At 67.8% G+C, this 54881-nt stretch carries 55 protein-coding genes and 1 tRNA gene (2 of these 56 cut by a window edge); 38 read left to right on the top strand and 18 right to left on the bottom strand.

All coding sequences use genetic code 11. From position 1 onward, the window contains the following. A protein-coding gene (locus tag GO606_RS11095) for an Hsp20/alpha crystallin family protein (RefSeq protein ID WP_169117335.1) crosses the window boundary here: on the bottom strand, positions 1-101 show its 5' portion. 277 nt of this gene lie to the left of the window's left edge; only the first 101 of its 378 coding nucleotides appear in the window; its start codon is at positions 99-101; its stop codon lies off the left edge, out of view. Positions 102-128: 27 nt separating this feature from the next. Further along, positions 129-581: an Hsp20/alpha crystallin family protein gene (locus GO606_RS11090; protein WP_169117336.1), complete on the bottom strand. Its 453-nt coding sequence runs from the start codon at positions 579-581 to the stop codon at positions 129-131. A gap of 207 nt (positions 582-788) precedes the next feature. On the opposite strand from GO606_RS11090, the gene GO606_RS11085 reads away from it, so the two are divergent. The 5 genes from GO606_RS11085 to recD all read left to right on the top strand — a co-directional run bounded on the left by GO606_RS11085 (position 789) and on the right by recD (position 12324). Then, positions 789-1739 (top strand): DnaJ C-terminal domain-containing protein, encoded by a 951-nt coding sequence (locus tag GO606_RS11085; RefSeq protein ID WP_169117337.1) that lies wholly within the window; start codon positions 789-791, stop codon positions 1737-1739. A 275-nt stretch (positions 1740-2014) separates the two neighbouring features. After that, positions 2015-3295, top strand: a complete 1281-nt coding sequence (locus GO606_RS11080; protein WP_169117338.1) for an NAD(P)/FAD-dependent oxidoreductase — start codon at positions 2015-2017, stop codon at positions 3293-3295. Positions 3296-3387: 92 nt separating this feature from the next. Continuing rightward, entirely contained in the window at positions 3388-6762 is a 3375-nt protein-coding gene (gene recC, locus GO606_RS11075) for an exodeoxyribonuclease V subunit gamma (RefSeq protein WP_169117339.1), read from the top strand. A 1-nt stretch (position 6763) separates the two neighbouring features. Beyond that, positions 6764-10465, top strand: a complete 3702-nt coding sequence (gene recB / locus GO606_RS11070) for an exodeoxyribonuclease V subunit beta (protein ID WP_169117340.1) — start codon at positions 6764-6766, stop codon at positions 10463-10465. After that, positions 10462-12324: an exodeoxyribonuclease V subunit alpha gene (gene recD, locus GO606_RS11065; protein ID WP_211166503.1), complete on the top strand. Its 1863-nt coding sequence runs from the start codon at positions 10462-10464 to the stop codon at positions 12322-12324. The genes recB and recD overlap by 4 nt, the downstream gene beginning before the upstream one ends. Positions 12325-12404: 80 nt before the next feature. On the opposite strand, the gene GO606_RS11060 is transcribed toward recD, so the two are convergent. Then, positions 12405-13217 (bottom strand): TOBE domain-containing protein, encoded by an 813-nt coding sequence (locus tag GO606_RS11060; protein WP_169117341.1) that lies wholly within the window; start codon positions 13215-13217, stop codon positions 12405-12407. Positions 13218-13465: 248 nt separating this feature from the next. On the opposite strand from GO606_RS11060, the gene modA reads away from it, so the two are divergent. The 4 genes from modA to GO606_RS11040 are packed head-to-tail and all read left to right on the top strand — an operon-like array spanning position 13466 to position 16738. After that, a complete protein-coding gene (modA, locus tag GO606_RS11055; RefSeq protein ID WP_169117342.1) occupies positions 13466-14221 on the top strand; it encodes a molybdate ABC transporter substrate-binding protein in 756 nt (251 codons plus the stop codon). A 13-nt stretch (positions 14222-14234) separates the two neighbouring features. After that, positions 14235-14906 (top strand): molybdate ABC transporter permease subunit, encoded by a 672-nt coding sequence (modB, locus tag GO606_RS11050; RefSeq protein WP_169117343.1) that lies wholly within the window; start codon positions 14235-14237, stop codon positions 14904-14906. After that, on the top strand, positions 14903-16039 hold the full coding sequence (gene modC, locus GO606_RS11045; protein WP_244857207.1) for a molybdenum ABC transporter ATP-binding protein: 1137 nt from the start codon (positions 14903-14905) through the stop codon (positions 16037-16039). The genes modB and modC overlap by 4 nt, the downstream gene beginning before the upstream one ends. Positions 16040-16096: 57 nt before the next feature. Next, positions 16097-16738, top strand: a complete 642-nt coding sequence (locus GO606_RS11040) for an MBL fold metallo-hydrolase (protein WP_169117344.1) — start codon at positions 16097-16099, stop codon at positions 16736-16738. A 52-nt stretch (positions 16739-16790) separates the two neighbouring features. Here the strand turns inward: GO606_RS11040 and mscL are convergent, their stop codons facing one another. From mscL to GO606_RS11025, 3 genes are all read right to left on the bottom strand, one after another. Continuing rightward, a complete protein-coding gene (gene mscL, locus GO606_RS11035; RefSeq protein ID WP_169117345.1) occupies positions 16791-17213 on the bottom strand; it encodes a large conductance mechanosensitive channel protein MscL in 423 nt (140 codons plus the stop codon). 58 nt (positions 17214-17271) lie between these two features. Beyond that, complete coding sequence (locus GO606_RS11030; RefSeq protein WP_169117346.1) at positions 17272-17892, bottom strand: trimeric intracellular cation channel family protein; 621 nt, start codon at positions 17890-17892, stop codon at positions 17272-17274. A gap of 102 nt (positions 17893-17994) precedes the next feature. Continuing rightward, positions 17995-19062: an IS630 family transposase gene (locus GO606_RS11025; protein WP_169200649.1), complete on the bottom strand. Its 1068-nt coding sequence runs from the start codon at positions 19060-19062 to the stop codon at positions 17995-17997. 94 nt (positions 19063-19156) lie between these two features. On the opposite strand from GO606_RS11025, the gene GO606_RS11020 reads away from it, so the two are divergent. From GO606_RS11020 to GO606_RS11005, 4 genes are all read left to right on the top strand, one after another. Beyond that, positions 19157-19996, top strand: coding sequence for a branched-chain amino acid ABC transporter permease (locus GO606_RS11020; protein WP_169119378.1), 840 nt, complete (start codon positions 19157-19159; stop codon positions 19994-19996). Continuing rightward, on the top strand, positions 19993-20973 hold the full coding sequence (locus GO606_RS11015) for a branched-chain amino acid ABC transporter permease (RefSeq protein ID WP_246979494.1): 981 nt from the start codon (positions 19993-19995) through the stop codon (positions 20971-20973). The genes GO606_RS11020 and GO606_RS11015 overlap by 4 nt, the downstream gene beginning before the upstream one ends. Before the next feature lie 146 nt (positions 20974-21119). Further along, positions 21120-24287, top strand: a complete 3168-nt coding sequence (locus tag GO606_RS11010; protein WP_246979492.1) for a sensor domain-containing protein — start codon at positions 21120-21122, stop codon at positions 24285-24287. 22 nt (positions 24288-24309) lie between these two features. Further along, complete coding sequence (locus GO606_RS11005) at positions 24310-25470, top strand: ABC transporter substrate-binding protein (protein WP_169119373.1); 1161 nt, start codon at positions 24310-24312, stop codon at positions 25468-25470. 82 nt (positions 25471-25552) lie between these two features. On the opposite strand, the gene mutY is transcribed toward GO606_RS11005, so the two are convergent. Further along, positions 25553-26620 carry an A/G-specific adenine glycosylase gene (mutY, locus tag GO606_RS11000; protein ID WP_169119372.1) on the bottom strand — a complete coding sequence of 356 codons (1068 nt, stop codon included), beginning with the start codon at positions 26618-26620 and terminating at the stop codon, positions 25553-25555. A gap of 114 nt (positions 26621-26734) precedes the next feature. Here mutY and GO606_RS10995 point away from each other — a divergent pair, with 114 nt between their 5' ends. The 3 genes from GO606_RS10995 to GO606_RS10985 all read left to right on the top strand — a co-directional run bounded on the left by GO606_RS10995 (position 26735) and on the right by GO606_RS10985 (position 28188). Continuing rightward, positions 26735-27238 (top strand): flavin reductase family protein, encoded by a 504-nt coding sequence (locus GO606_RS10995; RefSeq protein ID WP_169119371.1) that lies wholly within the window; start codon positions 26735-26737, stop codon positions 27236-27238. A 364-nt stretch (positions 27239-27602) separates the two neighbouring features. Beyond that, on the top strand, positions 27603-27863 hold the full coding sequence (locus GO606_RS10990) for a ribbon-helix-helix domain-containing protein (RefSeq protein ID WP_169119370.1): 261 nt from the start codon (positions 27603-27605) through the stop codon (positions 27861-27863). Positions 27864-27867: 4 nt separating this feature from the next. Continuing rightward, complete coding sequence (locus GO606_RS10985) at positions 27868-28188, top strand: type II toxin-antitoxin system RelE/ParE family toxin (RefSeq protein WP_169119369.1); 321 nt, start codon at positions 27868-27870, stop codon at positions 28186-28188. Between the two features lie 317 nt (positions 28189-28505). Here the strand turns inward: GO606_RS10985 and GO606_RS10980 are convergent, their stop codons facing one another. From GO606_RS10980 to GO606_RS10965, 4 genes are all read right to left on the bottom strand, one after another. Then, positions 28506-28961 carry a hypothetical protein gene (locus tag GO606_RS10980; RefSeq protein ID WP_246979490.1) on the bottom strand — a complete coding sequence of 152 codons (456 nt, stop codon included), beginning with the start codon at positions 28959-28961 and terminating at the stop codon, positions 28506-28508. An 11-nt stretch (positions 28962-28972) separates the two neighbouring features. Then, positions 28973-29842: a hypothetical protein gene (locus GO606_RS10975; RefSeq protein ID WP_211166714.1), complete on the bottom strand. Its 870-nt coding sequence runs from the start codon at positions 29840-29842 to the stop codon at positions 28973-28975. Beyond that, the gene (locus GO606_RS10970) at positions 29830-31293 is read right to left on the bottom strand and encodes an integrase arm-type DNA-binding domain-containing protein (protein ID WP_169119368.1); all 1464 of its coding nucleotides are present in this window, start codon (positions 31291-31293) and stop codon (positions 29830-29832) included. Before GO606_RS10970 ends, GO606_RS10975 begins: the two co-directional genes overlap by 13 nt. Positions 31294-31520: 227 nt before the next feature. Beyond that, positions 31521-31594, bottom strand: a tRNA-Gly gene (locus GO606_RS10965). A gap of 173 nt (positions 31595-31767) precedes the next feature. Between GO606_RS10965 and thiS the strand changes: the two genes are divergently transcribed. The 5 genes from thiS to GO606_RS10940 all read left to right on the top strand — a co-directional run bounded on the left by thiS (position 31768) and on the right by GO606_RS10940 (position 36040). Continuing rightward, entirely contained in the window at positions 31768-31971 is a 204-nt protein-coding gene (gene thiS / locus GO606_RS10960; RefSeq protein ID WP_169119367.1) for a sulfur carrier protein ThiS, read from the top strand. A 78-nt stretch (positions 31972-32049) separates the two neighbouring features. Next, on the top strand, positions 32050-32835 hold the full coding sequence (locus tag GO606_RS10955) for a thiazole synthase (RefSeq protein ID WP_169119366.1): 786 nt from the start codon (positions 32050-32052) through the stop codon (positions 32833-32835). A 108-nt stretch (positions 32836-32943) separates the two neighbouring features. Next, positions 32944-33729, top strand: a complete 786-nt coding sequence (gene trmB, locus GO606_RS10950) for a tRNA (guanosine(46)-N7)-methyltransferase TrmB (RefSeq protein ID WP_169119365.1) — start codon at positions 32944-32946, stop codon at positions 33727-33729. 32 nt (positions 33730-33761) lie between these two features. Continuing rightward, positions 33762-35603 carry a signal peptide peptidase SppA gene (gene sppA, locus GO606_RS10945; protein WP_169119364.1) on the top strand — a complete coding sequence of 614 codons (1842 nt, stop codon included), beginning with the start codon at positions 33762-33764 and terminating at the stop codon, positions 35601-35603. A gap of 14 nt (positions 35604-35617) precedes the next feature. Then, positions 35618-36040 (top strand): hypothetical protein, encoded by a 423-nt coding sequence (locus GO606_RS10940; RefSeq protein ID WP_169119363.1) that lies wholly within the window; start codon positions 35618-35620, stop codon positions 36038-36040. A 36-nt stretch (positions 36041-36076) separates the two neighbouring features. On the opposite strand, the gene hemW is transcribed toward GO606_RS10940, so the two are convergent. From hemW to GO606_RS10915, 5 genes are read right to left on the bottom strand one after another with little or no spacing between them, the layout of a single operon-like run. Further along, complete coding sequence (gene hemW, locus GO606_RS10935) at positions 36077-37300, bottom strand: radical SAM family heme chaperone HemW (RefSeq protein ID WP_169119362.1); 1224 nt, start codon at positions 37298-37300, stop codon at positions 36077-36079. After that, positions 37297-37893 carry an RdgB/HAM1 family non-canonical purine NTP pyrophosphatase gene (rdgB, locus tag GO606_RS10930; RefSeq protein WP_169119361.1) on the bottom strand — a complete coding sequence of 199 codons (597 nt, stop codon included), beginning with the start codon at positions 37891-37893 and terminating at the stop codon, positions 37297-37299. Before rdgB ends, hemW begins: the two co-directional genes overlap by 4 nt. Positions 37894-37897: 4 nt before the next feature. Continuing rightward, positions 37898-38617, bottom strand: a complete 720-nt coding sequence (gene rph, locus GO606_RS10925; protein ID WP_169119360.1) for a ribonuclease PH — start codon at positions 38615-38617, stop codon at positions 37898-37900. A gap of 9 nt (positions 38618-38626) precedes the next feature. Then, the gene (locus GO606_RS10920) at positions 38627-39550 is read right to left on the bottom strand and encodes a PP2C family protein-serine/threonine phosphatase (RefSeq protein WP_169119359.1); all 924 of its coding nucleotides are present in this window, start codon (positions 39548-39550) and stop codon (positions 38627-38629) included. Between the two features lie 10 nt (positions 39551-39560). After that, the gene (locus tag GO606_RS10915) at positions 39561-40508 is read right to left on the bottom strand and encodes a serine/threonine protein kinase (RefSeq protein WP_169119358.1); all 948 of its coding nucleotides are present in this window, start codon (positions 40506-40508) and stop codon (positions 39561-39563) included. Between the two features lie 92 nt (positions 40509-40600). Between GO606_RS10915 and GO606_RS10910 the strand changes: the two genes are divergently transcribed. The 8 genes from GO606_RS10910 to GO606_RS10875 all read left to right on the top strand — a co-directional run bounded on the left by GO606_RS10910 (position 40601) and on the right by GO606_RS10875 (position 48931). Then, a complete protein-coding gene (locus GO606_RS10910) occupies positions 40601-41467 on the top strand; it encodes a YicC/YloC family endoribonuclease (protein WP_169119357.1) in 867 nt (288 codons plus the stop codon). A gap of 34 nt (positions 41468-41501) precedes the next feature. Then, the gene (locus GO606_RS10905) at positions 41502-42917 is read left to right on the top strand and encodes a tyrosine-type recombinase/integrase (protein WP_246979489.1); all 1416 of its coding nucleotides are present in this window, start codon (positions 41502-41504) and stop codon (positions 42915-42917) included. Between the two features lie 115 nt (positions 42918-43032). After that, complete coding sequence (locus GO606_RS10900; RefSeq protein WP_169119356.1) at positions 43033-43782, top strand: hypothetical protein; 750 nt, start codon at positions 43033-43035, stop codon at positions 43780-43782. A gap of 117 nt (positions 43783-43899) precedes the next feature. Continuing rightward, the gene (locus tag GO606_RS10895; RefSeq protein WP_169119355.1) at positions 43900-44115 is read left to right on the top strand and encodes a DNA-binding protein; all 216 of its coding nucleotides are present in this window, start codon (positions 43900-43902) and stop codon (positions 44113-44115) included. A gap of 310 nt (positions 44116-44425) precedes the next feature. Next, entirely contained in the window at positions 44426-44824 is a 399-nt protein-coding gene (locus GO606_RS10890; RefSeq protein ID WP_246979488.1) for a hypothetical protein, read from the top strand. Further along, positions 44821-46188, top strand: a complete 1368-nt coding sequence (locus GO606_RS10885) for a toprim domain-containing protein (RefSeq protein WP_169119353.1) — start codon at positions 44821-44823, stop codon at positions 46186-46188. The genes GO606_RS10890 and GO606_RS10885 overlap by 4 nt, the downstream gene beginning before the upstream one ends. Then, the gene (locus GO606_RS10880; protein ID WP_246979431.1) at positions 46185-47153 is read left to right on the top strand and encodes an IS1595 family transposase; all 969 of its coding nucleotides are present in this window, start codon (positions 46185-46187) and stop codon (positions 47151-47153) included. Before GO606_RS10885 ends, GO606_RS10880 begins: the two co-directional genes overlap by 4 nt. Positions 47154-47194: 41 nt before the next feature. Beyond that, positions 47195-48931, top strand: a complete 1737-nt coding sequence (locus tag GO606_RS10875; protein WP_169120778.1) for a DUF927 domain-containing protein — start codon at positions 47195-47197, stop codon at positions 48929-48931. Between the two features lie 940 nt (positions 48932-49871). Here the strand turns inward: GO606_RS10875 and GO606_RS10870 are convergent. Beyond that, positions 49872-50180 carry a BrnA antitoxin family protein gene (locus tag GO606_RS10870; protein ID WP_169120776.1) on the bottom strand — a complete coding sequence of 103 codons (309 nt, stop codon included), beginning with the start codon at positions 50178-50180 and terminating at the stop codon, positions 49872-49874. 526 nt (positions 50181-50706) lie between these two features. Here GO606_RS10870 and GO606_RS10865 point away from each other — a divergent pair. From GO606_RS10865 to GO606_RS10830, 8 genes are all read left to right on the top strand, one after another. Next, complete coding sequence (locus GO606_RS10865) at positions 50707-51018, top strand: hypothetical protein (protein WP_246979486.1); 312 nt, start codon at positions 50707-50709, stop codon at positions 51016-51018. Next, positions 51015-51314, top strand: coding sequence for a hypothetical protein (locus tag GO606_RS10860; RefSeq protein ID WP_169120547.1), 300 nt, complete (start codon positions 51015-51017; stop codon positions 51312-51314). Before GO606_RS10865 ends, GO606_RS10860 begins: the two co-directional genes overlap by 4 nt. After that, a complete protein-coding gene (locus tag GO606_RS10855; RefSeq protein WP_169120545.1) occupies positions 51311-51598 on the top strand; it encodes a hypothetical protein in 288 nt (95 codons plus the stop codon). The genes GO606_RS10860 and GO606_RS10855 overlap by 4 nt, the downstream gene beginning before the upstream one ends. Next, positions 51595-51732, top strand: a complete 138-nt coding sequence (locus GO606_RS10850) for a hypothetical protein (protein ID WP_169120543.1) — start codon at positions 51595-51597, stop codon at positions 51730-51732. Before GO606_RS10855 ends, GO606_RS10850 begins: the two co-directional genes overlap by 4 nt. Beyond that, on the top strand, positions 51729-52145 hold the full coding sequence (locus GO606_RS10845; protein WP_169120541.1) for a hypothetical protein: 417 nt from the start codon (positions 51729-51731) through the stop codon (positions 52143-52145). The genes GO606_RS10850 and GO606_RS10845 overlap by 4 nt, the downstream gene beginning before the upstream one ends. After that, on the top strand, positions 52142-53728 hold the full coding sequence (locus GO606_RS10840) for a YfjI family protein (RefSeq protein WP_169120539.1): 1587 nt from the start codon (positions 52142-52144) through the stop codon (positions 53726-53728). Before GO606_RS10845 ends, GO606_RS10840 begins: the two co-directional genes overlap by 4 nt. Positions 53729-53980: 252 nt before the next feature. Beyond that, the gene (locus GO606_RS10835) at positions 53981-54259 is read left to right on the top strand and encodes a type II toxin-antitoxin system RelE/ParE family toxin (protein WP_169120537.1); all 279 of its coding nucleotides are present in this window, start codon (positions 53981-53983) and stop codon (positions 54257-54259) included. 16 nt (positions 54260-54275) lie between these two features. Continuing rightward, a complete protein-coding gene (locus GO606_RS10830) occupies positions 54276-54554 on the top strand; it encodes a HigA family addiction module antitoxin (protein ID WP_246979485.1) in 279 nt (92 codons plus the stop codon). A 35-nt stretch (positions 54555-54589) separates the two neighbouring features. Here the strand turns inward: GO606_RS10830 and GO606_RS10825 are convergent, their stop codons facing one another. After that, positions 54590-54835 (bottom strand): hypothetical protein, encoded by a 246-nt coding sequence (locus tag GO606_RS10825; RefSeq protein WP_169120533.1) that lies wholly within the window; start codon positions 54833-54835, stop codon positions 54590-54592. On the opposite strand from GO606_RS10825, the gene GO606_RS10820 reads away from it, so the two are divergent. Next, positions 54834-54881, top strand: the 5' end (the start) of a protein-coding gene (locus tag GO606_RS10820; RefSeq protein ID WP_169120531.1) for a hypothetical protein. Its footprint extends 171 nt past the window's final position; only the first 48 of its 219 coding nucleotides appear in the window; its start codon is at positions 54834-54836; its stop codon lies beyond the right edge, outside the window. The two genes, GO606_RS10825 and GO606_RS10820, sit on opposite strands and share 2 nt — an antisense overlap.

The following is a 54881-nucleotide window of genomic DNA, read 5'->3' as shown; positions in this document are numbered from 1 at the left end:
AGCGTGATGCCGGTGCCGTCCTCGAAGACGTCGACGCGTGGCAGCAGCGCGGGCGTGTCGCTCTGGCGTTCCGCTTTCGTGACTTCCTGCTTGTCGTTCATCTCAATGTCCTCCGTCCGTTCGATCGCTTACTTGATCTCGACGCGCTTCGGCTGCGCCGATTCGCGCCGCGAAACCGAGATGTGCAGCACGCCGTCGCGATAGTTCGCGGTGACGCGGTCCGGGTCGATGTCCTCGGGCAGGCTCACAGTGCGCCGGAAGCGCCCGGAGAAGCGCTCGGACGCATACACCGCCTGGCGCTCGTCGCCCGAAGGCAGCGCGCTCGGGCGCTCGCCCGATAGCGTCAGCACGCCGCGGTCGATCTGCACGTCGAGCTTCGACGGGTCGATGCCGGGAGCGAACGCGTAAATCTCGACCGAGCCGGGCGTGCTGCCGACGTTGATCGAGGGAAAGGTGCCGCTCGCGACGGCGCGGATGCTGCTCGGCTGGCCAACCGCGCCGAACGCCTGCTGCAATTCGCGCTGCAGGCGGTCGAAATCGGCGAACAGTCCGCCGGGGAAGTTCAGAAGCGACTCATACATGGCAACCTCCTTGATCCATCCAGGTTCAACTTGTCGCGGACTTTGCGATCCGCCGCAACCGGGCGGCGTCTCCGTCGCCCTGCACTCCCCATATGAGTTCGGAGCGACGGAGTTCAAGAGCCTTTTCAAGCCGTGCCGGCACCCCTATCTTGTAGTCAATATGCGGGGCGATTGCCACGCAGAAAATGATCTGGGAGATCGGAACGCATGGAATTCAGGGACTACTACCAGGTGCTCGGCGTCGGGCGCGATGCGTCGGCCGACGAGATCAAGCGCGCGTACCGCAAGCTCGCGCGCAAGTACCATCCCGACGTCAGCAAGGCGGCGGACGCAGAGCTGCGCATGAAGGAGGTCAACGAGGCGAACGCGGTGCTGTCCGATCCGGAAAAGCGCGCGGCGTACGACCAGCTCGGCCGCGGCTTCCGCGCCGGCCAGGATTTCCGGCCGCCGCCGGACTGGGATGCCGGCTTCGAGTTCACGCGCGGCGGGAGGGGAGGCGACGCGGGCGACTTCAGCGATTTCTTCTCGAGCCTGTTCGGCCAGATGGGGCAGGGCGGTCGCGGCGCGCAGTTCCACTCGCGCGGCTTCCACGCACGCGGCGAGGACCACCATGCGAAGGTCGTCATCGACCTCGACGACGCGTTCCACGGCGCGACGCGCGAGATCCGACTGCGGGCGCCCGAGCTCGACCCGCAGGGCCATGTGACGACGCGAGAGCGCACGCTGCAGGTGCGCATCCCGAAGGGTGTGCGCGACGGCCAGCAGATCCGGCTCGCCGGACAGGGACGCCCGGGCGCCGGGGGCGGCCCGGCGGGCGACCTGTTTCTCGAAGTCCATTTTCGCCCGCACCCGCGTTACCGCGTCGACGGTCGGGACGTCTTCGAGACGGTGCCGGTCGCGCCGTGGGAGGCGGCGCTCGGCGCGTCGGTGGACGTGCCGACGCCAGCCGGCACGGTTTCGGTGCGGATTCCGCCGGGCTCGCAGAACGGTCGCAAGCTGCGGCTGAAGGGGCGCGGCATTCCGGGGACCGAGCCGGGTGACCTGTACCTCGTCCTCGACATCGTGCTGCCGCCAGCCGACACCGAAGCGGCGCGGCAGTTCTACGAGCGGATGGCGCGCGAGCTCGCGTTCAACCCGCGCCAGGGTCTGGGAGGCTGAGCGACGAGCCGACAGGGCGTCCCCTCACCGGCCTGCTGCTCGACGGGGCGGCGCTGACGCTCGACACCGAACCAACTCGCGCGCTGCGGAGGCGCTCGCACGGAGCGCAGTCGCGCATTGCTTAATTAATTAGATGTTCCTAATATACTTCATGGGTTGCCGCCGGATGCCGCCTCCGCGTCGTGTCGCAGCGCGCATGGCCACTCGTGCGCCCCCACCGGATCGGCGGGTTCGGGCGCCGCTCGTCGGCCGATCCGCGTACTCAGGGAGGAGACATGGCTCACATCGTCATTATCGGCGCCGGACTCGGTGGCTTGCCGATGGCTTACGAAATGCGCGAAGCCGCGCGCACGCAGGACCGGATCACCGTCGTCGCGAAGGATCCGCGCTTCCACTTCGTGCCGTCGAACCCGTGGATCGCCGTCAACTGGCGCAAGCGCGAGGATATCGAGGTCGACCCCGCGGCGGTGCTCGCGAAGAAGCATATCGACTTCATCCCGGTCGGCGTTCGCCGCGTCGAGCCGGCGGCGAACGCCGTCGAGCTCGATGACGGGCGGCGCCTCGACTACGACTTTCTCGTCATCGCCACCGGGCCGAAACTCGCGTTCGACGAGATCCCCGGGCTCGGTCCGCACGGCGGTTTCACGCAGTCGGTATGCCATGTCGATCATGCGGTGCGCGCGGAGCACGCGTGGCAGGCGTTCGTGCAGGATCCCGGGCCGATCGTCGTCGGCGCGGTGCAGGGCGCGTCATGCTTCGGGCCGGCCTACGAGTTCTCGATGATCCTCGACGCGGACCTGCGCCGCCGCAAGATACGTGATCGCGTGCCGATGACGTTCGTCACCTCTGAACCGTACATCGGCCATCTCGGTCTCGGCGGCGTCGGCGATTCGAAAGGGCTGATGGAATCGATCTTCCGCGACCGCCATATCAAGTGGATCTGCAACGCGAAGGTCGAGCGCGTCGAGGACGGCAGGATGCACGTCATCGAGCATGACGAGGACGGCAAGGAGAAACGCCGCCACGAACTGCCGTTCCGCTACTCGATGATGCTGCCCGCGTTCCGGGGCGTGGAGGCGGTGTTCGGCATCGAAGGGCTCGTCAATCCGCGCGGCTTCGTGCTGATCGACAGGCATCAGCGCAACCCGAAGTATCCGAACGTGTTCGCGATCGGCGTCTGCGTCGCCATCCCGCCCGTCGAGGTGACGCCGGTCCCGACCGGCACGCCGAAGACCGGCTACATGATCGAGTCGATGGTGACCGCGACGGCGCAGAACATCCGGGCGCTGATCGACGGCCGCGAACCGGTCGAGACGGCGACGTGGAACGCGATCTGCCTCGCCGATTTCGGCGACACGGGCGCTGCTTTCGTCGCACTGCCTCAGATCCCGCCGCGCAACGTGAACTGGGTCGCGCACGGCAAGTGGGTGCACCTGGCGAAAGTCGGCTTCGAGAAATATTTCCTGCACAAGATGCGCAAGGGCACGACCGAGCCGATCTATGAAAAAGTCGTGCTGAAGGCGGTCGGCATCGGGAAGCTGCGCGAACACCCCTGAAGCTCCCGGCGGTGCCGCGCGCACCGCCGGCGCGACGCCGCAGCGCGCGGAGCGGGTAACATGACGCCCTGATCCGCCTCGCCTCCGTGCCGATGCTCTCGCTCGCCTTCTCGAACCGCTACGAAGTGCTCCTCGAAACGCTGCTCGCGCGCCTCGCCGACGAGCAGCCGGGGCCGTTCGGCATGCGCGAGATCGTCGTGCCGAGCGCAGCGCTGCGGCGCAGCGTCGAGCTCGCGGTCGCGCGGCGCGAAGGCGTCGCGGCGAACTTGCGCTTCTCGTACCTCGCGCAATGGCTGTGGAGCCAGATCGACAAGGTCGTCCCGGTCGGGGAACAGTCCCCGTTCGCACCGGCGCTGCTCGTGTGGCGGATTTTCGAGCAGTTCCAGGATGCCGCCTGGACCGGCGCGCACCCGCGCCTCGCACGTTACCTCGGGACGGCCGACGCGACGATGCGCTTCGAGCTCGCCGAGCGCGTCGCGCGCGTCTTCGATCACTACCTCACGTACCGCCCGCGCTGGCTCGCCGAATGGTCCGCGGGGCGGACGGTCGCCGGCCTGCCGGACGACGCGCGCGCCGATGAAGCCTGGCAAGCCGGGCTGTGGCGCCGGCTGACGGCGGAACTGGGGACGCGCAGCGAGCACCCGGCAGAAACCTTTTTCCGCGTGGTCGCCGCAGCCGGCGATGCGTTGCCCGGCATCCTGCCGGAGTCGGTGCACGTGTTCTGCCTGCCGGCGATGCCGCCGCTTTACCGCGACGTGCTGCGCGAACTGTCGCAGCGGGTCGACGTGCGCCTGTACGTGCTCAATCCGTGCCGCGAGTACTGGTTCGAGATCGTCGAGCCGCGCCGCCTCGCCTGGCTCGCCGGCCGGCAGCAGGATCTCTATTTCGAATCCGGCAACCGGCTGCTCGCCGCGTGGGGGCGGCAGACGCAGGCGCACATCGACCTCTTGTTCGAAGGCGCAGGCGCGCCGGAAATCGAGGACAGCCTGTTCGTCCCGGCCGGCGGCACGAGCCTGCTCGCGCAGCTGCACGACGCGGTGCTCGACCTCGTCGACCTCGTGCCGGGCAGCATCGCGCTCGCCGACGACGACCGCAGCGTCGAGGTGCATGTGTGCCATTCGGCTACGCGCGAACTCGAAGTGCTGCACGACCGGCTGCTCGCGCTGCTCGCCGCCCCGGACGCGCCGCGGCCCGACGACATCCTCGTCGTCACGCCCGATCTCGACGCCGCGGCGCCACTGATCGAAGCGGTATTCGGCACCGCGCCGGCGTCGCGCCGCATTCCCTGGACGATCACCGGCCTCGGCCAGACGCGCATCAATCCGGTCGCGCGCGTGCTCGATGCCGCGCTCGCGCTCGCCGCGAGCCGTTTCCCGGCGAGCCGCGTGTTCGACCTGCTGCAGCAGCCGCCGGTCGCGCGCCGTTTCGGCCTCGATGGCGCGGATCTGGAGCAGGTGCATGAATGGCTGCGCGCCGCCGGCGTGCGCTGGGGGCTCGACGGCGCGCACCGCCGCCGGCTCGGCCTGCCCGGCGTCGACCGCCACAGCCTCGCCGAAGGCCTGCAGCGGCTGTTCCTCGCCTATGCGCTCGGCGATGGAGGCGCAAGCCCCGGCGAGGAGGGCGAGGGCGGTGGCCCGGTGCTGTTCGGCGGGCGCCTCGGCGCCGGCAATCCCGAAGGCGGCGAGGCGCTCGCGCTCGGCCGCTTGTGGCGCTACGTCGAGACGCTGCAGTGGCTCGAGGCGGCCGCGCGCCGCCCGCACGACGCCGACGGCTGGCGCGCGCTGCTCGTCGAACTGCTCGAGCGCCTGATCCCGCCCGACGCCGAGTGGGCCGACGACCGGCGCGCCGTGCTCGCGGCGAGCGCCGAGCTGCACGCGAACATGCAGGCCGGCGGGCTGCGCAGCCCGGTGCCGCTCGCCCTCGTGCATGACGCGCTCGCCGCGCTGCTCGATGATCCGGCGCGCGGCGGCGTGCCCGGCGGCGCGGTGACGTTTTCGGCGATGACGAGCCTGCGCAGCCTGCCGTACCGCGTGGTGTGCGCGATCGGCCTCGACGACGGCGCGTTCCCCGGCGCCGACCGGGCCGTGGAGTTCGACCTGATGGCGAAGCACGGCGCGCGCGGCGACCGCCAGCGCCGCGACGACGAGCGCAACCTGTTCCTCGACCTGCTGCTTGCCGCGCGCGAATGCGTGCATCTGTCGTACGCGGGCCGCAGTGTGCGCGACAACAGCGAAAAACCGCCTTCGGTGCTGGTGGACGAGCTGCTCGACTACGCCGCGCGCGCGTGCGCCGCCGATCCGCTCGACGCGGCGTCGCTCGCCGCCGCGCGGCGCCGGCTGACGGTCGTTCATCCGCTGCAGGCGTTCTCGCGCAACTATTTCATCGCCGACCCGCAGCGTGACGCGCGCCTCGCGAGCTTCAACGCCGAATACTGCGACGCGCTGCGTGCCCGCCTGCAGGCGGCAGCGCGCGGGCTGCCCGCTGCACGTTCGGTCTGCGGTGATAGCGGCAGCGAGCGCGACGAGGAAGACGGCTGCGAACCCGACGACGCCGGCGAGGCGCCGTTCTTCGTCGCGTCGCTGCCGCCGCCGCCCGACGAATGGCGAACGGTCGGGCTCGACCGGCTGATCCGCTTCTTCCGCAATCCGGCCCGCTTCCTGCTGCGCGAACGGCTCGGCGTGAGGGTGTCCGAAGGCGACGAGGAGCTCATCGACGACGAAGCGTTCCTGCCGGCGTGGCCGGAGCGCCAGGCGCTCGCCGAGCGGCTGCTGCCGGCGCTGCTCGCGGGGCGCAACCCGGACGCGGTGCGCAATCTCGCGAGCGCGGGGGGTGAATTCCCTGCCGGGCCGCTCGGCGAGCGCCTGCTCGACCGGGAATTCGACGTCCTCCAGGCCTATGCCGGCGGCCTGCGCGCGGCGCTCGCGCCCGACCCGCTGCCGCCGCTGCAGGCCCACCTCGATTTCGACCTCGGCGGCGAACGCTGGACGCTCGACGCCGCGTTCGGCGACCTGCGCCCGGCGGGCCTCGTGCGCCACCGCTACGACGAGGCGCGCGCGAACGACTATGTCGCCGGCTGGATCGCGCATCTCGCGCTGTGCGCGGCCGCCCCCGACGCTGCGGAGCTGTGCACCGAATGGCATTCGCGCGATGGCGTCTATCGCCTGCGGCACTGCGACGACGCGCGCAGACAGCTCGCAGCGCTGGTTGCGCTGTACCGCGAAGGGCTGATGCGGCCGCTGCCGTTCTTCCCGAAATCGGCGTGGGCCTGGGTCGTCAATGACTGCAACCGCTACAAGGCGGAGCAGAAATGGAGCGGTGGCGGCCGGCCCGAGTTTGGCGAATGCCGCGACGCGGCGATCCGGCTCGCGTTCCGCGGGCTGCCCGACCCGCTCGGTGACGCGTTCTACGACCACGCCGCGACGGTGCTGCAGCCGCTCGTCGCGCATCTCGACGACCCGAGGCTGTGACATGACGATCCCCGCCACCGGCACTTGCGTCGCCGACGAACTCGACGTCTTCGGCTGCCCGCTCGACGGCATCCGCCTGATCGAAGCGTCGGCCGGCACCGGCAAGACGTGGAACATCTGCGGCCTGTTCCTGCGCCTCGTCGTCGAGCGCGAGCTGCCGGTCGATGCGATCCTCGTCGTGACGTTCACGCGCGCCGCAACCGCCGAACTGAAAAGCCGCGTGCGCGAGCGCATCGCCGGCACGCTCGCGTATCTCGACGGCACCGCCGCCGACGGCGACCCGTTCGTCGCGCAGCTCGTCGCCGCGCTCGAAGCGCGCACCATCGGGCGGGCGCAGATCCGCGAACGGCTCGATGCGGCGCTGCAGCGATTCGACGAAGCGGCGATCTTCACGATCCACGGCTACTGCCAGCGCGCGCTGGCCGACACGCCGTTCGCCGCCGCGCTGCCGTTCGCGCTCGAGCTCGCCGAAGACGACCTCGAGCTGCGCCTGGAGGCGACGCGCGACTTCTGGCGCCGCGAAATCGCCAGCGACGACTGCCCGGCCGAACTCGGCGAACTGCTGATCGCGCGCGGCGACAGCCCGGAGCGCTGGGCCACGCTGCTCGGCCGCTATCTCGCCCGCCCGCTCGCGCAAAAGCGCTGGCCGGAAAATAGGGGACAGACCACGTTTTTCGGAGAAAAACGTGGTCTGTCCCCTATTTTCCCGGCGTTCGCCGACGCCCGCGCGATGTGGAACGGCAACGGGCGCGACGCCCATGACGCGCTGCTCGCCGGCCTGCCCGGCCTGAACGCAACGAGCTACAAGGCCGACGGCGTCGCGCTGGCGGCGAAGAGCTGGACGAGCTGGCTCGCCAGCGGCGACCCGCTCGCGCCGCTCGACGTGCGGGACGGCAAGTTCGCGCTGTTCTCGGCGACGCGCATCAGTGAGTGCGTGAAAAAGCACTGCAGCGCGCCGCAGCACCCTTTCTTCGACGCCGCGGCGCGCGTGCTCGCGCTGCGCGACGAGGTCATCGCCGCGCTCGACGCCGCGCGCCTCGCGCTGCTGCGCCGCTTTCTCGAAACGGGCGCGGCGCGCTTGCGCGAGACCAAGCGCGAGCGGCGCCGCATCGCGTTCGACGACATCCTGTTCAACGTCCACGAAGCGCTCGCCGGCGACGACAACCCGTGGCTCGCCGCGGCGCTGCACCGGCGCTACCCGGTCGCGCTGATCGACGAATTCCAGGACACCGATCCGCTGCAGTTCGAGATCTTCCGCAGCATCTACGCCGACGGCGGACGGCACGGCGGGCTCTTCCTCGTCGGCGACCCGAAGCAGGCGATCTACAGCTTCCGCAACGCCGACCTGCACACGTACCTGCACGCCCGCGGCGAAGCCGACACGCGCTACACGCTGAGCCGCAACCAGCGTTCGGTCGGCGGCCTGATCGGCGCCTGCAACGCGCTGTTCGCGGCGAACCCGGCGGCTTTCGTGCTCGACGGGCTGGCGTACGAGACGGTCAGCGAAGGCGCGAAACCGCGCAAGCCGTTCGTCGATACGTCGGCCGCCGCCGACGCCGCGGCGCTGCGCGTGTGGTGGATTGCGCCGGATGCTGACGGCGTGCTGCCGCTGCGCGCCGCGGTCGCCGCGCGGGCGGCGGCAGCGACTGCGGCGGAGATCGTCCGGCTCGTCGGCGAAGGCGCTGCCGGGCGCATCACGATCGGCGACCGCGCGCTCGCCCCCGGCGACATCGCGGTGCTGGTCAAGAGCCACAGCCAGGGCGCGCGGATGCGTGACGCGCTCGCCGCGCTCGGCGTCGGCAGCGTCGAGCTGTCGCAGCAGAGCGTTTTCCACAGCACGGACGCCGAGGAGCTCGAACGCGTGCTGCTCGCGATCGCCGAGCCGGCGCACCTGCCGCTGCTGTCGGCCGCGCTCGCGACCGCGCTGATGGGCTTCGACGCCGCCGCGCTCGATGCGCTCGCCGCCGACGAAGGTGCGCTGCTGCGCGTGATCGCCCGCTTCGCCGAGCTGCGCGAAGTGTGGCTCGCGCGCGGCCTCGGCGTGATGCTGCGGCGCTGGGTCGTGCAGGAGGGTGTCAACGTGCGCCTGCTCGCGCGCGACGATGGCGAGCGGCGGCTGACGAATCTGCTGCATCTGGCCGAATGCCTGCATGCGGCGGGCGTCGAACACCCGTCGCCGGACGCGCTGCTGCGCTGGTTCGCGAGCCGGCGGCGCGACGCGGGGGCGAGCGAGGCGACGCAAGTGCGGCTCGAATCCGACCGCAACCTCGTGCAGATCGTGACGATCCATCGTTCGAAGGGCCTCGAATACGGCGTCGTGTTCTGCCCTTTCCTGTGGGACGGCTTCCCCGGTCGCGGCGACGACGGCGAAGGTTGCGTCTATCACGACGCCGAGGGCGGGCTGCTGCTCGACTTTCGCCCCGCCGCACGCGACGACGAGGACGTCAAGGCGCTGATGCGCCGCGAGCGCGACGCCGAGTTCCTGCGCCTCGTCTATGTCGCGATGACGCGCGCGGTGTATCGCTGCTATCTCGTCGCCGGCTGTTACCTGAAGAAGAACGGCAGGACGGCCTCGCCGACCGAGAGCACGCGCAGCCTGCTGAACTGGCTCGTCGCCGGAGCGGGCCTCAACCACGCGGAATGGCTCAGGCACAAGCTGACGACGGACGAAATCGAGGCCGCGTGGGCGCGTCTGCTCGAGCGTGCCGAACCCGATCTGGCGATCGTCAACCTGCCGGCGAGTGGCGGCGGGCGGCTCGCGAATGCCGAGCCGGCCGCGGACGCGTTGCACGTCATGGCGCCGCCAGCGCGCCTGCCGTCAGCGTGGCGGATCGGCAGTTTCAGCGCGCTGAGCCACGGCGCAGGCCATGAAGCGGCGGCGCAGGACCACGACGCCCGCGCCCTGCTGGTGGCGCCGATCGACGGCGCGACATCGATCGCGCCGGCCGCAGCGCCCGGCGACGACGACATCCTGTTCTTCCCGCGCGGCCCCGCGGCCGGCGACTGCATCCACGCGGTGTTCGAACGGCTCGATTTCCCCGCGCCGGCGAGCCGCGCGCCGGCCATCGCGGCGGCGCTCGCCGGGCATCCGCAGCGCGCTGCCGGCGCGCCGCTCGCGCGGATGCTCGAGCGCCTCGTCGATGACGTGTTGGCGACGCCGCTCCCCGGCGGCATCGTGCTCGGCCGCCTTCCGCGCAGCCGCAAGCTCGTCGAACTCGGTTTCCACCTGCCGGCGCCGCGGCTGTCCGCCGAAGCGCTGAACGACTGGCTCGCGCGCGCGGGCTATCATGTGCCGCGGCTTGCGTTCGGCGCGCTCGCGGGCTACCTGAAAGGCTTTATCGACCTCGTCTTCGAGCATGACGGGCGTTTCTACGTCCTCGACTGGAAATCGAACCACCTCGGCTTCACGCCCGAAGACTATGCGCCGGCGCGCCTCGAAGAGGCGATGCGCACGCACGGCTACCATCTCCAGCACCTGCTCTACAGCCTCGCGCTGCACCGCCATCTCGGGCGCACGCTGCCGGGCTACGACTTCGAGCGTCATTTCGGCGGCGCGCTGTATCTTTTCGTGCGCGGCGTACGGCCCGGCTGGCGGCTCGGCGAGCATCCGGCAGGCGTGTATGTCCACCGTCCGGACGCCGCAACCCTCGCGAGCCTCGACCGCCTGATCGGCGGCGTCCCCGCCCCGGAATCCGTACGATGAACCCTCTCGACCTGCGCCCCGACCTCACCGCCGAAGCCGATCTCGCGCACGGTTTTGCCGCACATGTCGTGAGCTGGGCGCGCGCCGCCGGGGCGCCGGACGCCTGCCTGCCGCGGCTGCGCGCGGCGGCGATGCGCGCGAGCCTCGCCGTCGCCGCAGGGCATGTGTGCGTGCCGCTCGCGCAACTCGTCGCCGAGGACGAGACGGTCGCCGGGCTGCGCGAGGCGCTGCTCGCGAGCGGCGTCGTCGGCCGCGCGCCCGAGCCGCGCCCGCTGCTGCTCGACGCGGCCGATCGGCTCTACCTGCGCCGCCATTACGACTGGGAACGGCGCCTCGCGGCCGCGCTCGTCGCGCGTGCCGCAAGCCCGCTGCCGGCGCCGCCGCCGGTCACCGTCGAGCGCCTCGGCGAACTGTTCGCCGCCAACGCGGCGCGGCTCGCCGGGCGCGCCGACTGGCAGAAGCTCGCCGTCGCGCTCGCGCTCGAACGGCGCCTGACCGTCATCAGCGGCGGGCCCGGCACCGGCAAGACGACGACCGTCGCGGCGCTGCTCGCGTGCCTCCTGAGCGCCGAACCGGAACTGCGCGTCGCGCTCGCCGCGCCGACCGGCAAGGCTGCCGCGCGTATGCTCGACGCGCTGCGCGCGCGCAGCGCCTCCGTGCCGGAAGAGGTCCGCGGGCGCCTGCCGCAGAGCTCGCACACGCTGCATCGCCTGCTCGGCGTGACGCCGCAGCCCGGCCGCTTCCGCCACCACGCCGGCAATCCGCTCGCGCTCGACGTGCTGATCGTCGATGAGGCGTCGATGCTCGATCTGGCGCTCGCGACGCGGCTCGTCGATGCGCTGCCGCCGCACGCGCGCCTGATCCTGCTCGGCGACAAGGACCAGCTCGCCGCGGTCGAGGCCGGCGCGGTGTTCGCCGAGCTGTGCGCCGACCCGTCGCTCGATGCTTCGTGCGTCGCGCGGCTGGCGGCGCTGACCGGCACGCCGGCCGGGCGCATCGCGCCACCGCCGCCGCGCCGCGCGCCACCGCCGCCGCGCCGCGCGACGCCGCTCGCCGACAGCGTCGTGTGGTTCGCCGAAAGCCACCGCTTTGCCGCCGACTCCGGCATCGGCCGGCTCGCCGCCGGCATCAACGCCGGCGCCGGCGACGAGGTGCTCGCCTGGCTGCGCGAGGGCGGCGACCCGTCGGTCGAATGGCTCGCGGATGACGCGGACGCGCCGCGCGCCGCAGTGCTCGCACGCCTGGAGCAGGGTTACGCCGGCTATTTCGAGGCATTGCGCCGCCACGACGGCGATCCCGCGCCGGTGTTCGCGGCGTTCGACGCTTTTCGCGTGCTGTGCGCGGTGCACGGCGGGCCGCGCGGCATCGATGCGACCAACGAGCGGCTGTCGCGCCACGCGCGCGCCGCGCTCGCGCAGGCACCCGGCGCCGTTGCCGCGTCGCCGTGGTATGCGGGCCGGCCGGTCATCGTGCTGAAGAACGACTACCTGCTGCGGCTCTACAACGGCGATGTCGGCATCTGCCTGCCGGACGCGCACGGCGAGCTGCGCGTCGTGTTCCCCGACCCCGCCGGCGGCTGGCGCGAACTCGCGCCGCTGCGCCTGCCCGCCCACGACACCGCGTTCGCGATGACGGTGCATAAGGCGCAGGGCTCGGAGTTCGCCAAAGTGATGGTGCTGCTGCCGGCGACGCCGGTGAAAGTGATGACGCGCGAACTGCTTTACACCGGCGTCACGCGCGCCGCGCGCAAAGTCGTGCTCGCGGGGCCGGAAGCGGTGCTGCTCGCGGCGTGCGGCACGCCGACGGTGCGCGAAAGCGGCCTGATCGACCGCATGATCGAAGCTGGCGGGCAAGTCTAGCGGCGTTCGGCGTTCATTTCCCTCCCGTTCGCGGCTACGAGCGCGCGGGTGGTTTCTCCGCGCGCCGCCCTGATTCCGCTTTACGCCGGGATGCCGAGAATCACGCTGGATGCCTTGAAAATTGCGGTGACGCGGGCGCCAACGGCAAGCCCGAGCGCATTGCTGCTTTCGTTGGTGATGATGGCTGCCACGGTACCTCCCCCCGGCAACTCGACGACCACCTCGGTGTTGACTGCGCCCGGCTGCACGCGCGAGACGGTGCCGGTCAGCCGGTTGCGGGCAGAAAATCTGGCGCCTTCATCGTCTGTGACGACGATGATCGACGAGGACTTGATGAGTGCGAAGGCGTCTGCCCCCGGGTGCAAGCCAAGCCCGTCGGTGCTCTCATGCGTGACGATCGCGACGATCTTCTGTCCGCCGGCGACCTCCAGTTCGATCTCGTCATTGACGGCCCCTTGCCTGACCTGAGTCACCTTGCCCAGAAACTGGTTGCGTGCGCTGGTTTTCATGTCGATTCTCCTGAGCAGCAAGAAATCGTCGGCGATCCCCTCGGCCTGTCGGCTGAGCCGATCGACGAAGCAGCGATGCTCCCGCTCGATAAGTTTGAAGTTCTTCACCAGTTGCTCGCCGCGCCGGGTCAATCGGGTGCCGCCGCCGCCCTTGCCCCCGGTCAGCCGCTCCACCAAGGGCTCGCCGGCGAGATTGTTCATGTTGTCGATGGCATCCCAAGCGGCCTTGTAGCTCATCTTGATCGCCTTGGCGGCCTGGGTGATGGAACCGCATTCGGCGATCTTGGCGAGCAGGGCGACGCGGCCCGGTCCCCCGAGGTTCTCCCCTCCGACCGTCATCCATATCGAGCCGTGCAACTCGATGGGCTTGTCTTTCGGCGCCATATGCTCAATGTCCGTTTGATGCTGAGGCGGAAAGCATATCGGGAACCGGTCGCAGTTGTCGCATCCCCGGCGTGCAGTCCGCGTTTCCCCTGCGCCCGCGCCCGATTCGTCGAAGATGTGCCCTCTTTACAGGGCTGGAACATAAACCGTAATATAGACACGAATATTACGAAATCAAGGCTTCTTTCCGGGCATATCCGGTCTGAACCCGGAAGTGTGAAAAATCCCAAAATCCACAGGGAGTTTTTATGAAATTCCGTTTCGTGCGACTGCTCGTTGCCGCGAGTTGCATCGCGTCCGCCGTCGCCGCCCACGCAGCCGAAGTCCAGGTCGCGGTCGCCGCGAACTTCACCGCGCCGATGCAGAAGATTGCCGCCGAGTTCGAGCGCGACACCGGTCACACGGCGCTGCTCGCGTTCGGCGCGACCGGCAAGTTCTACGCGCAGATCAAGAACGGCGCGCCGTTCGAGGTCTTCCTTGCCGCCGACGACAAGACCCCGGCGCGGCTCGACGAGGAGGGCGCAACGGTGCCCGGCAGCCGCTTCACGTACGCGATCGGCCGGCTGGTGCTGTGGTCGGCGCAGCCCGGTGTCGTCGATGACCAGGGCGAGGTGCTCGGGCGCGGCGATTTCCGCCACCTCGCGGTCGCGAACCCGAAGACCGCGCCGTACGGCGTGGCCGCGATGGAAGTGCTGCGCCGGCTCAGTCTCGCCGATGGCATCGCCGCGCGGCTCGTGACCGGCGAGAACATCTCCCAGACCTACCAGTTCGTCGCCACCGGCAACGCCGAGCTCGGCTTCGTCGCGTTGTCGCAGGTGATGGTCGACGGCAAGCTGTCCGGCGGCTCGGCCTGGCAGGTGCCGGCCGGGCTGTACGATCCGATCCGCCAGGACGCGGTGATCCTCGCCGCGGGCCGCGACAAGCCGGCCGCGCGGGCGCTCGCCGACTACCTGCGCGGCGACAAGGCGGTCGCGATCATCAAGTCCTACGGTTACGGGCTGTGACGCGGGTGCGGCAATGATCACTGCGGCCGATCTCGCCGCGATCCGCCTGACGCTCGAACTCGCCGCGGTGACGACGGCGGCGCTGCTCGTCGTCGGCACGCCGGTCGCGTGGTGGCTTGCGCGCACGCGCTCGGCGTGGAAAGGCGTCGTCGGCGCGGTCGTCGCGCTGCCGCTGGTGCTGCCGCCGACGGTGATCGGTTTCTATCTGCTGGTCGCGCTCGGGCCGCACGGTCCGGTCGGCCAGCTCACGCAGGCGCTCGGGCTCGGCCTCTTGCCGTTCACGTTCGCCGGGCTCGTCGTCGGCTCGGTGTTCTACTCGCTGCCGTTCGTCGTGCAGCCGCTGCAGAACGCGTTCGAGGCGATCGGCGAGCGCCCGCTCGAAGTCGCGGCGACGCTGCGCGCCGGCGCGATCGACACGTTCTTCAGCGTCGTGCTGCCGCTCGCGCGGCCCGGCTTCGTCACCGCGACGATCCTCGGCTTCGCGCACACCGTCGGCGAGTTCGGCGTGGTGCTGATGATCGGCGGCAACATCCCGGACAAGACGCGCGTCGTCTCGGTGCAGATCTACGACCACGTCGAGGCGCTCGAGTACGCCGAGGCGCACTGGCTGTCGGCGGGCATGCTGGTGTTCAGCTTCGTCGTGCTGCTCGCGCTGTACGGGCGGAAAAAGGAAATGGTGCGGTGAGCGGCGCTGCGCCGTTCGGCCCCGGCGCCGCGCGAACCGGCGCGATGGCGGGTGACGAGGCCGCGATCCGCGCGCGCTTCGGCCTCGGCTGGCCGGGTTTTCGGCTCGACGTCGACCTCGCCTTGCCCGGGCGCGGCGTGATCGCGCTGTTCGGCCATTCGGGGTCGGGCAAGACCACGCTGCTGCGCTGTCTCGCGGGACTGGAGCGCGCCGCGGACGGGTATCTCGCGGTGCGCGGCGAGCTGTGGCAGGACGAGGCGCAGCGCCTCTTCGTGCCGACACACCGGCGCCCGCTCGGCTACGTGTTCCAGGAAGCGAGCCTGTTCGCGCACCTGACGGTGCGGCGCAACCTCGAATTCGGCCTGAAGCGCGTCCCGGCCGCGTCGCGCCGCATCCCGCTCGACCAAGCGATCGCGCTGCTCGGCATCGAGCCGCTGCTCGACCGCATGCCCGGGCGCCTGTCCGGCGGCGAACGCCAGCGCGTCGCGATCGCGCGGGCGCTGGCGACGAGTCCGAGGCTGCTGCTGATGGACGAGCCGCTCGCGGCGCTCGACGTCAAGCGCAAGCAGGAAATACTGCCCTACCTCGAACGCCTGCACGCCGAGCTCGACATCCCGGTTGTCTATGTCAGCCACGCCCCCGAGGAAGTCGCGCGGCTGGCCGACCACGTCGTGCTGCTCGCTGACGGGCGTGCGCTCGCCGTCGGGCCGATCGGCGAAGTGATGGCGCGTCTCGATCTACCGTTCGCGCACGACGAGGATGCGTTCGTCGTCATCGATGCCCGCGTTGCCGCGCATGACGAGGCCTACGCGCTGACGCGGCTCGAATTCGCCGGACTGCCGCTGTGGATCACCGGCCTCGACATGCCGCTCGCGTCCCGCGTCAGGGCGCGCGTGCTCGCGCGCGACGTCAGCCTGGCGCTCACCGAGCGCCACGATTCGAGCATCCTCAACGTGCTGCCGGCGCGCGTCGTGTCGCTCGACGAGGCCGATCCGGGGCGCACGCTGGTGCGTCTCGACGTCGCCGGCACCGCGCTGCTCGCGCGCATCACACGCCGTTCGGCCGCGCAGCTCGGCATCGTGCCGGGCCGCGACGTGTATGCGCAGGTCAAGGGCGTCGCGCTGCTGCGCTAGCGGAGTGAAATTTACCCGCTAAACTGTCGCGCTGCTCAACCCGGATCCTCGCCTGCCATGATCGACCTGCGCATCGTCCCCGTGACCCCTTTCGAACAGAACTGCAGCATCGTGTGGTGCGACAAGACGCGCAAGGCCGCGGTCGTCGACCCCGGCGGCGACCTCGAGCGCATCCTCGCGAAAGCGAAGGAGCTCGGCGTCACGATCGAGAAGATCCTGATCACGCACGGCCACATCGACCACGCCGGTGGCACCGCGCAGCTCGCGCGCGAACTCGGCGTGCCGGTCGAAGGGCCGCAGGAAGCCGACCTTTTCTGGATCGCCGGCATTCCGCAGCAGGCCAAAACGTTCGGCTTTCCCGGCGCCGAGAGCTTCGAGCCCGACCGCTGGCTGCACGATGGCGACACGGTGACGGTCGGCGACGAGCGGCTGCGCGTGATCCACGTGCCGGGCCACACGCCCGGCCACGTCGCGTTCTTCCATGCCGATGCGCGGCTGGCGATCGTCGGCGACGTGCTGTTCGCCGGTTCGATCGGCCGCACGGATTTCCCCCAGGGCGACCACGCGACGCTGATCCGTTCGATCCGGCAGAAGCTTTTTCCGCTCGGCGACGACATCACGTTCGTCCCCGGTCACGGACCGACTTCGACCTTCGGCGAGGAACGCCGCAGCAACCCGTACGTCGGCGATCACGCCTGACACGGCGCGGGCGAGGCCGTTCCCGCGCCAGTGTGTCGACGGCCTCGCCCGTTCAGCCGCGCTTGAGCGCGTCGCGGATTTCGCGCAGCAGCTTGACCTCTTCGGGCTCGACCGGCGGCGGAGGCGGGGGCGGCGGCTCCGCGCGCTTGAGGCGGTTGATCGCCTTGACGGCGACGAAGATCGCGAACGCGATGATGAGGAAGTCGATCGTCGTGTTGATGAACTGCCCGTATTTCACCAGCGGCGCCCCGGCCTTCTCGGCGGCTTCCATCGTTTCGTAAGTCTGGTCGCCGAGGTTGATGTACAAGTGGCGGAAATCGACTCCGCCGAGCAGCCGTCCGATCACCGGCATCACGATGTCCTTGACGAGGGAATCGACGATCTTGCCGAACGCGGCGCCGATGATGACGCCGACTGCCAGATCGATGACGTTGCCGCGCATGGCGAACTCTTTGAACTCGCGCATAAAGCTCATTCCGGATACTCCTCTGTCGTTGTTGAGGGTGAGGCGGGCCGCGAATCCGAGAATACGACTACAGGCGCGCGCTGAACACCGGCAGGCGCCAGCCGTAGCGCATCGCGCCAAGGCGGATCACGAGCACCAGAATGCCGGCGGCGAGCGCCGATGTGCCGGGCGTCGCTCCGGAGGCCTTCATCGCGATCAGCAGCAGCGCGCCGGCCCACGACGCGGTGGCATACAGTTCGCCGCTGAACACCAGCGGCACCTCGTTGCACAGCACGTCGCGCACGATGCCGCCGAATACGCCGGTGACGACACCCATCAGGCTCGCGACGAGCCACGGCGCGCCGAGCGCAAGGGCTGCCTGCGTGCCGCTGACCGTAAACAGCGCGAGGCCGACCGCGTCCGGCAGCAGGAACAGTTTGCCTGGCAGGCGCACGAAGCGCACCAGCGCAAAAGTCACCAGCCCGGCCGTCAAGGCGGTGATCAGATAGCTCTGATCGGCGATCCAGAACACCGTGCGGTCGAGCAGCAGGTCGCGCAACGAACCACCGCCGAGCGCTGCCGCGAGCGCGACGATGACCACGCCGAAGAGGTCGAAGGGCTTGCGTCCGGCTTCGAGCACCCCGGCGGCGGCCTGGGCGGCGACGCCGGCGAGGCCGATGCCATAGACGAGAATATCGATCGGAATCATGGGGCGCGAGAATAGCATCGCCGTGCCGTGATAGAGTCGCCGCGCGCCATGTCCGGCGCAGCCTTCGTCCAGCCCGAGGCGATGAAATGTCCGGCCTAGTGTTTAATTGCGTAAGTTAACAATAGTATTACGAAGCTGTGACCCGCGAACCTCTCGTTTGCGCCAGACGAATGGCGCTGCGTTTTCGTTGTAGGCGGCAGTGAAGGCATGGATGGCCTCAATGAGTTGCTCGACGCTTCGGAAGCTCGCGTTGTTCAGCGTCTTTCGCTGGAAGATGCCGAACCAGATTTCGACTTGGTTGAGCCAGCTCGCACTGGTAGGCGTGAAGTGAAAGGTGACGTTCGGATGTGCGGCGAGCCAGTCCTCGTTCTTCTTGTGGGTGTTCAAGTTGTCCAGGATGACGTGGATCTGCCGGTCGACGGGCTGGTCGGCAACGACCTCGTCCATGAAGGCCTGGAAGTCGGCGCGCTTTTTAGTCTGCGTCGTCTTGCCTCGGATGACGCCGGTGGCGACCTCCAATGCGGCGAACAAATTGACGGTGCCGTGCCGCTTGTAGGTGCTCTTCATTCCCTGGACGACCTTGCCACTGCTGGTCTGCACGTAGCCGCGCGCCCGCTCGAGGGCTTGAATCGAGGGCTTCTCGTCGACGCTGATCACCAGGGCGTTCTCGGGCGGGTTCAAGTACAGCCCGATTATGTCGGCCGCTTTGGCGGCAAACTCCGGGTCCGTGCTGACGCACCACGAACGGTGGCGCTGCAACTGGATGCCTTCCTTGCGCAGGATGCGCCACACCGCGTGATCGGACACGCTCAGCGCCTTGGCCAGCGAGCCCCCATCCCAGCTCGCCATGCCGGCCGGTGGCGGCAATTCGAGCTGTGCCAAGATTCGGTCGCGCAACTCGACACCGTACTTGGCGGGCTTGCCGGGCCGGGGCGCGTCGCGAAGCCCTGCGATACCTTGCTCGGCAAAGCGTCGGCGCCACAGCCCGACCGTATTCGGTCGAACACCGAGCTCGCTGGCAACCTCGTCATTGCGCTTGCCATGCAGGCACGCCAGAACGATGCGCGCACGCTCGACCAGGCGAACCTCGCCGCTCCGACTTCGAGACAGACGCTCAAGCTCCGACATCACTTCTGCCGGACACGACAACTCAACCGCCACTCGCGCCATGAGACCCCCTTGTGTCAAGCGAAGTGGGTATCATAATACTATCTTGTATTAACGCAACTAAACACTAGCGCGCGTCCAGGTACTCAGCAGCGGCATCGCGACCGGCTGCGTGTATGGGCTCGTCGCGCTGTCCTTCGTGCTGATCTACAAGGCGACCGGCACGGTCAGTTTCATGCAGGGCGAGCTGCTGATGGCGGGCGCGTTCGCGGTGCTCGCGTTGCACCTGGCCGCGGGCTGGCCGCTCGCGCCGGCGGCGGCGGGCGGCATCGCCGGGATGGCGGCGTTCGGCGCGGTGCTGGAGCGCATGGTGCTGCGCCGGGCGCTCGGGCAGGCGCACCTGACTGCGCTGCTGCTGACTTTCGGGCTCGGCATGATGTTGCGCGGCGCAGTCGGCTCGGTGCCTGCCGCGACGCATTCGATGCATCGCCTGGCGCTGCCGTTCGCCGGCGAGAGCTGGCGGGTCGGCGGACTGGTGATCGCCGCCGAGCACATCGTCGTGATCGTCGCGACGGCCGTGCTCGCGCTGGCGCTGACGCTGTTTTTTCGCCGCACGCGCGCCGGCCTCGCGCTGCGCGCATGCTCCGAGAACGCGACCGCCGCGGCGCTGATGGGCGTATCGGTCGCCGGCATGCATACGCTCGCGTGGGCGCTCGGCGCCGGCCTCGCCGCGGCGGCCGGGCTGCTGCTCGCGCCGGTCACGTTCGTGCATCCGAACATGGGGCTCGTCGCGCTGAAAGCGTTTCCGGCAGCCGTGCTCGGCGGCATGACGAGCCTTCCCGGCGCGCTGGCCGGGGGAGTGTTCATCGGTGTCGTCGAAGCGCTCGCCGGGTTCGCGTTGCCGGAAGGGGTGAAGGATGTCGTGCCGTACGTGCTGCTGATGCTGGCGCTGCTGCTGTTTCCGGACGGCCTCGCCGGCGGGCTGCGGCGGCGATGACAGGCGCGGCGATGCGGGCGGGCGCGATCGTCCGGTGGACGGCGGGGGTGATCGGGCTTGCGGTGCTCGGCGCGCTGGCGTTGCGCGCGCTCGGCCCGGAGTACGTGCTGGCGCAGGCGGCGTTCGTGTTCACGTACGCGATCGCAGGGCTCGGGGTGGTCCTCGTCGTCGGCCAGTGCGGCCAGATCCCGCTCGGCCAGGGCGCGTTGCTCGGATTCGGCGCCTATGCCGAGACGCTGCTGGCGCTGCACGGCGTGCCGGCGCCGGTGTCGCTGCCGCTGGCGATCGTGCTCGGCGCGGCGGGCGGGTGGCTCGCGAGCCTGCCGGCGCGGCGCCTCGGCGGCCTGTATTTCGCGATGAGCACGCTTGCGTTTGCGCTGATCGTCGAGGAAGCGCTGGTGCGCTGGGAGTCGCTGACGGGCGGCGCGGCGGGGCTGGCCGTGCCGGCGCTGGCGCTGGGCAGTTGGTCCGCGGGCACTGCGGCGGCGCAGGCCGCGCTGAGCCTCGTCGCACTCGCGCTCGCCGGGTTCGCGTGCCGGCGCTGGATGGCGTCGCGGCTCGGGCGGGCCTGGCGCGCGGTGCGCGAGGACGAGCTCGCCGCCGCGGCAAGCGGCATCGACATCGGCCGTGCGAAAATGCTGGCATTCGTGCTTGGCGGGGGGCTGTCGGGGCTCGCCGGCGCCCTGTACGCGCATTGGATCGGCTTCGTCAGCCCGGAACAGTTCGGCCTGGCGCTGTCGTTCGAGCTGCTGATGCTGGTTTTCATCGGCGGCGCGCGCCGTCTTGCCGGTGCGTTGTGGGGCGCGCTGGTGGTGATCGCGATTCCGCAGGCCATTTCGCTCGCGAGCGAGGCGTTGCCGCCGGACCTCGCCGCTGCGGCGGGTCTCGAGACGACGCTGTTCGGGGCGGTCGTCGTCGCGGTGATCGTGCTGCGTCCCGAGGGCCTGGCAGGTCGGGCATCGCGCAGTTCATCCTGAATCGGGGACGTTGGTGAAGTGATTGGCATCGAAATTTCGCGACATCGCGCTAAAGTGGCGATCCGCCTATGTCAATTCAGGGAGCGCGCTGGCGTGAGGAAACTCTTGGTGTCTGATGCGCCGCCCGGACCGGGGCCGGAGTGATCATGGCGAACTGGTCGGAGTACGTTCGACAGCGCCGTCCGCTCGTCGTCGGGATCGTCGTTTTCCTCATCGCCGGGATGATTTCCGGCGCCCTCGTGCTGGGCCTCGAGCACCGGCGCGGCACCTGGCTGCCGAGCGTCGAACCGGGGGCCGGCCCGGGCGACAACCTGGTGCTGTCGCTGAACGCTGCCGTGGCGCTGTTGTTCAGCCTGCTGCTCGGCTGGCTGGCAAACCAGATGGTGCAGCTGCGCGGGCACCGGGCCGATCTGCAGCGACTGGTGGCGGCGCGCAGCGCCGAAGTGCGGGCGCGCGAGGCGGAGCTGGATCGCGCCCAGTCGGTGGCACACGTCGGCGAACAGCAGCTGCGCAAGTTGTCGACGGCAATCGAATGCAGCCCGGCCTCGATCGTGATCACCGATCGCAGCGGAAACATCGAGTACGTCAATCCGCAATTCGAACGCTGCACCGGCTACACCGCGCAAGAAGTGGCGGGAAAGAACCCCCGCATCCTCAAGTCGGGCAATCGTTCGGCGGACGAATACGCGGCAATGTGGGCGACGATCACCCACGGCCACGTGTGGCGCGGCGAATTCGAGAACGTTCGCAAGGACCGTACGCATTACTGGGAGACGGCCTCGATCGCCCCGATCCGGGCGGGTGACGGGACGATTTCGGGCTTTGTCGCGGTCAAGGAAGACATCACGCTGCAGAAGCGGGCCGAGCGCGAGTTGCGCGAGCGTGAAGTGAAGCTTGCCGCGCTGATTGCGTCGTTGCCCGACCTGATGTTCGTCATCGACCGGAACCGGCGCATCGCCGAATTCCATGCCCCCGATCCCGGACTGCTGCTGACGGGGCCGGAGCGGTTTATCGGCCGTGCGTATGCCGAAACGCTGCCGCCGGCGGTGGCGGTGAAGTTCGACGAGGCGCTGGAGGAAATTTCCGCCGCAGGGGGGCTGCGGCAGGTCGAGTACACGCTCGACCTGCCGCGCGGCAGGCATCACTTCAGCGCATCGATCAGCCGGCTTGCCGGGGCCGGTCTCGCCCCGGAGGGGTTCATCGTGCTGGTGCGCGACCTCACCGAGCGCGTGCGCATGGAACAGGCGCTGATCGAAAGCGAGTTGCGCTACCGCGAGCTGTTCGCCAACAGCCGGGTGGTGATGCTGGTCATCGACCCCGTCGACGGCAGTATCGTCGATGCGAACGCCAAGGCCTGCGAATATTACGGCTATGACCTGGCCACGCTCACGCGCATGAGGATCTGGAGCATCAATGTGCTGGGTCGCGAGCAGATCCAGCGCGAGATGGCGCATGCCCAGGCGCGCGAGGTCGACACTTTCCGCTTCCGCCACCGGCTCGCCAGCGGCGAATTGCGCGATGTCGAGGTGGCCAGCGGCCCGATCGAGATCGCCGGCCGGAAGCTGCTCTACTCGGTCGTCCAGGATGTCACCGAACGCAAGCGCGTCGAGGAGCGCATGCGCCAGGCGATGGTGGTCTTCAAGGCCTGCAGCCAGGGCATCATGACGACTGACGCGCAAGGCCTGATCACGTCCGTCAACCCCGCGTTCTGCACCATTACCGGCTACCTCGCGGCCGAAGTCATCGGCCGCAAGTCTTCGATGTTCAAGCCCGAACGCCATGAGGCGACGTTCTTCGATGCGATGTGGACGTCGATCGTCGAGAGCGGCAGCTGGGCGGGCGAAGTGGGGAGCCGGCGCAAGGACGGCGGCACTTATCCGCAGTGGATCACCGTCACCGCCGTGCGCGACACCGACGGCAAGGTCGCGGAGTACGTCACGCTGTTCAGCGATATCACCGAGCGCAAGCAGCAGGAAGTCGCGATGTGGCGCCAGGCCAACTTCGACCCGCTCACCGGGCTGGCCAACCGGAGCCTGCTGCAGGACCGCCTCGGTCATGCGCTCGCCCATGCCCGTCGTCATGCGTGCAAGGTCGGGCTGCTGTTCCTCGACCTCGACGGCTTCAAGTGGATCAACGATTCGCTCGGCCACGAGGTCGGCGACGAGCTGCTGGTGGATGTCGCGCGCCGTCTCAACACCTGCGTGCGCGACGAGGACACGGTGGCGCGCCTGGGGGGTGACGAGTTCACGGTGGTCGTGCACGACCTTGCCGATCCGGCGGACCTCGGCGCGATCGCAGACAAGCTCGTCGCCGTGCTGCGCGAGCCTTTCGCGCTGCGCGGTGCGCGTCATCATATTTCCGGCAGCGTCGGCATCACGGTGTTTCCCGACGACGGCAACGATGTCCAGACGCTGCTGCGCAACGCCGACATCGCGATGTACAAGGCCAAGCAGGCGGGCAAGAACCGCGCCCAGCCCTATGCCCCTCACATGCAGGCCGATGCCCTCGCGCGCGTGCACCTCGAAGCGGATCTGCGCATTGCCGTCGAACAGCGCGCGTTCGAGCTGCATTACCAGCCGATCGTCGACAGCGCGAGCGGCACGCTGGTCGGCGCCGAGGCGCTGCTCCGCTGGAAGCATCCCGAGCGCGGCATGATCCCGCCAATCGAATTCATCCCGGTGGCGGAAGACTGCGGGCTGATCGTCCAGATCGGCGAATGGGTGCTGCGCGAAGCCATGCGCCAGCGCCGCGACTGGCTGGCGCGCGGCTATCCGCCGCTGCGCCTGGCGGTGAACGTGTCGGGCGTGCAGTTCGGCGAAACCGGCCTGCCGGAGCTGCTGCGCACGCTGCTCGCGGAATGCGACACCGCACGCGACGCTCTGATCCTCGAGATCACCGAATCGGTGCTGATGGGCGGCAGCGACAGCGTCGAGGCCCGCATGCGCGACATCAAGGAGCAGGGCATCTGCTTCGCGCTCGACGATTTCGGCACCGGTTTCTCGTCGCTGTCCTACCTCAAGCGCTTCCCCGTCGATATCGTCAAGATCGACCGCAGCTTCGTGCGCGATTGTCCGGACGACCGCAACGACGCGAGCCTCGTCGAAGCGATCATCAACATGGCGCACAGCCTCGGGCTGCGCGTCACCGCCGAAGGCGTCGAATCGGCCGAACAGCGCGAATTCCTGCGCGCGCTGGGCTGCGATTACCTGCAGGGCTACCTGATCGGCAAGCCGCTGGCGGCCGACGCATTCGAGGCCATGATGGCGCCGCTGCGAAGCGTTGCCGCCGCGCCGGACTGCACGGAGTCATGCTGATGCTTGTCGCCGCGAGGCTTGCATGACTTTCATCCGCCGCCTCTTCGGCGTCGTTGCGCTGGCCGTTTCCTGCACCGCGGCGGCGCAGGCACCCGGCGTGAGCCGCGACGAGATCGTCGTCGGCAGCATCCAGGACCTGTCCGGCCCGATCGCGCTGCTCGGCGTGCCGGTGCGCGACGGCATGCTGATGCGCTTCGAGGATGCGAACGCGGGCGGCGGCGTGCATGGTCGCAAAGTGCGGCTCGTCGTCGAGGATTCCGGCTACGACCCGAAGAAGGGCGCGCTCGCGGCGCGCAAGCTGATCCAGCGCGACCACGTGTTCGCGTTCCTCGCGAACCTCGGCACGCCGGTCGTGATGGCGACGATGCCGGTCGTCGTCGGCGCCGGGCGACCGCACCTGTTCCCGTTTTCGCCGCACGAATCGACGTACGCGCCGCGCCATCCGCTGAAGTTCCAGATGTTCGCGCCGTACCAGGACTACATGGACGCGGCAACGCGCTTCATGGTGCAGACCCATCGCTACCGGCATACCTGCCTGCTGTACCAGGACGACGACTATGGCCTGGAAGTCATGAAAGGCGTCGAGCGGGCGCTGGCGGCGCTCAACCAGCCGCTCGTCGCGAAGACCAGCTACAAGCGCGGCGCGACTGACCTGTCGAGCCAGATCGCGCGGCTGCGGGCTGCCGGCTGCGACTTCGTCGTCCTCGCGACGGTCGTGCGCGAGACCGTCGCCGCGGTCGCCGAAGCGCGCAAGACCGGCTGGACCGTCGACATGCTCGTCACCGCGTCGGGCTATTCGGCGCAGACGCACGAACTCGGCGGCAAGGCCGTGGAAGGGCTGTACGGCGTCAGCGTGCTGCCGCACCCCTACGCGGAAGGCGCGAGCCGCCCGCTCGCCGAGTGGATCGAACGCTACCGGAGACGCTTTGGCGCCGCGCCGAACGTCTGGAGCGTGATGGGGTACGGCGCCGCCGACCTCTTCGTCAAGGCCGCGGAACGGGCCGGGCCCGATCTCACCGTCGAGCGCTTCGTGGCCGCGATGGAATCGCTGCACACATCGCGCGACTTCTTCGGCAGCCCGGAATATCGTTTCAGCCCCGACGACCACCTCGGCAACCGCCACGGGCGCATCGCGCAGATCCGCGAGGGCCGCTGGGTGATCCTGACCGACTATCTGAAGTGAGTGGTGCCGATCGCACAGCCGTCACTTGGAAGGCTGTGCTTTGGCCGCGCCGAGACTTCGTTTTCCGTCCGGCGCAACGGGCTCACGCCCCGCTGGCGAGCGCGTCGAGAATGCGCCGGACCGGCGTCGGCAGCCCGGCCGCGTCCAGGTCGGCGAGCGCAAGCCAGCGATGCCCGGCTTCGGCGACGCTGCACCCTGCGTCCTCGACGTCGAAGCGGATCGGCGTGATCTCGAGCCGGAAATGCGTGAACGCGTGGTTCAGCGGAGCGAGCGGGAGGCTCGCGCGTGGCGCGAGGCCGAAGCGCGTTTGCAGCCAGCGCCCGGCGTCCGGCTCGCTGTCGGGAATTTCCGGCAGCGCGAGCAGCCCGCCCCAGATGCCGGCAGGGGGGCGCCGCTCGAGCAACACGCGGCCCGCCGCATGAATCACTGCGACGCGCACCCGGCGCTGCGGCACGGTCTTGCGCGGACGCGCCGCCGGCAGTTCGGCGATGCGCTCCTCGCGGCGCGCGACACACGAGTCGGTGAGCGGGCAGCGTGCGCACGCCGGCCGACTGCGCCTGCACACCGTCGCGCCCAGGTCCATCTGCGCCTGGATGTAAGTGCCGACATCCGTCTGCGGCAGCAGCGATTCGGCCAGCGCCCACAGCCGCGCCGCGACCGCCCGCTCGCCGGGAAAGCCGTCGATGCCGAACGCGCGGCACAGCACTCGCTTGACGTTGCCGTCGAGGATCGCCGCGCGCTCGCCGAACGCGAACGCCGCGATCGCCGCCGCCGTCGAGCGGCCGATGCCGGGTAGCCGGGCGATCGCTGCGGCGCGCGACGGGAAGCTGCCGCCGTGAAGCTCGACCACCTCCTGCGCCGCCTTGTGCAGGTTGCGCGCGCGGGCGTAGTAGCCGAGCCCGCTCCACAGCGCGAGTACATCGTCGACCGGCGCCGCGGCGAGCGCCGCGAGATCCGGGAAGCGCGCCAGGAAGCGCGCGTAGTACGGGATCACCGTGTCGACCTGGGTCTGCTGCAGCATGATTTCCGACAGCCAGATGCGATACGGATCGGGGGTGCGGCCGGACGTGTGCTGCCAGGGCAGGTCGTGCCGGCCGTGGCGGCGATGCCAGTCGATGAGCCGTGCGGCGAAAGTCGTGCCTGTATCCATTGCCCGCTGTTCCATTTTGCGTTGCCCGATGCCGCCTGCGCAGCGATAATCATCGGCTCCATTCACTTCAGGTGCGGCGGGCGAGAACCTGCGATCCGCCGCCCAGCCCCGCCCATGTCCCAGCCGCCCGTCACCCACCAGGAATTCACCCGCGCCTTCCGCGACACGCTCGGCATGTTCGCTACCGGCATCGCGGTGGTCACGACCCGGGCGCCGAACGGCGAAGCGATCGGGCTGACGGTCAATTCGTTCAACTCCGTCTCGCTCGACCCGCCGCTGATCGTCTGGAGCCTGGCGCGCCACTTGCAGAGCCTGGCGGTGTTCGAAGCCTGCGAATACTACGCGGTCAACGTGCTGTCGGAAGACCAGCAGCACCTGTCGCAGCTCTTCGCGACGCGCTCCGACGAAAAGTTCGCCGGCCTGGACATCGACGAGGGCCTGTACGGCGTGCCGCTGCTGCGCGGCTGCTGCGCCCGCTTCGAATGCCGAAACACCGTGCGCCATGAAGGCGGCGACCACCTCCTGTTCCTGTCGGAAGTCGTCCGCTTCGACCGCGAGGACCACCCGCCGCTGATTTTCCACAGCGGGGCATACCGGAGGCTCGCACAAAACGATTAAGCTGTTGAAATTTCGATTATTTTATCGCTCGTCGTCAATTTTTTGATTAAAGACGGTGTAGATCTCCGAACCTCGTCCCCCGGATGGCCCAGACGCAGGTAGGCAGCAAGCTGAATCAAGCCCCAGCTACCTGGAACGGTTGCGGTCGATGATGCGCGATCCCTGATTGGCTAGGCAATCCCCGGGGGGATCGCTGGTACGGGCAGCCTTCCGGCGCACGCCGACGCTCATGCCGCCCTGTGACCAGCAACATGCACACTCCCTGAGGATCGCCGAAGCACCAGGTTGGAGCACGGGGTTGGAGCTTGTACGTGTATTCGTTTTTGGTTATATTGAATACACCAAGCAGCAAGAGGACTGAACCATGGCCCGAACCACAACCACGACGATGACGGTTCGCCTCAGCGGCCCTCTCAGCGACTTCGTCGCCGCCAACGTGAGCGAGCACGGCGCCTACGAGAACGTTAGCGAATATGTGCGGGACCTGATTCGCCGCGACAAGGAGCGCACGGAGAAGGAGGCGTTCGAGCGACTCAAGGCCGAACTGACCCACGCCTTTGCCGCGCCGGAATCGGCGTACAAGCCGCTGACGGCAGCCGATGTGATCGCGCGCAACCGGACCTGACGGCGTGTCCGAGGTCCAGGTCTGCATCCAGGAGGCGGCGTCCTGGCGGCTCGACGAGATCTATCGCTACACGCGGGATCGCTGGGGCACCCAGCAGGCCGACCGCTACATCACCGGTCTGTTTGAGGCCTTCGACGGCATCGCGACCCACCGGACGTCATCGCGGCCTATTCCGGCCGAGTTCGGTATCGAAGGCTACTTCTTCCGCTACGAACGGCACTTCGTCTATTGGCGGTGGCTCTCGAACGGCGACATCGGCATCGTGACGGTTCTGCATGAGCGGATGCACCAGATCGATCGCTTCCGGGAAGATTTCGGCTTGTGAACCGGGGCAGCCATCTCCCGGGGATAGCTTGGACAGACCGCCTTCCCTTGCCCCTTCCCGGCCCTTTGGCCTTTATGGAAGCCTTTAGGTATAGGGACGTTGCTTCGTGGGGCCACGATCAATGCGGCATGGAGCAATCCCGGCAAGCTGGGAGCGTCGTCAGGTCTCGCCCCTCGCAGAATTTCATTGCGGCCAGCACGGGCTTGGGTTTTCAGTTGGTCAGAACGCCGTAGCGTTTGAACAGTGCCTCGAAGAAGGCCTTGACGTCAGCCTTCGCCGTTGGCACCTGCAGCTCCCCTGCCCCGAAGCGAAAGACTTCATAGCCGGCGGATTTCAGCGCGCAATCCCGTGGGCGTCCCGCCCAGCAGTTGCATCCAATCATCGGCATCCAAGATCCACAGGCGTTCCAGCAAATCGTCGAACCTGCGGGCATCCCCATACAGCTCTTCGCTATTGAGCCTGCGCGCGACCTCGCGGCGGTACCGCTTGGGGATGGGCGGACACGCGCTGTCGCTCCAGAGGATGTCCTGAGTCTGGTTGCGCGTGGTGGCGTTAGGCGGGTGGCGCACCAACAGCTTGCGTGCAACTGCCGGCAGGTCCGTGTCCGCTACCGCGTCGAAGCTGGCGGTCATGCGCTCGCGCTTGGAACCATCGGCGGCAGGTGCAGGCAGTCCCAATTCTTCGCAAAGCGTCGGCAGCATGGTGTGTGTCCCGGCATCCTTCAGCCCGGTGACCAGAGGCTCCAGCAGATTGCGAAGTTGCGCGTAGTCCATGGTCGCGCGACTCAACCTCGCAGCGCCATGGCGCGCAGCAGCGCGTCGATCTGCCCGAACGCGTCCTGCTGCCACTGTTCGGGCGTGCGGTCGCCCAGCGCATGCGTGTCTTCGACGAAGCGCCTCACGCAGGTGGGACCATGGCCGTCGAAGGTGTCGAACTTCTCGGCGATGTGCCGGAAGCCGCGCTCGCCGCTGGGATGCCCCAGCAGTTGCCGACATTCCTGTGCCAGCACCTCGATACCGCCGGGATAGTTCCGCACGCAGTAGTAGATGTCGTAGGCGTCCTTCTGCTTGTAGCGGCCAGCCAGAGCATGGCCTTTCATCGCCAGCAGAGCGGGGATCGAGCACACCGCGATCTCCACGCGGTTGGTTCCGCCATCGGGCATCGGCCCCGCCACAGCGACCAGTTGGTAGAACCGCATCGCCAGGTCGGCGCCATCGGCCCGCTGCACCGCGAAGTCATTGATCAACGGAGGATCGTTCTTGACGATCTCCGCGTCACGCGGCATCAAGAAATCGACCACGACGTCGATCGCTTCCCCATCATCTCGCGCGGGAACCTGGCGAACCAGTTGAAAGCGCCGAAGCCCCTCGCGCTGGGCATATCCGTGGCCTTGAAGCGCGCCAATCAAGGTCGCATACTCGCCGTCGCCGAGCGCTTCCGCGTCCAGGCCGACGTCCACGTCGAGCGTGCCAACATGCGGCATGTCCTCGTTGGCCAGCAGCAGCCAAGGAACCGCGCCGCCGATGATGGCGAACCTGCCCTTGAAGCTGCCAAGGATCTGGCCGATCTCGATCAGCACCGATTTCACGGCCGCGGTCGTCCGGTCGTCGTATTCGGCGGCCGACTGTGGTTCCTGGGGTGTCATTTTGGCCATGAGAGCCTTTCTTGGCGCAAGTGCTCGGCGGCCTCGGCGCCGCGTTCGCCAGCAATGGACAGATCAAGGTAGGTCTGGATCGGGCTCGTGCAGACCGCGCCCGGCGCGGGTTCAATCGTGTCGGCGAGCAGTCCCGAATCCTTCGGCACGGTGATGACTACGTTCTCGCCTTTCGAGGCGGGCGCAAGCTTCAGCGCTGCCTGGAGCTTGCGCAGACCTTCCTCGTCGGCAAAGAAGTAGTGCGTGCCGGTGCGCCCGTAAGGGGCAAGCCACTGCGCTGCCGAAAAGGACGCGAAGGCAGCATGTCCGCGGCCGCCTTGTGTGCCCAGTGCACTCCGGGCCGCGTCTTCCAGCGCGCTGCCATGCAATGGCGTGTAGAACCGCATACGCTCACCTGACGGCGCGGCGTAGCTGTCGCGCCATGCGTCGAGCAGTGCGTCGGGCTCCGACAGGAGAAGGCCCTCGTCCGAGGCTCGTGCCCATTCCCGATCGATCAAGCCGGCGCGCACATTGCTGACATGCCCCAGGCTGACCCCGGAGATCTCCGATAGCTCGGCGACGCGCCTTGCACGGCCGGGTTCGCGCAGCATGGCGCGTAGAACCTGTGCCGACTTCGGCCTGAAAAGCGACTTGAGCTCACGTTGTTCAGCCGCTGGCTTGTCTGCCACCATGCGCTCTATGAACACGCCGCCGAAGGCGATCCGGGCGTTTCCCTCCAGATCGAGATAACCGACGCCCTTCTCTTCGCACAGTTGCCTCACTGCGGGTGAGATGTAGGGCGCCATGAAGACGGGGGTAGCCTGCGGGGCTCGCTGCGCCACATAGTCACGCAGTTCCAGCAGCGCAGAACGGGCGTATCGCGGTTGGCCGTTCGACTTGAATTCGCAGATGAGGAGGTGTTGCCGCCCGTCCACCAGCAGCCGTGCGATCAAGTCCGGTTCCCACTGGCCGGACACAACTTCGGACTCGATGCCTTCGATCTGGAGGATCGGGATCTTCTCAAGCAACTGCCGTAGCGCCTCGCCGGCACGGGCTTCTGCTTCGTTCATTGATTTGACCTCTTTCAGCGTTTGCTGAAAATACCACATTTCTTGAAATAGGCCACGAGATTTCACCGTTTTTGGGTCTTTCACCAGATGCTGAAAGCGGCCGTGGCGGTGAAATGCGGCGAGCTTGACCGCGCCGCGCTTTTGCTTGCGATGGATGCGAGGGTTGATGTCCTTGGCCACCAAGGCTCGTGCTTCGTCGCGCAGGGCCCGTGCCTCGCGAAGGGAAATCTCCGGGTAGGTACCCAGCGACATCCGTTTTGGCTCTTTCAGCCAGTAGTAGCGAAAGTGCCAGCTCTTGCCCCCGGTGGCCGTGACGGCCAGGAAGAGACCATCCATGTCCCTGAGGGTGTAGGCCTTGCCGGTGGCCTTGGCCCGACGCACTTCCAACTCTGAGAGTGCCATGTTCCAGCTCCTGAACTTGAGTCAGGAGCCAGATGCTTAACCCATCGACCTTCGCGCTCCACAAACAATCCGGAAGCCGCCGTGCCCGCAATAATGGACATAAAAGTCGCGGCTTCAGGTGGATTTCTGTGGATGTCCATGGAACATCGTGGCGCTTAAAAGTCGTCTTTGATCAACGACTTAGTGAGCTTCTTGGACATCCACGGAACTCCGTGGAAAGTGTGCGGTGGAGCGGGCGATGGGAATCGAACCCACGGCTCTAGCTTGGGAAGCTAGGGTATTACCATTATACGACGCCCGCGATTCAGCCCGATTTGCGCTGAACAGGGCTGCCATTCTAATGGCGGGCGCGGCGGCGCGCAATGCGTGAGTGCGCGCGCCTGGCGCCGGGGCTTCGTCGAAACCGGTGACAGGGCAAGCGTCCGCGGGGGGCGTGGTAAGATTTCGCTTCATTGCACCATCGACAGCTTCAGCATGATTGAGCTCATCATCAATGGCAAACCCGAGCGCCTCGACGAGGCGCCGTCGGTGCTCGCGCTGCTCGAAGCCAGGCAGCTCGCCAGCAAGCGTCTCGCGGTCGAGCGCAACGGTGAGATCGTGCCGAAAGGGCAGCATGCGCACACGCTGCTCGCCGACGGCGACCGGCTTGAGATCGTCGTCGCGGTCGGCGGCGGCTGAGCGCTGCTGCGCCGCCCCGGCGTGGCGGTCCGGCAACGGCCCGCGCGCCTTCATCAACCCGATTCCTACAGGCCGAACATGAACGACTCCCTGATGATCGCAGGCAAGTCCTACCGCTCCCGTTTGCTGGTGGGCACCGGAAAATACAAGGATTTCGCCGAGACGCGCGCGGCGATCGACGCGAGCGGCGCCGAGATCGTCACCGTTGCGATCCGCCGCACCAACATCGGCCAGAACGCCGATGAACCGAACCTGCTCGACGTGCTGCCGCCCGAGCGCTTCACGATCCTGCCGAACACCGCCGGCTGCTACACGGCGGATGACGCGGTGCGCACGCTGCGGCTCGCGCGCGAGCTGCTCGATGGCCACGCGCTGGTGAAGCTCGAAGTGCTCGGCGATCCGGTGAGCCTGTTCCCGAACATGCCCGAGACGCTGAAGGCGGCCGAAATCCTCGTCAAGGACGGTTTCGAGGTGATGGTGTACTGTGCCGACGACCCGATCCAGGCGAAGATGCTCGAAGAGATCGGCTGCGTCGCGGTGATGCCGCTGGCGTCGCTGATCGGCTCCGGCATGGGCATCCTGAATCCGTGGAACCTGCGGCTGATCATCGACCAGGCGACAGTGCCGGTACTCGTCGATGCAGGCGTCGGCACCGCGTCCGATGCGGCGATCGCGATGGAACTGGGCTGCGACGGCGTGCTGATGAACACGGCAATCGCGCACGCAAAGGACCCCGTGCTGATGGCCTCGGCGATGAAGAAGGCGGTCGAGGCCGGGCGCGAGGCGTTTCTTGCCGGACGCATGCCGCGCAAGCATTATTCGGCCGATCCGAGCTCGCCGACGAGCGGCCTGATCGGCTCCTGAACGAACATCGCGCGCCGCCTGCAATCCGGGCAGCGCGCGTCGCCCCTTTTCGCCGTGCCGCCGGCACTCGCGCCGGCACGGACCCGCACGACGTTACGATCCCTGACGATGACCCTCCCACCCCAGAACTCGCCGGAAACCGGGCATCCGTCCGCGGTTCCGGACGAATCGCACGCCGACCCGCAATCCTGTGCGTCGGCCCCGGGCGATCCGGAAGCGCGTTTTTCGAGCCGCTCGATCCGCAGTTTCGTGCTGCGCCAGGGACGCATGTCGGTTGCGCAGCAGCGTCACCTCGACGAGACGCTGCCCAAAGTCGGCATTCCCTACCGCGTCGCGCCGCTCGATCTCGACGCGGCGTTCGGACGCGCGGCGCCGAAAATCGTCGAGATCGGTTTCGGCATGGGCGAGACGACGGCGAAAATCGCCGCCGCGCTGCCCGACAAGGATTTCCTCGCGATCGAAGTGCATGGGCCGGGAGTCGGCAGCCTGTGCAAGCTGATCACCGAAGGCGAGCTGGGCAACGTGCGGATCGTCCAGCACGACGCGGTCGAAGTGCTGCGCGACATGATTCCCGAGCGGGCGCTGGCAGGCGTGCATGTGTTCTTTCCCGATCCGTGGCACAAAAAGCGTCATCACAAGCGGCGTATCATCCAGCCCGATTTCGTCGCGCTGGTCGCGTCCCGGCTCGCGCCCGGCGCTTATCTGCACTGCGCGACCGACTGGGAGGAATACGCCCGGTGGATGCTCGAAGTGCTCGCCGCCGAGCCGGCGCTGGAGAATACTGCCGACGGCTATGCCCCGCGTCCGGCTTACCGCCCGCTGACGAAATTCGAGAACCGCGGTCTGAAGCTCGGGCACGGCGTCTGGGATCTGGTGTTCAGGCGGCGCGGCTGAGCGAAGCACGCGTCGAACGGGAGATCTGAACGATGGTGAAACGCCTCTTTGGCTTTCTCGGCGCGGTGCTCGCGGGATTGTGGCGCACGCTCGACGTGCTGCGGCGCGTGGTCCTCAACGCGGTATTCCTGCTGTTGCTCGCCTTTGTCGTGGTGCTGCTGTGGCGCGCGCTGCCGGCGGTGCCGGACGGCGCGGCGCTGGTGCTGCGCCCGGCCGGTCCGCTCGTCGAGCAGACGACGTTCGAGACTCCGCTCGATGTGCTGCGCAATGGCGGCGTTGCGCCTTCCCAAACCGCACTGCACGATCTGCTCGAAGCGGTCGGGGCGGCGCGCGACGACAGGCGGATCAAGGCGCTCGTCATCGAGACCGACCGTCTCGGCCCGACCGGCCTGTCGAAACTCGCCGAACTGCGCGCCGCGATCGTCGCCTTCCGGCAGAGCGGAAAGCCGGTGTTCGCCCGCGGCGAGCGCTTCACGCAGGGGCAGTACTACCTCGCCAGCGTCGCTGACGAAGTCCATGTCGGGCCCGACGGCTTCGTGCTGCTGCAAGGGCTCGCGCGCTACATCAGCTATTTCGCCGGGGCGCTCGACAAGCTCGGCGTCAAAATGCACGTGTTTCGCGTCGGCGAATACAAGGCGTTCAGCGAGCCATTCACGCGCAACGACATGTCGGAGGCGGACCGCGAAGCGTCGCGCGATCTGCTCGAAGGGCTGTGGACCGGCGTGCGCGAGGGTCTCATCGCGAGCCGCCGTCTTGTGCCCGAGAAGCTCGACGCCTACGTCAGCGCTTACCCCGCCGCGCTCGCCGCGACCGGTGGCGATGCAGTGCGGGCGGCGCGCGATGCCGGCCTGATCGATCGCGCGAGCACGCGCGACGAGTGGCGCGAGCTGCTCAAGGCGCGCGTCGGCGCAAGCGAGGACGGCAAGGATTTCCGCCGCGTCGAGGCCGACGACTATCTCGCCGTAGTGCGCGCCGCGCGGCCGGGCCGGGACGAGCACGTCGCGGTGCTGGTCGCGCAGGGGGCGATCATCGACGGCAGCGACACGCAATCGGCGGTCGGCGGCGACAGCCTCGCGCACCTGATCCGCACGGCGCGCGAGGACGAGCGGGTGAAGGCGCTGGTGCTGCGCGTCGACAGCCCCGGCGGCAGCGCGTGGGCGTCGGAAGTGATCCGGCGCGAGCTCGAACTGACGCGCGAGGCGGGCAAGCCGGTCGTCGCGTCGATGAGTTCGGTCGCCGCGTCCGGCGGTTACTGGATCGCGACCGGGGCCGAAGAGATTTTTGCGAGTCCCGCTTCGCTGACCGGGTCGATCGGGATTTTCGCGCTGTTCCCCGAGCTCGCCGGAGCGCTCGACAAGCTCGGCGTGAATACCGACGGCGTCGCGACCGGCCCGCTCGCCGGCGCCTTCGACCCGCGCCGCCCGCTCGAACCGGCGGCGGCGAAGACGATCCAGCTCGGCATCGAACACGGTTACCGGCGCTTCCTCGAGACCGTCGCCAAGGCGCGCGACATGAGCGCCGCGGAAGTCGACACCGTCGCCCGCGGACGCGTCTGGACCGGCGAGGCGGCGAGCAAGCTGGGGCTCGTCGACCAGCTCGGCGGCCTCGAAGCCGCGATCGCCGCGGCAGCAACACGCGCCGGGCTGAAGCGCTATGAGACGGTCTGGCCGAGAGCGGACGTCGGCCCCGGCCAGCGGCTCCTGCAGCGCTTCGTCGCCATGCTGGCGTCCGTCGCCGGTCTTTCCGGCCTTTCGGGCCTTTCCGCGTCGCCCTTCGCCGTCGTCATCGACGGTTTGCAGCAGAATGCCGGCGAGCTGCTACGCTGGAATGACCCGCGCCACCTCTACACGCATTGTCTTTGCGAAGCGCTCTAGCCGAGGACGATCCCATGTCCACTCCCGATTTGCACCGCGTTGCCGTGCTGTCGCCGCGCCGCGCCCTGGTTGCCGTGCTGTGGCCGTTGCTGCTCGCCGCGTGCGCCGGTACACGCGACACGCCCCGCGAGGTGGATCTCTCCCCGGCAACGCGCGTCGGGCCGGATCAGCAGCTGTATTTCGAGCTCGCGAGCGGCGACTACGATTGCGAGCTCGGCGTGAAGGTGCGCGTCAGCCGCGACCTGCGCGACGCCAATCGTCTCGAACTGGGCTGGGCCGGCCGCTCGTTCGATTTGCGGCGCGACGCGTCGTCGTCGGGCTTGCCGCGCTTCGAGGCGCGCGACGCGGGACTGGTGTGGATCGACCTGCCGTGGAAGAGCATGCTGCTCGATTCGCGCGAGGACCGGCCGCTCGCGACGGAGTGCCGCCCGGCCTGACGCGCGCCGTGCACGGCCCGCTCCCGCGGGACCCGCTCAGTCGCGCAGGAACAGCGTCAGCAGATCGTTGAGGAAATGCCGGCCGCGCTCGGTCGGGCGGATGACGTCCGGCGTGACCTCGATTAGCCCTTGCTTGCGTGCCGTCTTCAGTTCGTCTTCGATCACCGCGAGCGGCAGGCCGGTGCGCTCGGCGAACAGGCGGGGCGGGACGCCGCCGGTCAGGCGCAGCGCATTCATCATGAATTCGAACGGCAGTTCGGTGACGCCGACCGGGCGGCGTTCCTGCACGAACTCGCGGTTCTTCGCCGCGTCGAGGTAGCGCCCGGGATGCTTGTGGCGCATCTCGCGCACGATGCCCTCGAAGCTCGACAGCTTGCCGTGCGCGCCCGCGCCGACGCCGAGGTAGTCGCCGAACGTCCAGTAGTTCAGGTTGTGGCGGCATTCCTCGCCGGGCCGGGCGAACGCCGACGTCTCGTAGTGGCGGAATCCCGCGCCGGCGAGCCGCGCTTCGATCGCATCCTGCATGTCGGCCGCGGTGTCGGTATCGGGCAGCGGCGGCGGGGTGTGGTGGAACGGCGTGTTCGGCTCGAGCGTCAGCTGGTAGCACGACAGGTGGGTCGCGCCGGTCGCGAGCGCGGTGTCGAGGTCGGCGAGCGCCTGCTCCGGCGTCTGTTCCGGCAGCGCGTACATCAGGTCGAGGTTCACGCGGTCGAAGTTCGCCAGCGCGGTGTCGATCGCGACGCGCGCTTCCCGCCCGTCGTGGATGCGCCCGAGGCGCACGAGCTGCGCGTCGTCGAAGCTCTGGATGCCGAGCGACAGGCGGTTCACGCCGGCAGCGCGGTAATCGCGGAAGCGGCCCGCCTCGACGGTGCCGGGATTGGCTTCGAGCGTGATTTCGGCCAGCGGGTCGAGCTGCAGCAGCATGCGCACGCCGGTCAGCAGGCGGTCGAGCGCCGCGGCCGACATCAGGCTCGGGGTGCCGCCGCCGATGAACACCGACAGCACGCGCCGTCCCCACACCTGCGGCAAGGCGGTCTCGATGTCGGCGAGCAGCGCGTCGATGTAGGCCTGCTCCGGGATCTCGGCCGTGCCGCCGCGCGATGCATGCGAGTTGAAGTCACAGTACGGGCATTTCTTCACGCACCACGGGTAATGCACGTACAGCGCGAGCGGCGGCGACGCCGTCAGTTGCGCGCGCTCCGGCAGTGGTCCGGGCGCCGCCGGGGCGGGCGCGAGGGGGATGATGCGATGGCGGGTCACAGCGGTTCGATGGACAGGCGGGCCAGCAGGTGACGCATCGCCGCGCCGCGGTGGCTGAGTGTGTTCTTCAGCTGCGCGTCGAGCTCGGCGGCAGTCTGGCCGAGCTCGGGGAGGAAGAACAGCGGATCGTAGCCGAAGCCGTTGGCGCCGCGCGGCGCGTAAAGGATCGTGCCGTGCCACTCGCCGTCGGCGATCAGCGGGCGCGGATCGTCGGCGTGACGCACCAGTACCACGACCGAATAGAAGAATGCACGGCGGTCGGGGCTGCCCGCGAGCCGCTCGACGAGCAGCGCATTGTTGCGCACGTCGGACTTCGGTTCGCCGGCAAAGCGCGCCGACTGCACGCCCGGTGCCCCCCCGAGCGCGGCGACGCACAGCCCGGAGTCGTCGGCGACCGCGGGCAGGCCGCTCAGCGCGGCGGCGTGGCGCGCCTTCGCGAGCGCGTTCTCGACGAACGTCGGGTGCGGTTCGTCGGCCTCCGGAATGTCGAATGCCGACTGCGGCAGCACCTCGATGCCGAGCGGCGCGAGCAGCGCCGTCATCTCGACGGCTTTCTTGGCGTTGTTGCTGGCGAGAACGAGCCGGGTCATCATGATTTCAGTTCCGCTCGATCGCCGCTTTCTGCGCTTCGACGAGCCGGCGGATACCGGACTCGGCAAGCTCCAGCAGCGCGTTGAGCTCGGCGCGCGAGAACGTCGCGCCTTCGGCGGTGCCCTGCACTTCGACGAAACCTCCCGAACCCGTCATGACAACGTTCATGTCGGTATCGCAGCCCGAATCCTCGGCATAGTCGAGATCGAGCACCGGCACGCCCTGGAACACGCCGACCGACACCGCGGCGACGAACTCGCGCAGCGGGCTGTGCGGCAGCTTGCCCTCGGCGACGAGTTTGCGGAACGCATCGTGGACCGCGACGCAAGCGCCCGTGATCGCGGCGGTGCGGGTGCCGCCGTCGGCCTGCAGCACGTCGCAGTCGATGACGATCTGGCGTTCGCCGAGCGCGCTGAGGTCGACGACCGCGCGCAGGCTGCGGCCGATCAGGCGCTGGATTTCCTGCGTGCGCCCGCTCTGCTTGCCCTTGGCCGCCTCGCGCGCGCTGCGCGTGTGGGTCGCGCGCGGCAGCATGCCGTATTCGGCGGTCAGCCAGCCTTGGCCGCGGCCGCGCAGGAACGGCGGCACGGTGTCCTCGACGCTGGCGGTGCACAGCACGCGCGTGGCGCCGAATTCGACGAGTACCGAGCCTTCGGCGTGGCAGGTGAAGTTGCGCGTGATCGTGACCGGGCGCAATTGGTCGGGGCGGCGTTGGCTGGGACGCATGAAGGATTCCTATCGGCTGTACTTGTGAATGGCGCGGTTGATTTCGGCGATCGCTTTCTCGATCTCGTCGTCGCTGATGTCGCCGGCGGCGGTCGGCGCGCGGGCATGTGCATGTCCGAAGACGTTGAGCTGCGTCGTGACCCGGTCGAGCGCCAGCGTCTGCGTCGAGTCCATGTCGTCGTGTGCTGCGCCGCTCTCGTCGTGCCAGCACATCGCGATCATCGACAGGTTGTCGCAGCCCGGGCCGGCGAGCTGCTCGGCGCGGTCCAGCAGCTTCGGCACGGCGTGCATGACATTGGTTCCGGCGAGCCCGTCGACGACGCCCTGGTCGCGTACCGGGCCCCACACGCCGTCAGTGCAGAGCGCGACGATGTCTTTGTCGCGCAGCGGCGTCGGCAGCGACAATTCGACCTGCGGCGCCCGCGTGCCGCCGAGACAGCTGTAGATGCGATTGCGTTCCGGATGATGCGCAGCGGCTTCGGCGTCGAGCAGGCCCTGGTCCATCAGCAGCCGCACGCGCGAATGGTCGCGCGTCTGTGCGGCGATGCGCCCGTGGCGCAGCAGGTAGAGGCGCGAGTCGCCGGCATGTGCCCAGTGCGCGAGGCCGTCCTGGACCACGCAGGCGACGACCGTCGTGCGCGGCGCGTCGTCGAGATCTTTGTCGAACGCATAGTCGACGATCGCGCCATGCGCATTCATCAGCACATGCGACAGAAAGTGCGCCGGCTCGGCAAGCGTCGGGGTCGCTTCGCGCCGGAACGCTCCGGTGATGAACTGCACCGCCAGATGCGCGGCAATGTCGCCATGCAGGTGTCCACCCATGCCGTCGGCGATCACCATCAGCAGCGCGTCGCGCGAATAACAGTATGCGAGGCGGTCCTGGTTGCTTTTGCGCCGGCCGATGCGGCTTTCCTGATAGATCGTGAATTTCATCGCGCGCCTCTCAAGTGCGACCGATAAAGGATTTGATGCGCGTGCCCAGGTCGCCGAACAGGCCGGCCGGGACCGCGTCGTCGTCGCCCCTGTGCATCAACCTTTTTTGCAGCGAATAGACGCTCTGGGGTCGCTCGAGCGGATCGAGCTTCAGGCACCAGTCGATCGTCTGCAGCAACTGCGCCGAATAGCGCGTGGCATACGCCTTGGTGGCCGGGACGAAAGTATCGCGCCGGCTGCGCTCGTCCGAGCGCGGCGGCGCGGTGCCGGCGATGCATGCGTACAGGCTCGCGCCGACGCTGTAGATGTCGCTCCACGGCCCCAGCGCGTCGCGGTTCGCGAACTGCTCGGGGGACGCGAAGCCGGGCGTATACATCGGTTTGAGCATCGCCTGGCCGGTCAGCAGGGTCTGGCGCGCGGCGCCGAAGTCGAGCAGCACCGGCGTGCCGTCGTTTCGTAGATAGACGTTCGACGGCTTGATGTCGAGGTGCAGCAGCTTGTGCGAGTGGACTTCGCGCAGGCCGTTGAGCAGGCGCGCGAAAACCGCCCGGATGAAGGCCTCGCGCACCCCGTCGCGGTGTTTGTGGATATAGTCGTGCAGCGTGCGGCCGCGCTCGAACTGCATCACCATGTACACTGTGCCGTTGGCGCGAAAGAAATTGAGCACCCGGACGACGTTCGGGTGCATCAGCTTCGCGAGCGAACGGCCTTCCTCGAAGAAGCATTTCATACCGTAGCGGAAAGCCGGCCGGTTTTCTTCCGTGACCTGCGGTTCGAACTCGCCGTCCTTGCGCAGCGCGAGAGAATTCGGCAGGTATTCCTTGATCGCGACCGCCGTGCCGTGGCGATCATGGGCGAGATAGACAATCGAAAAACCGCCAACGGAAAGCTGCCGCTCTATTTGGTACTGGTCCAGCTGGAAGCCGGAAGGCAGAGGGCAGTTGGCTTGAGGCGGCATCGACAGGAGGAAAGCCGGAGTCGGCTTTCCGCGGGATTTTCTTGATTGGGCCTGCAGTGTAAAGGATCGCGGCAGGTTCCCGGAGACACTTCATGATCCACAGCATGACCGGTTTCGCGGCACAGACGCGGGACCTGGGGCCAGTGAGCCTGCATATCGAACTGCGCAGCGTCAATTCGCGCTACCTCGATCTGTTCTTCCGCATCGGCGACGAACTGCGCCAGGCCGAGCCGGCGCTGCGCGAGCGGATCACGGCGAAACTCACGCGCGGCAAGGTCGAATGCCGTCTCACCCTGCAGGCGAACGGCACCGCCCCGCGCAGCCTCGCGCTGAACACCGCGCTGCTCGACCAGCTGCGCGACGCCGAACAGCTCGTGCGCGAACGCCTGCCGCAGGCCGGCTGCCTGTCCGTCAATGAAGTGCTGCGCTGGCCCGGCATGCTCGCTGACGACGGTGTGAGCTTCGAGCAGCTGCAGCCGGCGTTGATCGAACTCGCGCAGGCCGCGCTCGACGAACTCGCCGCGACGCGCCGCCGCGAGGGCGACAAGCTCGCCGCGATGATCCGCGAGCGGCTCGCCCGCCTGCGCGAACTGGTCGCCCAGGCCGAGCCGCGCGTGCCGGTTATCGTCGCCGAATACCAGGAACGCCTGGCGACGCGGCTGCGCGACGCGGTCGCGTCGCTCGACGAGGACCGCATCCGCCAGGAAGTCGCGCTGTTCGCCCACCGCATCGACGTCGCCGAGGAGCTGTCGCGCCTCAGTACGCATCTCGACGAAGTCGAACGCATCCTCGCCGCAGGCGGGGCCGCGGGAAAACGGCTCGACTTCCTGATGCAGGAGCTGAACCGCGAAGCAAACACCCTGGCCTCGAAATCCGCCGCCACCGACGTCACCGGCATCGCGATGGAAATGAAAGTGCTGATCGAGCAGATGCGGGAGCAGGTGCAAAATATTGAATGACGTTTTGCACCGTCTCAGCACGTTGCAATAATCGATGAAACCCGCGCCGTTAGCGGGTTTTGTTGTATCGGGCAACATCACGTCGTATCATCCCCTCGTAAGAAAAGTGTGCACCCAAGCGTGCACCCAAAGCCATCCGAGCCCAAAATTTTGGGTGCACACTTATGGCAGAGTCATGGGCAAGCTATCTGACATACAGATCCGCAACTGGATCAAGGCCGGTGAACGCTTCGAGCAGCGTGCGGACGGGGGTGGGCTGTACCTGCGGTTCCGGGCTGCCGATGCTGTGCCGGCCTGGCAGTTCCGCTACCGCTTCGCCGGCAAACAGCGGGTCATGCTGATCGGCAACTATGCGAACCTGTCCCTTGCCGATGCGCGCAAGGAAGCGAAGCGCCTGTCTGCACACGTCGCACTCGGGGCTGACGTGGCCGGCGACAAGCAGGCCCGCAAGGCCGAAGCCGCCGCCAGAATGGAAGCCGCTGCGCGCGCGGTAACGGTTGCCGACCTGGCGGACGATTATTTCGAACGGATGATTGCCGGCCGGTGGAAGCACCCGAACATCGTCCGCAGCCGGATCGAGAAAGACATCAAGCCCGCCATCGGCAAGCTGACGGTGGACGCGGTGAAGCCGGCAGACATTGACGCGATGCTGCAGAAGGTGGTCAAGCGGGGCGCTCCGACCGTCGCGAACGATGTGCTGCGCTGGGTGCGGCGCATATTCGATTTCGCCATCAAGCGGCACCTGTGCGAGCACAACCCGGCGGGCGCGTTCGACCTGGCGGACGCCGGGGGCAAAGAAGAGGCGCGCGAGCGGGCGCTATCCCGCGGCGAGCTGGCGACGTTCTTCAAGGCCATGCAGGAGGCCAAGGGGTTCAGCGTTGAAAACGAACTGGCGGTAAAGCTCCTGCTGCTGCTCACGGTGCGCAAACAGGAGCTGACTGCGGCACGGTGGGAAGAATTCGACCTGGATGCGGCCGTGTGGCACCTGCCCGGCGAGCGCACGAAAACGGGGGCTGCAATCTCGATCCCGTTCCCCGCGGTGGCCGTGGAATGGCTTCGCCAGTTGCACCGGCTGGCCTGCGGATCGGACTACCTCTTCCCGGCGCGCAAGATGCAACACCGGATGATTCCGCACATTCACGAAAACACGCTGAATGTCGCGCTCGCCAAGATCAGGCACGGGCTGGAGCCCTTCACGATTCACGACCTGCGGCGCACGGCGAGAACTCACCTCGCCGGGCTGGGAGTGCTGCCGCACGTCGCCGAGAAGGTGCTGAATCACAAGCTCAAGGGCGTCGAAGGCCGGTATGACCGATACGACTATTTCGAGGAACGCAAAGCGGCCCTGAACCAGTGGGCGGCGCTGCTGGTGCAGCTCGAACAAGGCGGCGCCGATGTGATTCCGATCCATGAGAAACGCGGCGCCGCAGGGGTGCGCCGCTCGACCTGAAGGACATTCGAGCAGCACGCCGCGCCTAGATCGGCCAATCGAAAACGGGGGCACCTTCACCCTGCTGGCGCGGCACCTTTACCGAAGGTGTGCGAGAGAAGGGCGCAACCCAGACATGAACGAAACCGAACGCCGCAAACTGTGGTTCGAAGCCCGTGCCGCCCTTCGCCTGGGGGGCGACTATCCAGACTGGCCGGACAGGCTGGCGTTGCTAGTCATTGCACGCTTGCATGATCCAAAGGCCTGGGGCGGCATGCTTGCCTTCCTCGAAGCTGCAGCCGAAGCCGGTCGCCTGCCGACGGAAACAATTGAATGGCAGACGCAGCGGCCGGCCCGACGGGTTTCCCGCAGCTCATACTTGAGTTACAGCGCCGCTCTGCAACAGAGGATGTCCGCACCCCCAATCACGCACCAGGTGCGCAATGCCGGCGTTGCCGATGTAGCGGGCGCAGTGGAAGACATGGAGATCGGGCGCTTCTTGGCTGCCTGGATTGCGCCTTACCGAACGGCGACCGCGGTGCACCAGGAAGAGGGACAGAATCGTCGACGCAAGTCTCCGCAAAAAAAGAAGTGCGATTTTGTAGCTGAAGTGGTGGGACGCATTCGCGATTTCCACGCCGAGCGCGACAAGCCATTCGACAGCGAAGAAATGCCGGGCGATGCGGGAGACCTCCTTTGGCTGATGAAAAGGCTATACCCGAAGCAGTTTGAAGAAATGGAGGGGAAGACGTTTCAGGACCATTACCGGGGGGTGTGCTCCTGGCATCGCGCCGCCGGCCATCAGGAGGGAGCAAAAAGCCTGTACCTGGAAATTTTCCCGAAGGCGAAATCCTCGCTCGCTGGCGTCGTGCCGATTCGCAAGTAACTGGCTTTCAATGACTCTTGATCCTGGGGGATCCTGGATCCGGTATCCCCCGGTATCTGCACGTTGAAAATGTGTGATTAATGTTCGTGCCGTCTGAACCAACCAGGACGGCACAACATGAATCTCCGCGTTATCACTCGACCCCGGCAACTCGACACGGCCGAAGCCGCTGCAGTACTCCGAGTTCGCCCCCAAACGCTGCGCCGCGCCCTTTGTCTGAAGGGCGAATATATGGGGCTGCGTCCGACAAAGCTGCCGAACGGCCGCCTTCTTTGGGACGCCGCAGCCCTTGACCGGCTGACCACGCCGCAGGGACTGGAGGCCGGGAAATGAAACCGTGCCTTTCTTCGGCGCCGGTCCCCGACGCGCTCCGCAATTTCGATTCCCTTCCCGATGCCGGGTTCGTACGGCTTCCCGTCGTCGCTGCCCTCTTCGCCTGCTCTCCAGCAACTGTCTGGCGACGTGCGGGGAAGAGCCTGCCAGCTCCCCGAAAACTGTCGGAAAAGGTCACAGCCTGGCGCGTGGGCGATCTCCGCAAGGCCCTTCGCGGGGAGGCATGGCAATGAGCCCGGCGCCCCTATTCCGCGACACCCCGGCCCGGCTGATCGAGCGTTGGCGGCACGTCCTTCGGTTCCGAATCGGGATGAACGATTCCGCCAGTCTCGACCAGCTCCCGCATGCCGAGGACTTCCCGAAGGAATACCCCGCGACCGACGACATCGCCCCGTGGGCGCTGCGGGAAGTGCTGGGGGTCGCTTGCCTGAAGCTGTATCGGCCTTGGGGCGATGACGGCGGCGCGCACATCGTGATCGATGGTGCTGGGGGCTGGCTGCTGGACCTCGCATCGATCGGCTATGCGATGCACGAGGCGCACCTTGCTCCGCTCGGGCGAGTCCTTGAAATGGCCCTGTGCGCGCCCCATCGCCTGCCCGTGCTGCTGGCTCGCATCGATGCACTGGGCAATGACGATCTGCACCGCATGGCGATGGCGGCCGTTCAGGGCCTGCCGGTGCCGGATGTATTCGAGGAGCTGATGGGATGATCGACACTTCCGCAGCTCTCGCCAAGTTCCGCCAGGCGGCCGAAGCCCGCGGCCTATTCTTGCCCGACCGCATCGACGCGGACGGCAAGTTGCACCGCTGCGACGTGACGGGCGGTGCGAAAGGGAAGAAGGACGGCGCCTATCTGCTGCACCTGGACGGCGTGCCCGCGGGCGGATTCGAGAATCATCGTGACGGGCTCGGCTGGGAGACCTGGAAAGCCGATATCGGCCGCCGCCTGACCCCGGAAGAGGAAGCCGCGCAGCGCCGCATCATCGAGGCGCAGCAGGCCGAACGCGAGGCCGAAGCCAAAGCGAAGCGTGACAAGGCGCGCAAGCGGGCGCACGGGCTGTGGAACAGCGCCAAGCCTGCACCCGAGGATCATCCGTACCTCGTGCGCAAGGGTGTTGCGCCCTGGGGGCTGCGCGTCGGATCGTGGCCGAAGTGGACGCAGGGCCGGGACGGCGCCTGGGAGGAAAGCCGCATTCCCGGCGTGCTGCTGGTGCCGATGCGTAGCGCATCGGGCACGCTGCACAGCCTGCAGGCGATCTATGCCGAGAAGGTCGACGGCCGCGACAAAGACTTCCTGCCGCACGGCGAGAAGACCGGCAAGTTCCATCTGATCGGGGGGCTTGCCGAAGGTCTGCCGCTGTGCGTCGCGGAAGGGTTCGCGACGGGGGCGAGCATTCACCAGGCGACCGGCTGGCCGGTGGCGATCGCCTTCGACGCCGGCAACCTGGTCGAAGTCGCGCCTGCGTTGCGCGCCGCGTATCCCGAGGTGGTGCTGATCGTCTGCGCCGATGACGACGCCTTCGGCCACTGCATGGCCTGCAAAGCCCCGGTAAGGGTCTCGGACGGGGTTGTATGCCCCGCCTGTGGCAAGGATCACCGCTGCGGCAATGCGGGCCGCCTGCGGGCTGTAGAAGCGGCACAGGCGGCGCGCGGCGTGGTGGCGGTGCCGGAGTTCATGGACCCGGCCGGACGCTGGCAGGGCTACCAGGAGAGCGGCAAGGCGCCGACGGACTTCAACGATCTGGCGACGAGTGCTGCGCCCGGTGAAGGCCTGGAGGCCGTGCGGCGCATCCTGCATGCTGCGTTCGCGTCGGTATCGGCCGTCCCGGAGCCGGTGCCGTGCGACGCCCCGGAGCCGGCGGCCGCGGACAGTGAGGCTGTGTTGCCGCAGCCCGCAGCCAACGAGCCGAAACCCGCCAAGCGCACCAGGGCGAGCCGCGGCAGCAAGCCGAAGGCCGTGCAGGCGTCTGCACAGCAGGGCGAGAAATTGGCTATGTCACCGTTAGCTGTGGAACCCTCCCGTGGCGGTCGGGCTCTTACCTCTGAGAGCGAAACCGCGCGGGGTGCCCCATGAAAGCTCATGAATTTGAACGGTGGATCGAGCAGCTGCGGGCGTTGACCCGGCGGCAGCGCGAACAGGTGAAAGCGTTGCTGGCAAAAGACGATGACGGGGCGCGGTGCAGCACGCTGATCGAATCCCGCCTGGGTGGGGACGGGGGCTGTCCCCACTGTGGGGCGAAGAGTTTGTATCGGCACGGCCTCGCGGGCGGGCTGCAACGTTACCGGTGCAGAAGTTGCCACAAGACGTTCAACGCTCTCACCGGCACGCCATTGGCGAGGTTGCGTAAAAGGGAGAAATGGTTGGCTTACGGCCAGGCGATGCTCGATTCGCTGACGGTGCGCAAAGCGGCAGCGGTGCTTGGCGTGCACCGGAACACGACTTTTCGTTGGCGCCATCGCTTCCTCACGTGGGCGAAGAACGACCGCCCGGCACATCTGCAAGGTATTACCGAAGCGGACGAAACGTATCTCCTCGAGTCGGACAAAGGCAGTCGCCGACTGGCTCGCAAGCCGCGCAAACGCGGCGGCGCTGCAACCCAGCGCGGCCTCTCCAACGAGCAGGTCTGCGTTCTCGTCGCCCGCGATCGCACGGGGCAGACCCTCGATTTCGTCACCGGCAAGGGGCAGATCACCAAGGCTCAACTCAAGACGGTTCTGCCGCCCGTTCTTGATCCGGATGCGCTGTTGGTGAGTGACGGGAATCCGACCTATCGCTACTTCGCGCTCGATACCGGACTCTCCCATGAGGCGGTCAATTTGAGCGCCGGCATCCGGGTCCGGGGCGCCTACCACGTCCAGAACGTCAATGCTTACCACAGCCGTCTCCACGCCTGGCTCGGCATCTTCCATGGTGTCGCCACAAAGTACCTCCCAAACTACTTGGGCTGGCGCCGCGCCTTGGATGCTCAGCGTATTCGCTCCCCGGATACCCTGCTGGCAGCCGCATTGGGGCAATTTCAACAGCGAACGGTGACATAGCCGAGAAATTCGAGCTGCGGGACGGCCCCGAAGGGCGCGGCGTGTATCGGGTCAGAGTCGAGAAGCGTGGCGAACGCTGGGACGAGGTGGAGCAGTTCGTGTGCGCCCCGCTGGAGATCACGCACATGGTGCGCGACCCGAAAGGCGAGAACTGGCAGCGCCTGGCGACGTTCGCCGACCATGATTTCCGCACGCGCCGGGTGCTGGTGCCCGATGACATGCTCGAAGGCGACGGATTGGCAATCGCCCGGCTGCTTCGCGGGCGGGGGCTTTTCATCGGCGACAGCAAGAGCGGACTGCTCAAGATGTACGTGAACCGCTGCCGCCCCGATGCCCGTGCACGCCTCACGCCTCGCATCGGATGGCATGAAGACTGCGACCAGGCGGGCCGCTGGTCATTCGTTCTCGGCGGCGATCACGATCCCATCGCGCCCGCCGGGGCGGAGCTGTGGCTTCACGCGGCACAAGGCGCCGGGCATGCCCAGTTCAAGGCGGCCGGCACGCTGGCTGATTGGCGGGACAACGTGGCCGCGCTGGCGTCAGGCAATTCGCGGCTTACCTTCGCCCTGTCGGCGGCCTTTGCGGGTGGCCTGTGCTGGCTGCACCCGAACGTTTCCGGGGGCTTCCACTGGGCCGGAGGTTCGAGTCTGGGCAAGTCGGCATTGCTGTATGCGGCGGCGAGCACATGCGGGCCGCCCGCTTACCGCCGTACCTGGCTGCTCACGTCGACGGCGATCGAAGGCGTTGCAGCCGGGCATTGCGATGCGCCGCTGCTGCTCGACGAGCTGAAGCAGGCCGGCAACCCGCGCGATGTGGCTCAAGCCGCGTACATGCTCACCAGCGGGCAGGGCAAGGGACGCGGGCAGGCGGCCGGCGGTCTGCGCGAGACCGCACAGTTCAGCCTGCTGTTCCAGAGCAATGGCGAAATCGGCCTGACGCAGTTCCTGGAAGAGAACCAGGAGCGCGCCTATGCCGGGCAGGAAGTACGCTTCTGCGAGCTGCCTGCCGATGCTGGCGCCGGCTTCGGAGCGTGGGAGGTGACTCACGGCCACGCGGACGGCGCGCGCTTCTCCGAGTCCCTGCAACGGGCGGCAGCGCGCCATTACGGCACGGCTTACCCGGAGTTCGTCCGCCGCGTCATCGAGTGCCGCGACGCGATGCCGACGGAGTTCGAAACCCTGCGCGCCAACTTCGAACGCCACGCCCTGACCAAGAAGGCGGGCGGGCAGGCGATCCGCGCCGCGACCCGCTTTGCTGCGGTCGCCTATGCGGGCGAGAAGGCTACGGAGTGGGGCATAACGGGCTGGCAGCAGGGTGCCGCCGTGAAGGCCGCGGTGCGCCTGTTCCGGGACTGGCTGGAGGCCTTCGGCGGCGAGGAGAACCGCGAGCCGCGCAAGATGGTGGCGCAGGTGCAGGCGTGGATTCAAGCGCACGCCGGCACGCGCCTGGAGGATTGGCGCCGCCCCAGCGTGTCCGATTCGCACGCGCCGCGGACGATGAACCGGGCGGGCTGGCGCCGCCCCACGGCGGAAACGGCTGCGCTGAACGAAAAGGATCACGTCTTCGAGTACCTGATCTATCCGCAGGCGTTCAAGGAGGAGTTGTGCGCCGGGTTCGATCCGGCTCAGGTGGTGAAGGAACTGGCCGCGCGCGGGTTGCTGGAGCGGGGGGACGGACGGCACATGACGACGAGGGTACGCGAACACGGCTCCAAGGGAAGTAGCCGCCTCTATCTGCTGTCGCCGGCGATCCTGAGTGGGACGGATGACGATGATTGATTGGGCCGGCTTGGTTGCGGGCGCCCTGGAATCCGGCTGTTCCCACGCGGTTTGTGGGAACAAACCGGTGGATGTGGGAACAGATTCTTGCTCGCAACCATTTGAAAATAAAGGAATCGTCCAATCCTGTTCCCACATTCCCACATTTCCCACAACTTTTGAACAAGGTCAGGACCGAACACGTTGTAACGTCCCTCGTGTGCCGGGGGGTGGGGAGGTTGCGAAGGGCTCTGCGCCAGAAATGAAAGATGCTGCGCGCGGGTGTGCGAGTTGCGTTCATCGGCGGCGACTTGGCCTCGCTAACGGCTACTGCGGGGGCGGGCGGGACGATCTGCCGCCGGCCTATGGGGCAGGGCATCCGCTGCGCCAGCTTCCCGGCGACCAGGGCGCAGGGTGCGGCGCCTGGGAGCTGGCCTGGCATGCGGTCATTCCTTCCCGGTCCGGGTAGCGCAGGGGTACGACTCGCGCCGGAGGGCGGGGGCCCCTATGGCGTTTTTTGCATACGGGTGGATGAACTCGCGTGCGCTCTCTACTTGAGAAGCATTATCAGGGGGTCATAATCATAAGGGGGCTGTTCCCGCGCCGGGAACGGGTCCTTCCTGGCCCTTTCTGGTCGCACGGGTGGCCAACACCGCAGGCAATTTGCAGACGACCGCGCACAAGGGGGGTTGCTGCTGCTGCTCGGGCTTAGGGCTGGCTCATGTTTTGATGTGGGGGCAGTGGGAACAGTGGGAACACTTCTCTAACTCTCAGTATCCATGCGGCTTTGCGGCCTGCCTGGCTGTTCCCACTTAGTAAAAGTGAAGTGGGAATAGTGGGAACAATCGAGGCTTTCCGGCCCTTGCCTGCGCAGTCTGGTGCACAACACTCACCCCCCGGCTTGTGCGGTCTGGAGGGCAGGGCGCTTTCTCCCGATTTCCCGGTCAATGAAGGGGACGGCCTATGTAGGGGAATGCGTCTTGAGCCAGTCCTTCAAGGCGGCGTTCATGCGCGTCTGCCAGCCCTTGCCGGTCGCCTTGAACGCTTCCACGATATCGGCGTCATAGCGCACGGTCAGGGCGACCTTGGGGCTCTCGATCTTGGGGCGGCCGCGCCCGAGCGCCTGAGTGAAGGCCGCCTTTGCTTGTTCGAGCGTGACCGGCTGGCCGCCAATCATCGGCGTTGCCTTCTCGAAAAACTCGTCGGTCAGCTCCGGCGCGTCGTCCGGATCAACCCATTCTGTGGGCGTAGCGTGCTTGTTCGCGTTCATTGGCTTTCCTCATGCTGATGATGCGGCGTGCCTCGCCGCTTCTTACGGTTGAACTCGACTTCCATGGGATTTAGCGTAGTTACGCTAAAGCGGCAACGCAAGAGATTTTTGTAACTACGCGGTTGATGCTCCGCCTCTGTGCGCCTGTTCGGTCTGCAATGCGGCAGGCATGGATTCGTGCACACGTCTGCACACGCCCGCGCCGCCCCTTTCGCCTTCGCCTGGCTTGACACTGTCGACCCGTGCCCGGCATGATCCGCACCGTCAGCCCTCAAACGCCCATCAAGCGGAGAGGGCTGACGGCAAGACCGGGTTTGACAGCTCGGAAAACCAAGGCGGACGCATCCGCCACCCTGGCGGATTTTTTACGTCCACCGCATGTGTTGCTCCGTCTATGGCGGGCGCTGCGGGGAGGGCTCACGCCCTGGCGGTCCCTTGGTTCCGCTCTGTCAACCCCGTATGCGCCCGTCGCCCCCGTTTGACAGCGGGAAGCGGGATTCAAACCGCAAACCAAGGAGCATCAGCCATGCGAAGCACCGCAACGGGCACGCACGCCCACACCCGAATTCCCCCGTTTCACCCCGGCCCGTGGCGTCGCCTCGGCCATCGCCTCATCGTCGCCGCTCATGGCGCCGAACTGCCCGTCTGCGAAGTCCTGCCGGGCGGGGTCGGCATCGAGCAAGCCGACGCGAACCAGCGCCTGCTCGTCGCCGCGCCCGAACTGTTCGCCGTGCTGGCTGCGATCGTGGCGGACTACGACGACAGCACCCAGCCCGGCCCTAAGACGATGGGGCAAGCCCGCGCCGCCCTCCAGCTCGCGCAGGAGGGTCGGAAATGAGCGCGAAGACCGATACGCCGCTGCTTACTGCCGCCTGGAATGCCGTGAGCACCGCCCACAACGCCACGAACCTGGCGTATAGCTGCTTTGCGGACCTCGCGACGCTATTCCATGCGATCGCTGATGCGTCTGACGAACACTCACAGGCCGCGAAGCTCGCGAAGATCGGCCTTTATCTCGCCGAAGACTGGGCCAACCTGCACGACTGCGAGCGCGAGACTCTGGAAGAGCGATTCACCGTATTGCGGGCTGCCCTGGGCCTGTCGCCCATCAACGGCGAGGGGGACGCGAAATGAGCGCCCCTGACCTGGTGGAAGTCGGCGACACGATCGTCATTGGAACCGCGCGGCATGGGCTCGCGCTGGAGGCGGCGTGGGAGATTGAAGAGCTATGCAATGCGCTTTGCTCGACGGTCGGACCCAGCGCCGGCCCCGCGCGCTTGGTTGTGCGCGGGCTGTCGGCGCGGATTCGCGACCTTGCCTGCGCGGTGATGTCCGCATTGGGCGATGACATCGAAGAGACCGCGAAGATTGCGAATCACGTGCGGATCGCCCTTCCTGAGACAGGGGGCGAAGCATGAAAACCGCCCTCATCCTCGCTGTGCTGTTCGCGTCCTTCGCCTTGGTCGGCACGATCGACTATGAAACGGCCGTTGCCCGTACAGGGCAGTCCTCCGGCGCTGCCCCGACGCTTGCCGCATGGGGCACGCCATGAGCGCCTCGCGATCGAGTTCGCCCCTGTCGGTCTGGCGGTGCTCGCCGGGCCGGCGCCTGCCCGCCTATGCCCGCGAACTGGCCAACGCCCGTGCGCGCGGCCTGGTGCCCGCCAATCGCCAGGTGCGGGTCTATCTCGATCACTGGCCCACGCGCCGCCGCTGCGCCTCGACCCTCGGGCCGGCGATCTGCTGCCCGATCGACGCGCGGCCGCATCTGCTCGACTGGCGTTACCTGGCGGCCCTCGACGTGCTCGCCGTCGTCCGCCCTGGTGCCGATGAGGGGCGCGTGCGGGCGTTGCTCCGGGAGCTGATCGCCGCACGGCCAAAGCGGCTGATCCTGCTGCGGCCCGGCGGCACCCCGGCGGCTGAATTCATCGTGAGTGCCGCACGCGGCGTGGAGGTGTGGCCATGAAGGCGACGCCCTACGAGCCTGCCCGCAGCGACGAGCGCGCCGCCCTGGCCCCGGCCTTGGGCGATCCGCGCACGTGGCCCGTGTCCGCCTGGCCCGATCCCCACCCCCTTCCCGAAGGCCTGCCGCCTGTCGCCCCGTTCGATTACGCCATGCTCCCCGAGCGCCTGCGCCCCTGGGTGCGGGATGTCTCCGAGCGTATGCAGTGCCCGCCGGACTTCGTCGCGGTGCCGATGGTGACTGCGGCCGGCAACCTGATCGGCCGGCGCTGTGCGATCCGGCCGCAGGCGATGAGCGATTGGCAGGAATTCCCCAATCTGTGGGGCTGCATCGTGGGGCGGCCGGGGATGATGAAAAGCCCCGCCATGATGGCCGCCCTCGCCCCGGTGGTGCGCCTCGAAGCCCGTGCCCTGGATGAGTGGCAGGGGGCGCAAGCGACGTGGCGGGCAGAGGCGGAGATCGCGAAGGCACGGGCGGATGCCCGCCGGGCCGAAGCGACCAAGACGCTACGGAAGAACCCGAACGCCCTGGTGGACGTGGCCAGCTTCACCAGCCCCGACGCCGACGAGGCGCCGATCCTGCGCCGCTACACCGTCGCCTCGGCAACGGTCGAAGCCCTCGCCGAAAAGCTGATCGAGAACCCCCGCGGCCTGCTCGTGGTCCGCGACGAGCTGCCCGGCTGGCTCGCCGGCCTCGACCGGGAAGACGCGGCCGAACTGCGCGCCTTCCTGATGACCGGATGGAACGGCAAGGATGGCTGGACGTTCGACCGCATCGGCCGCGGTCATCGGCGCGTGCCTGCGGTGTGCCTGGGGGTGATTGGCGGTGCCCAGCCCGGCCCCCTGGGGGAATACCTGCGCGCCGCCATGCGGGGCGGTGCGTCCGACGACGGCATGCTGGCCCGCTTCGGCCTGCTGGTATGGCCCGAGACCGGCGGCGCGTGGAAGAACGTCGACCGCTACCCGGACGGTCCCGCGAAGGCCGCAGCGTTCGCCGTCTTTGACGATCTGGACGCACTCGACCCGCTGGCCCGCGGCGCCGAGCTGGAGGCCGCCGACGCGCCGCCCTTCCTGCGCTTCGACGCCGAAGCCCTGGAAGCCTTCACGGACTGGCGAACGCACTTCGAAGCGGGCTTGCGCACGGGCGATCTATTCCCCGCCCTCGAATCCCATCTGGCCAAGTATCGGAAGCTCGTCCCTGCCCTGGCCCTCACCTTCCATCTGGCGGACGGGCACACCGGCCCGGTGGGCTTCGCCTCGGCTCTGCGCGCGCTGCACTGGGGCGCCTACCTGCAGACGCACGCGCGCCGTTGCTACGGCGTGGCTCAGTCGTGCGATGCCGACACAGCCCAGCGCCTCCTCGCGCGGATCGCGAAAGGCGATCTGCCACGGGAGGGGTTCGGGAGCCGGGACGTGTGGCGGCCGGGGTGGTCGGGCCTGGCCGATCAGAAGCGGGTCGCCGATGCGCTGGCGCTGCTCGTCGAGCTGGGGCACCTGGAGGCGTGGCAGGAACCGACTCGCGGGCGAGTCAAGACCCTGTACGTGTCGAACCCGAAGGCCTTGCCGCCGGAGTTGCCGACGCACTGAGCCGGAAAATTTTCCCCCATATACGCCGGGGACCGTACTGCCAAAACTGCCAAAAGGGCTTTTGGCAGTTTTGGCAGTGACCCTCCGGGCGGATAGGGGGAGAAATTCGGACCGTGCCTCGTCCGTGGGGGTTTGGGGGATGGCCATAGATCGGCACGATTTTGTGCCAATCTCTACGCCTCGTCCGCGCGCAGGCAACGGAACTGCGCAGGAGGGTAGCTTCCTGAATTGTAAAGCTGCGATATACATTTTATGATTGTCTCGTTCCGCCACAAGGGGCTGGAAGCCTTTTTCCGCACTGGCGGCCAAGCCGGCATCCAGCCGATGCACGCCAAGCGCCTGCGGGAAATGCTCGCCGCCCTGAACGTCGCCGCCGGTCCGCAAGACTTGACCCGCCCTTCCTGGCGCATGCACGGCCTGTCAGGCGACCGCGCCGGCTTTCTCGCCATGACGGTGCAGGCGAACTGGCGCCTTGTGTTCCGCTTCGACGGGACGGACGTGGAGCTACTGGACTACTTGGACTATCACTGAGGCCCGAGACATGGACATGCACAACCCCGCGCCGCCTGGCGAATTGCTTGCCGGCTGGCTCGAAGACCTCGACATGAGCGTAACCGCTTTCGCCGCGCACCTGGACATCAGCCGCGTGATGCTCTCGCGCATCCTGCATGGACACGCTGCCATCACGGCCGATATGGACTTGCGCTTGTCCGAAGCCCTGGGCACGACGCCGGGGTATTGGCTGAAGCTCCAGACGCAGCGCGACCTATGGGCAGCCGGCGAGCGCGCCAAGGAACGCCCGCCGGTGGGGCGGATTGCCGCCTGACCGAGCAACCCCGCATCTCGGGTGGAGCGACTGGATCAGCACGGTGGGCGCGGCGCGGAAGTGAGACCAGGGAGCCGCGCCAGCACCAAACGTTCGACCGCGAGCTTGAGCGGTTCCAAGGCAATCACGCCAGCGCCGGTCACCAACGGCAACAGCACCACATAGACGCCGAACTCGGCGCCGTGTTCGAGCGCAGCCCGCCCCCACGTGTCGGCGAGCCACACCGATGGCGCGACCGCAACCAGCTCGAACGCGAAGGTAACCAGGAACTGGCGAAGCATGGACAAGATCGGCATCAGCATGAGGGGCGGGGGGCAGCACTGGGGC

This window comes from Aromatoleum anaerobium, from assembly GCF_012910705.2.
GTDB classification, from domain to species: Bacteria; Pseudomonadota; Gammaproteobacteria; order Burkholderiales; family Rhodocyclaceae; genus Aromatoleum; species Aromatoleum anaerobium.
The sequence above is the reverse complement of the archived record's forward strand: the minus strand, read 5'-3'. Positions and strand labels throughout refer to the sequence as shown.

Bases quoted from the DNA above. Each gene is read 5' to 3' on its own strand.
- GO606_RS10905 (WP_246979489.1), top strand. From the start codon at position 41,502: ATGAAACCCGCGCCGTTAGCGGGTTTTGTTGTATCGGGCAACATCACG.
- modA (WP_169117342.1), top strand. From the start codon at position 13,466: ATGAAATTCCGTTTCGTGCGACTGCTCGTTGCCGCGAGTTGCATCGCG.
- GO606_RS10855 (WP_169120545.1), top strand. From the start codon at position 51,311: ATGAGCGCCCCTGACCTGGTGGAAGTCGGCGACACGATCGTCATTGGA.
- modB (WP_169117343.1), top strand. From the start codon at position 14,235: ATGATCACTGCGGCCGATCTCGCCGCGATCCGCCTGACGCTCGAACTC.
- GO606_RS10970 (WP_169119368.1), bottom strand. From the start codon at position 31,293: ATGGCACTCTCAGAGTTGGAAGTGCGTCGGGCCAAGGCCACCGGCAAG.
- recD (WP_211166503.1), top strand. From the start codon at position 10,462: ATGAACCCTCTCGACCTGCGCCCCGACCTCACCGCCGAAGCCGATCTC.
- GO606_RS10860 (WP_169120547.1), top strand. From the start codon at position 51,015: ATGAGCGCGAAGACCGATACGCCGCTGCTTACTGCCGCCTGGAATGCC.
- GO606_RS10850 (WP_169120543.1), top strand. From the start codon at position 51,595: ATGAAAACCGCCCTCATCCTCGCTGTGCTGTTCGCGTCCTTCGCCTTG.
- GO606_RS10895 (WP_169119355.1), top strand. From the start codon at position 43,900: ATGAATCTCCGCGTTATCACTCGACCCCGGCAACTCGACACGGCCGAA.
- GO606_RS10910 (WP_169119357.1), top strand. From the start codon at position 40,601: ATGATCCACAGCATGACCGGTTTCGCGGCACAGACGCGGGACCTGGGG.
- rdgB (WP_169119361.1), bottom strand. From the start codon at position 37,893: ATGATGACCCGGCTCGTTCTCGCCAGCAACAACGCCAAGAAAGCCGTC.
- GO606_RS10900 (WP_169119356.1), top strand. From the start codon at position 43,033: ATGAACGAAACCGAACGCCGCAAACTGTGGTTCGAAGCCCGTGCCGCC.
- thiS (WP_169119367.1), top strand. From the start codon at position 31,768: ATGATTGAGCTCATCATCAATGGCAAACCCGAGCGCCTCGACGAGGCG.
- GO606_RS11025 (WP_169200649.1), bottom strand. From the start codon at position 19,062: ATGGCGCGAGTGGCGGTTGAGTTGTCGTGTCCGGCAGAAGTGATGTCG.
- GO606_RS10915 (WP_169119358.1), bottom strand. From the start codon at position 40,508: ATGCCGCCTCAAGCCAACTGCCCTCTGCCTTCCGGCTTCCAGCTGGAC.
- GO606_RS10920 (WP_169119359.1), bottom strand. From the start codon at position 39,550: ATGAAATTCACGATCTATCAGGAAAGCCGCATCGGCCGGCGCAAAAGC.
- GO606_RS10885 (WP_169119353.1), top strand. From the start codon at position 44,821: ATGATCGACACTTCCGCAGCTCTCGCCAAGTTCCGCCAGGCGGCCGAA.
- GO606_RS10890 (WP_246979488.1), top strand. From the start codon at position 44,426: ATGAACGATTCCGCCAGTCTCGACCAGCTCCCGCATGCCGAGGACTTC.
- GO606_RS10825 (WP_169120533.1), bottom strand. From the start codon at position 54,835: ATGCTTCGCCAGTTCCTGGTTACCTTCGCGTTCGAGCTGGTTGCGGTC.
- trmB (WP_169119365.1), top strand. From the start codon at position 32,944: ATGACCCTCCCACCCCAGAACTCGCCGGAAACCGGGCATCCGTCCGCG.
- GO606_RS11080 (WP_169117338.1), top strand. From the start codon at position 2,015: ATGGCTCACATCGTCATTATCGGCGCCGGACTCGGTGGCTTGCCGATG.
- GO606_RS10835 (WP_169120537.1), top strand. From the start codon at position 53,981: ATGATTGTCTCGTTCCGCCACAAGGGGCTGGAAGCCTTTTTCCGCACT.
- GO606_RS10880 (WP_246979431.1), top strand. From the start codon at position 46,185: ATGAAAGCTCATGAATTTGAACGGTGGATCGAGCAGCTGCGGGCGTTG.
- sppA (WP_169119364.1), top strand. From the start codon at position 33,762: ATGGTGAAACGCCTCTTTGGCTTTCTCGGCGCGGTGCTCGCGGGATTG.
- GO606_RS10995 (WP_169119371.1), top strand. From the start codon at position 26,735: ATGTCCCAGCCGCCCGTCACCCACCAGGAATTCACCCGCGCCTTCCGC.
- GO606_RS11005 (WP_169119373.1), top strand. From the start codon at position 24,310: ATGACTTTCATCCGCCGCCTCTTCGGCGTCGTTGCGCTGGCCGTTTCC.
- GO606_RS10980 (WP_246979490.1), bottom strand. From the start codon at position 28,961: ATGGACTACGCGCAACTTCGCAATCTGCTGGAGCCTCTGGTCACCGGG.
- GO606_RS11090 (WP_169117336.1), bottom strand. From the start codon at position 581: ATGTATGAGTCGCTTCTGAACTTCCCCGGCGGACTGTTCGCCGATTTC.
- mutY (WP_169119372.1), bottom strand. From the start codon at position 26,620: ATGGATACAGGCACGACTTTCGCCGCACGGCTCATCGACTGGCATCGC.
- GO606_RS10940 (WP_169119363.1), top strand. From the start codon at position 35,618: ATGTCCACTCCCGATTTGCACCGCGTTGCCGTGCTGTCGCCGCGCCGC.
- GO606_RS11060 (WP_169117341.1), bottom strand. From the start codon at position 13,217: ATGGCGCCGAAAGACAAGCCCATCGAGTTGCACGGCTCGATATGGATG.
- GO606_RS10845 (WP_169120541.1), top strand. From the start codon at position 51,729: ATGAGCGCCTCGCGATCGAGTTCGCCCCTGTCGGTCTGGCGGTGCTCG.
- GO606_RS11015 (WP_246979494.1), top strand. From the start codon at position 19,993: ATGACAGGCGCGGCGATGCGGGCGGGCGCGATCGTCCGGTGGACGGCG.
- GO606_RS10870 (WP_169120776.1), bottom strand. From the start codon at position 50,180: ATGAACGCGAACAAGCACGCTACGCCCACAGAATGGGTTGATCCGGAC.
- GO606_RS10830 (WP_246979485.1), top strand. From the start codon at position 54,276: ATGCACAACCCCGCGCCGCCTGGCGAATTGCTTGCCGGCTGGCTCGAA.
- GO606_RS10840 (WP_169120539.1), top strand. From the start codon at position 52,142: ATGAAGGCGACGCCCTACGAGCCTGCCCGCAGCGACGAGCGCGCCGCC.
- GO606_RS11010 (WP_246979492.1), top strand. From the start codon at position 21,120: ATGGCGAACTGGTCGGAGTACGTTCGACAGCGCCGTCCGCTCGTCGTC.
- recB (WP_169117340.1), top strand. From the start codon at position 6,764: ATGACGATCCCCGCCACCGGCACTTGCGTCGCCGACGAACTCGACGTC.
- mscL (WP_169117345.1), bottom strand. From the start codon at position 17,213: ATGAGCTTTATGCGCGAGTTCAAAGAGTTCGCCATGCGCGGCAACGTC.
- GO606_RS10955 (WP_169119366.1), top strand. From the start codon at position 32,050: ATGAACGACTCCCTGATGATCGCAGGCAAGTCCTACCGCTCCCGTTTG.
- GO606_RS11040 (WP_169117344.1), top strand. From the start codon at position 16,097: ATGATCGACCTGCGCATCGTCCCCGTGACCCCTTTCGAACAGAACTGC.
- GO606_RS10990 (WP_169119370.1), top strand. From the start codon at position 27,603: ATGGCCCGAACCACAACCACGACGATGACGGTTCGCCTCAGCGGCCCT.
- recC (WP_169117339.1), top strand. From the start codon at position 3,388: ATGCTCTCGCTCGCCTTCTCGAACCGCTACGAAGTGCTCCTCGAAACG.
- rph (WP_169119360.1), bottom strand. From the start codon at position 38,617: ATGCGTCCCAGCCAACGCCGCCCCGACCAATTGCGCCCGGTCACGATC.
- GO606_RS10865 (WP_246979486.1), top strand. From the start codon at position 50,707: ATGCGAAGCACCGCAACGGGCACGCACGCCCACACCCGAATTCCCCCG.
- GO606_RS11085 (WP_169117337.1), top strand. From the start codon at position 789: ATGGAATTCAGGGACTACTACCAGGTGCTCGGCGTCGGGCGCGATGCG.
- GO606_RS11030 (WP_169117346.1), bottom strand. From the start codon at position 17,892: ATGATTCCGATCGATATTCTCGTCTATGGCATCGGCCTCGCCGGCGTC.
- GO606_RS10975 (WP_211166714.1), bottom strand. From the start codon at position 29,842: ATGGCCAAAATGACACCCCAGGAACCACAGTCGGCCGCCGAATACGAC.